The sequence below is a fragment of the Paractinoplanes deccanensis genome (assembly GCF_016862115.1).
In the GTDB taxonomy this organism is placed as follows: domain Bacteria; phylum Actinomycetota; class Actinomycetes; order Mycobacteriales; family Micromonosporaceae; genus Actinoplanes; species Actinoplanes deccanensis.
Map to the genome: position 1 here is coordinate 1 of NZ_BOMI01000030.1, position 56826 is coordinate 56826.

Here is a 56826-nt window from a genome sequence, read left to right on the forward strand (position 1 = left end):
GCCCGACCCACCACCGCGCCCAGCCCGCCTGACCACACCACCGCGCCCGGCCGACCGGCCGCCGTCCCGGGCGGGACACGGCCCCGTCCTGGCATGACCTCGCCGCAGCGCCGCGCGGGAAACCACTCCATCCCCGGCATCACCTCGCCGCGACGCCGGGCGAGCCGCACCTCCATCACCGGCATCACCACGCCGCAGCGCCGGGCGAGAAAGTTTGGCCGCCGCACGCGCGGGAACGGGCCGGGGATGGCCTCGCTGTGGCGCAACCGGGACTTCCGGCTCGTCACCGCCGGCCAGACCGTCACCCAGCTCGGCACCGATGTCACGGCCATCGCGTTCCCGCTGGTCGCCATCAAGCTGCTCGACGCGACCCCGTTCCAGTTGGGCGTGCTCGTCGCCGTACAGAATGGCGCCTTCTTCCTGATCGGCCTGCCCGCGGGCGTCTTCCTCGACCGCCGGCGGCGAAGGCCGATCTTGATCGTCACCGACCTGGTGCGCGCCCTGGCCCTGGGCACGGTGACGCTCGCGGCCGCGCTGCACGGCTTGAGCTTCGCCCTGCTGCTGGCGGTGGCCGCGGTGATGAGCCTGATGCGCGTGGTCTTCGAGATCGGCTACCAGACGTACCTGCCGTCGATCGTCCCCCGCCACCACCTGGTCCAGGGCAACGCCACCCTGGAGGCGATACGCGCCTCGGGTCAAATAGCCGGCCCGGCCCTGGGTGGCTGGCTCGTCCACCTGTCCGGCGCGGCCAACGCCCTGCTGGCCGACGCCGTCAGCTTCGTCCTGAGCGCCGTCTTCCTCTGGCGGGTCCGAACCCCGGAGCCGCCGCCCGCCACCGCCCGCCGGCTCGTTCCGCGAGCCCGGACGCCCGAGTTCGCCCCTTCCGCCGCTGACCCCTCACGCACTCCCACCCGTTTCCGGTACGCGCGCCTCTCCGAACCAACGGCCGCCGCCACTGCACAGGGCCGCCTGCCGCTCCGTCGAACACCCACCTCCGCACTCGCGGCGACCAACACCCCGCGCCGCCTGCCGCTTGGCCGAACACCCACCCCCACGCCCACGGCGACCAACGCCCCACGCCGCCTGCAGATCCGTCGAACACCCACCTCCGCGCCCGCAGCGGCCAACACCCCACGCCGCCTGCCGCTTGGCCGAACACCCACCTCCGCGCCCGCGGCCGCCAACACCCCACGCCGCCTTCGTCCTCGTCCTGAAACCGCTGGAACCGCAAGCGCGGCCACCCCGAAACGCCGCATGCTCCGGCGCATCGCGGCACCTGCGCCGCCGGGCGTCTTTCATGAGGCACGAGAGGGCGTGCGCTTCGTGCTGGCCGATCCCGTGCTGCGCGGCATCGCGGCGACGAGCGCCCTCTCCAACCTGTTCTTCGTCGCGGCCAACGCGCTGAACATCCTCTTCCTGGTCGACACGGTCGGCGTGAGCGCCGCCGTCGCGGGCACGGTCTTCTCGATCGGCTCGGCGGCCGCCCTCGTGGCCGCGGCGATCGCCACCCGGCTCGCGCGCCGGCTCGGTTCGGCCCGGATCATCTGGCTGTCTGTGACAGTCACCAGTCCGTTCAACCTGCTCATCCCTTTGACTGACAAGGACTGGCGCATCCTCTTCTTCGTCGCCGGCATCACGGTGAGCGGCGGCGGTCAACTGGTGTACGCCATCACGCAGCTCAGCTACCGCCAAGCGGTCGTCCCGCCGGCGATCCTCGGCCGCGTCAACGCCACGATGCGCTTCCTGGTGATGGGCGCGCTTCCCCTGGGCGCCCTGATCGGCGGCACCCTGGGAACACTGTTAGGCATCCGCATGACTCTGTCAGTCATCGCGGTGGGCCTGACAATCGCGCCGATCTTCGTGCTCCTCTCCCCCTTGCGCGGCGCCCGCGACATCGCCGCCCTCGGCCCGAGCGCCAAAGCAGAGGAAGCGAAGCGCTGACACGACGGACCCACGGCGGCGGCCGATGAACCCAACGGTGGGGAAGCGGTGGCGGCAGTTGGGCCCGGAACGCGGTCGGTGGGGACGGCGGTGAACAAGCGCGGAGACTGGCCACGCAAGGGCGGCCCTGCCTGCGCGAGGGCGGCCTGCCTGCGCGCTGCCTGCGCGAGGGCGGCCCTGCCTGCGCGCTGCCTGCGCGAGGGCGGCCCTGGCCGCGTACCGCTCAGCCCTTGCGGCCCTGGGTGGCGACGCCCTCGATGAAGTAGCGCTGGCCGAAGCTGAACAGCAGCAGCATGGGCAGCGTGACCAGTAGGGACGCGACCATGACGTACTGATAGTCGGCCTGGCCGCCGGCGGTGGGGCTGTACTTCGTCATGGCGTACGCGACGCCCAGGGGTGCCGTGAAGTCGGAGACCGAGCCGGCGTTGAGGTAGATCAGGGCGCCCTGGAAGTTGTTCCAGGCGGCCTGGAACTCGAAGAGGAAGACGATGATGAACGACGGGATGGACAGGGGCATCGCGATGCGCCAGAACAGTTGCCAATAGCTGGAGCCGTCTATGCGGGCCGCCTCGAAGAGCTCTCGGGGCAGGCCCAGGAAGAACTGGCGCTGCAGGAAGATGTAGAAGGCCGAGCCGAACAGGTTCGCGCCGAACAGGGGGACCCAGGTGCCGAGGAAGCCGGTCTGCTTCCAGATCAGGTACGTGGGGATCATCGTGACCGACGCGGGGAGCATCATCGTCGCCAGCACGAGGCCGAAGAGGATGTTGCGGCCGGGGAAGCGGAAGTAGGCGAAGCCGAACGCCACGATCGAGCTGGAGACGGACACGAAGGCGGCTGCCAGGAAGGCGATCGCGACGCTGTTGAAGATCCAGTGCAGGAGGGGCAGCTGGTTCCACACCTCGACGTAGTTGTCGAAGCGCCACGTGTGCGGGATCAGCGCGTTGTCGAAGACCTGGCCGGCCGGCTTGAGGCTCGCCGCGATCAGCCACACCAGCGGGTAGAGGAACAGCGCCGTGAAGCCGAGCAGCAGCACCGTGAGCAGGACCTGGCCGACGGTCCAGCGGCGGCGCGGCGGGGGGCCGCCCGGCTCGTCGAGCGGCGCCGCCTGGGACAGGGCCGCGGGAGGCGCGGTGATCGCCATCAGCGCTCCCCTTCGTAGTAGACGTACCGATTGCCGATCTTGACTTGGATCGCGGTCAGGATCAGCAGGATGACGAAGAGCAGCCAGGCCATGGCCGCGGCGAAGCCGAAATTGAACTGGCGGAACGCCTGCTGGAACAGGTAGACCGCGTAGAACAGCGAGGCCTCCGGGGCGACGTTCGTCTGATCACGCCAGAACAGCAGGTAGGCCTGATCGAAGACCTGGAACGCCGCGATCGTCAGGATGATGACGTTGAAGAACACCGCGCCGGAGATCATCGGCAGGGTGATGGTGAAGAACTGGCGCACCGGGCCCGCGCCGTCGAGCGACGCCACCTCGTACAGGTCGCGTGGGACGTTCTTCAGCGCCGCCAAGAAGATGACCATCGTGCCGCTGACGCCCCAGAGCGCCATGAGCACGATCGACGGGCGCACCCACGCGGGGTCGACCAGCCACTGCGGGCCCTCGATGCCGATCGCCCGCAGCGCCGAATTGATCGCGCCGGTGTTGCCGTTGAGCAGCAGCAGGAAGATGGACGCGGTCGCCACGGCGGGCGTCATCTTGGGCAGGTAGTACACCGTACGGAAGAAGCCCGCACCCCGCCTCACACGGTTGAGCAGGATCGCCAGGAAGAGCGCGAGCATGATCTCGAGGGGCACCGCCAGGATCGCGAAGAACAGGGTGTTCTTGAGCGATCCGGCGACGCGCGGGTCCTCGAGCAGCGCCCGGTAGTTGTCCAGGCCCGCCGGCCGCATCTTGTTGGTCGCCAGGTTGAAACGGCTGAACGAGATGGACAGGCTGTAGATCATCGCGCCGAGCGTGAAGATCAGGAAGCCGAGGATCCAGGGCGAGATGAACAGGTAACCGGCGATCGCCTCCCGGCGGTTGTACTTGCGGGGCTTGAGCCTCTCCATCGCGGGGTCAGCTGCCGGCGATCGAGCGGTACGCCGACATCGTGGCCGTCTGCGCGTCGGCGAGCGCCTTCTGCGGGGTCTTCTGGCCGAGCAGCGCCGAGGTGATCGCGTTGGTCAGCTCCTGCTTGAGCTGCTGACCCGCGGGCGAGGCGCCGGCGCTCTTGCCGGTGGCGACCACGTCGTAGTACGTGCTGATCACCTGGTCGAAGCCGGCGTTGCCGCTGGGCTTGACGTACTTGTCGCGGATCGTCTTGTCCGGGCCGGGCGAGCCGGTGAACAGGCCCGTGTTGATCGCCTTGTCCTTCTCGATGGTGGCGGCGCGCGCCGTCGCGGCCGCGTCCCACGAGCCGTCCTCGGTGAGCGCCAGCGCCCACTTGCAGGCCGCGCTGGGGTTCTTCGCCTTGGCGGGGATCACGAACGAGCCGCCGTACGCGACAGTGACCGGCTGGCCGTCCTTGCCCCGGAAAGGCACCGCTCCGATCTTGATCTTGTCCTTGTACGGGGACAGCACGTTCGGGTACCACTGCGCGTTGACCTGGGCGCCGACCTGGTTGCGAACGTACTGGTTGCTGTCGCCGAACGTGTCGAACGCGTCGGTGAAGCCCTTGTACTTCGCGAAGCCGCCCTGCGCGTCAACTATCTTTTTGAGTGTCTCCAACGGATAGATGTTGCTCGGGTCGTCGAGGGTGGGCGCGCCGTTGTCGCCGACGAGCTTGCCGCCCTGGCTGATGAACCACAGGTACGTCTGGCCGACCGCCTGCGGGTCGAAGCCGAGCGTGGTCGGCACGCCACCGCTCGCCTTGTACATCTTCTGGATCGCGGCGAGCAGCACGTCGGGCTTGGAGGTGTCGATGTCCTCGGGCTGCACGCCCGCGGCGTCCATCACGGTGGTGTTCAGGATGATCGCCGGCGGCTGGTAGAACTGCGGAACGGCCCAGACCTGGTCCTTGTACGTCACGTCGCCGACCACGTTGGGATACCAGCGCTGCTTCGGGTCGACGTTGTTGGCCGAGAAGCACTTCTCCAGCGGCAGGATCAACCCCTGGGCGGCGTACGTCGGCACGTACTCCCGATCCATCTGCACCACGTCGGGCACGTCGCCGCCGGCCAGCCGAGTGGTGAACTTCTGCGCGTCGAAGCCGGTCTGGTCCATCGTGATCGAGACGCCCTGGAGCTGCTTGGCGGCGTAGTCGATGCGGGCCTTGCCGACGTCGTCCGCGTTGTCGAAGGCCCAGGCGCGCAAGGCCCCGGAGACGTTGGCGTCGAAGGACACGGACTCCCCGCCGCCGCCACCGTCGTCGCTGCCCGACTCACACCCGGCCGTCCCCGACACCGCGCCGAGAACGAGGGCGACACCGGCGGCCAGCAGGGCCGTACGCCTGATCTCCATAGTGGCCTCCCCGATGAGTGGCCTCCCCGATGTGGGATCCATCCCAGAGCGGACGCTATCCGAGAGTGATACAGCACACAAGACGTCAATGTTACGAATGTGTATCGCAGCAGCTCAGGACCGATTCCACGACGGACTGGCGAGGCCGCGACGGGTATGACAACGTTTCCACATGCAGCCCTGCGAGGACGGCGCCGGTGGCACGGCGATACCCCGGGAGCACACCGAGCTAAACGCCACCGCCGAGATAGTCGGCGCGGACGATCCCGCCCAGCTCACGACCGCCTTCACGATCGGCCCGCCGGCACCGACCGGTCGCCGCCGCGTCCGGCTGACGGTGACCAACAACGGCAGTTCGGCGGTACGGGGATGCGTGCGCTTCCGCGTGCCCCTTCCGCGCGGGGTGGAGCCGTGGTGGCTCGTGCCCGGCGCGTTCTACGGCGAGAACAGGCCGGCGGGCAGCCTGCGGGTGTTTCCGCGCTACTCCCCCGGGCCCTCCGATCCGGCCGCGATGGTGAGTGACCGCTGGGAGTTCCGGGCCGATCGCGCCGCGACCCCCGCGGTCTTCGGCTGGGCGGGCGGCTCGGGCGTGGCCCTGGTGGCCGGCGAGACCACCCAGCTCGGCATGACCGGGCTGGGCTTCGGGCCGGACGCGGTGCACCTGACGTTCCCGTTCCGGGAGGAGCCGGTCAGCTACGACGGCACCGATGTGCCCCGTCCCGCCGAGGTCAGCGCCCACACGTGGGAAGCGGGAGCTGTTGTCACGCTTGAGTTTGCTATGTACCTGCTTGACTGTGACAGGCACGGCTATGCGGCAGTGCTGCGCGAGGAACACGCACGGCTCGCCCCGGCAGCGCCGATCCGCCCATGGGTCACCATCGAGGAGGCAGCGGCCCTGACGGCCGACGGACTGCGCCGCTGGCACTACGCCGACCCGGGCGTGCTGCTGGAGACCGTCGGCTTCGACCGCGGCATCAGTGGCCAGGACGCCCTGGTGGTCGACCGCCAGGCCATGCACGTCGGCTGGATCAGCGGCATCCCGTGGGCCTACGCCCTGCTCGCCCACGAAGCCCGCACCGCCACGGCCGGCCCGCCACACACCCCCACCCAGATCGACACCGCCGCGGAAGGCTCTCCAACAGCCGGCAGCCCCGCCGGGGAGGCATCGATCGCCGCTCGGGTGATCGATTTCGTCTGTGCGGAGCTGTCGCCGTCGGGGACGTTCTGGGGCGTCTGGTATCGGTCGATGGGCTGGCAGCAGAGCTGGTCGCCGGTCGAGCACGCCCTGCACTCACGCACGCTCGGCGAGGCGACGCACTTCCTCGTCCGCGCCCTGGACCTCGCCGGCCCGGCAGACGATCCGGGACAGGACCCGGCCACGCGTCATGGGACCGAAGCCGGAAGCCGGCCGGAAATGGCCCCGCCACCGGCGGTCATCCCCCCGGCCCTGCCAGGCGGCGTCCGCTCGCCGGGGTGGGTGCGGGCGGTCCGGTCCAATCTGGACGCTGTGGTGGCGCGGCAGCGGGACGACGGCAATCTCGGGTCGGCGCATCACGCGCTCAGCGGCGAGGTGCTCTCGTGGGAGGGGTGCGCGGGACTCGCGTGGGTGGGCGCGCTCGCCGAGGCCGCGCGCTGGGACCACCCCGATGGGCGCTATCTCGGCGCCGCCGTTCGGGCCGGGGACTACTACTCGCGCTTCGTGTGGGACGAGTTCCTCTTCGGGGCGCCCGAGGATGTCGACCTGGCACCGACCTCCGAGGACGGCTATGTCGCCGTGATGGCCTACATGGCGCTCTACCGGCGGACACAGTCACCCAGATGGTTGACTCTGGCAAGCAGGGCCGCGGACTGGATGCTGACGTTCCGGTACGCGTACAACACCGCATTCCCGCGCGGCACGCTGCTGGACGTCTACGGCTTCGCCTCGCGCGGCGCCGACAACGCGTCGCCCGCCAACCCTCATCTGCACTCGTACGGGCTGATCTGCACCGCCGAGATGGCCGAGCTCTCGGCCGCCACCGGGGACCCGTATTACGCCGCCCGGGCGCGCGAGTCCCTGGCGTGCTTCCGCCAGTTCGTCGCGCGCTTCGACGGGGATTTCAACGCCTACCGGGGCATGGCCAGCGAGCGGTACTACCAGACCGCCTGCTTCCAGCCCAAGGGCATGCTGCTCACCCTCTCGCACGCCTGGAGCGTCGGCGTCCTGCTGCTCGCCTGCGAGCAGGCCCTCGCCCTGGGCTGGACCGAGGAGGGCTCGGCCGAGGAGGACTCGGCCGAGGAGGGCCCGGCCGAGGAGGGCCCGGCCGAGGAGAGCCGGACCGACAGAGGCCGGGCCGATGAAGGCCCGGCCGACGTCATTCGTTGACGGTGACGCGCATGTCTCCGGTGGCGGGGATGCCGTCGGCGAGGGCGTACCGCAGCAGCACCGCGCCGTTCGAGGCGGTGACCGGGGGCTCCGCGAGGGTCAGGTTCGCCGGGACCTCGCCGCCGCCGAAGAGCTTCTTGCCGGTGCCGAGCACGAGGGGGTAGACCCACAGGTTGAGGCGGTCGAAGAGGCGCTCGTGCAGCAGCGTCTGTACCAGGTCGAGGCTGCCGATCACGTGGATGCTCTCGTGCTTGTCGCGGGCGGTGCGCACCTCGCTCGGCAGGTCGGGGCCGAGCAGCGTCGAGCCCGCCCAGCCGAGCGCCGGGGTGCCGCGCGAGGCCACGTACTTGGGGATGCGGTTGAACAGGCGGCCGATCACGTCGTCCTGGTGGGGCCAGTAAGCGGCGAAGATGTCGTACGTCTTGCGGCCCAGCAGCAGGGCGTCCATGCCCTCCATGCCCTTCAGCACCGCCTGGCCGACCTCCTCGGCGGGCAGGGGCGCCTGCCAGCCGCCGAACGGGAAGCCGCCCTCCGTGTCCTCCTCCGGGTGACCGGGCGCCTGCGCGACCAGGTCGAGCGTCGTGAACAGGTCGATGTGGATCGTGCCCATGCTGTCCTCCGTGCGTTCCGGTTTCCGTTCCGTCACTCAGACCGGCGTCAAGGGCAAGACTCATCGGTCGTACGGGGAGAAGCGCGCCGGCCGCTCCGCGGGCAGGGTCGCGTCCGACGAGTCCCGGTCCGGTTCGGCGTGCCGGGCTCCCGCCGGGGCCGCCGGGGCCGGAGCGGACGGCACCGGGGGCGCGTCCGGCAGGTCCCATTCGATCAGGTCGGTCTCGCGGACCTCGCCGCCGTCGAGCGGGACCCGGAACGTCCGGATCTGATGCGGCCCGAAGGCTGCCGTCACCGACCTTCCGGCCAGGGGGATGGCGATCGTCGTCTCGCCGGCGCTGCCCGTGGTCTCCACCGCCCGGACGATCAGGTCGTCGCCGTCCTCGTGCGCCTTGACCGCCGTGACCATAACCGGGCCGCCGCCGTCGGCGACGTAGCTCTGCGACGCCGGCAGCGCCCCGCGGTGGAAGCTCTCCAGCATGGCCCGCACCGGCGCGCCCAGCTCCGCCGCGCGGCGCGACAGCCGGGCCGCGCGCCAGTCGCCGGCGTGCGGCACCAGCAGGTAGCGGAACGTCTGGACACCCTGGTCCTGGTACGAGTAGATGCCGTCCGCGTCGAGCTCGCGCGGGTCGTGCCACGAGTAGACGGGGCTGCGGACCGCCGTCATGCCGACGCTCGCCGGGTCGGGCGACACGTCGTACCCGTGCTTGGCGTCGGACACGACAGCAAGGCCGGCCGCCGTGTCGCTCAGATCGACCCACGACTGGGCCGGGTTCTCGGTGCCGTCGACCGGGCGCCGGACGACACCGAAGGGGATCTCGTACGTGGCGACGGGGCGCGCCAGGCTCGTCGGGAAGCAGAGCTTGAGCTGGTGCGCCTGTTCGCGCCAGTCGAGGGTGACGCGGACCTCGAGGTGGTCGGCGCCGTGGGACAGCAGGAACTCCTCCACCAGCGTCGAGCGGTTCCACTCCCGTTCGACGCGCAGCCGGGCACGCAGCGGGCCCGCCTCGCGCAGCGTCATCCGGGTGGTGCGCATGGCCACGCCCGGCCACCGGTACGAGCGGACGTGATGCCCCCACGTGTCCGTCGGATCCTGGCTGATCTGCGTGTGCTCGCCGTGCGCGCCGGCCACCAGGTCGGCGCCGGTGCGCTTGTCGAGCAGCGACGACAGCCACCCGGTCGACGGGTCGAACTCCGCGCGCAGGACCGCGTTCTCCAGCACCCGCGGCGAGGCGCGCAGCGACGTCTCCGCGGCCTGCGTGCCGGGGCGCAAGCGGAAGAGCCGATAGCCGAACGCGGGCACGGCCGCCTCGAAGACGATCGCGCCGCGCGCCGGGTCGTCGGTGGTCGCGACCGGCTGGATCGGCTGCGACAGCGCCCCGGGCACGTGCACGCCGGCGAGCTGCCCGCCGTACTGCAGCTCGACCTCCGCGGTCACCTCCCACGGGTGCGGATTGAACACCAGCACCGGCTGGGTGCCCTCCTCGAGCGGGATGTCGACCTGCCGCGCGATGACGTTGTGCGTGCGCGCGACGATCCGCTTGGCGATCGCGACCGCCTCGCCGAGCTGGTCGCGCGCGTCGTCGTACGCCGTCTCGATCGCGGAACCGGGCAGCACGTCGTGGAACTGGTTGAACAGGATCTGCCGCCACGCCCGGGCCAGGTCGGCGCGGGGCGGTTCGAGCCCGAACAGCGCGGCGCCGACCACCGCCCAGCGCTCGGCGGACAGGATCGCGGCCTGGGCGCGGCGCTGCCACTTCTTGATGCCGGAGTGCGCCGAGTAGCAGCCGGGCGCGTGCATCTGAAGGTCGCCGTGCCACACCGGCAGCGCGTTCAGGCCGTCCTCGCCGAGACGCTTGGCGAGCTCGTCGAGGTAGCGGCCGGGCGAGGAGATCACCATGCGCCCGAACGAGCCCATGCGGTCGTACCGGTGAATGGACTCGATGTTGGCGCGGGTCGGGCCGCCGCCGTGGTTCCCGACCCCGAAGAAGATCATCAGATCGCCGAGGGCGGGGTCGGCGGCGCCGAGCGACTTGTCGACCTGAAAGCCCACCTCGCCGGGCGGGCTGCAGTACTCGTACGGGATGCGGTAGCCCAGCACGCGCGAGCCGTCCGGCGACTCCCACCAGAACGCGGTGCCCGCCAGGCTGGTCTCGTGCGGTCCGGGACGCGTGAAGACGTACGAGCTCAGGCCCTGCCCCCGGAGGATCTGCGGGAGCATGCCGTGGTGGCCGAACGGGTCGACGTTCATGCCGACGGTCGCGGTGACCCCGAACCGCTCGCGCAGGTAACGCTGGCCGACAAGGCCCTGGCGCACGAACGACTCGCCGGCCGGCAGGTTGCAGTCGGGCTCGACCCACCAGCCGCCCACGAGCTGCCAGCGCCCCTCCGCGACGCGCCGGCGGATCCGGGCGAACAGCTCCGGGTCGGACTCCTCCACCCAGGACAACAGCACCACCTGATTGCAGGTGAAGACGAAGTCCGGGTATTCGTCCATGCGGTGGATCGCCGACCAGAAGGTGGCCCGCGCCTCCTGGTAGCCCTCCTGCCACGGCCACAGCCACACCGGGTCGAGGTGGGCGTTGCCGACCATGTGCAGGGTACGGTCCGGCGTCGCGGCGGGCCGGTCACGGCCGCGCTGCGGGAGAGGCTGGTCGCCGTTCGGCGCGTTCGCCATCGGGGCGGTCACGGGGTCTCCCCCGCGGCCCAGGCGTCCACCATCTCGCTGATCATGTGCAGCATGAGTGTGTGCATCTCCTGAACGCGCTGGGTGCTCTTGGACGGGACGAGCAGCGCGCGGTCGGCGTGGACCCTGGCCGGCCCACCGTCACCGCCGGCGAACAACAAGGTGTACGCGCCGCGCGCCTGCGCCGCGGCCAGCGCCCCGGTGACGTTGGGCGACCGGCCCGTGGTCGTGAAGGCGACCACCACATCGCCGGGACGGGCGAGCGCCTCGATCTGCCGGGCGAAGACGTCGGCGTACGAGAAATCGTTGGCGACACAGGTCAGGACGCTCGGATCGGCGCTGAGCGTGACCGCGGGCAGCGGACGCCGCGCACGCTTGAAGTGGCCGACCAGCTCACCGGTGAGATGCTGCGCGTCGGCCGCGCTGCCCCCGTTGCCGAAGGTCCAGATCGTCGCGCCGCCGGCCAGCCGCCGGCAGATCAGGTCGCCGGTCTCACGAATCTCGGCGGTGAGGGGACCCATGGCCGAGGCCACCGACAGGTGCTCATCGAGGCCGTCGACTGGCGTCGCGTCGGCTTCACCGCTCAGAGAGAACGAACGTTCTGTCTCGGCATCCGCACGCGGCGGCGGCACCGCCCGGGCCGAAGAGAACGAACGTTCTGTCTCGGCGGCGTCGCTCGTCGGCCCGCCGCCACCAAGAGAGAACGAACGTTCTGTCTCGGCGAACTCGCGGGACAGGGCGAGCGCGACCACCCCCGCGCCGACCACTCCCACCAGATCGCCGAGCGCGGCGGGCTCGATCCGGGCCGCGCCGGCCGCCGGGGGCATGGCCTCGCGGGCGACCACCTCGCGCACCGGGTCGAGGAGCATCGCGCCGGAGCGGGTGACGCCGCCGCCCAGCACCACCAGGTCGGGCTCGAAGACGTTCACCAGGTCGGCGACGGCCGCGCCGAGCAGGTCGACGGTCTCGGCCCACACGCTCCGGGCGAGCGGGTCGCCCGCCGCGGCTGCCGCCGCCACGTCCGCCGCGGTCACCACCGGCAGGGCGGCGAGCCGCGAGATCCGTCCTTCGCGGGCCTGCGCCGTTCGTGCGGCGGCGAGGGCTTCGCGCGCGCGTTCCGCGATGGCGCTTCCCGAGGCGTAGGCCTCCACGCAGCCGCGGCGGCCGCAGGCGCAACGCCGGCCGTCCCGGCGGACGATGATGTGGCCGAACTCGCCGCCGTTGCCGGCCGCGCCGTGGTGCAGGGTGCCGTTGAGGACGGCGCCGCCGCCGATGCCCGTCGACACCGTCAGGTACAGCATGGTGGCCGTTCCGCGGCCGGCGCCGAAGCGGTATTCGGCCACCGCCGCCGCGGTGGCGTCGTTGCGCAGGGCGGCCGGCACGCCGAAGGCTTCCGCGGCGAGCGGGCCGATCGGCACCCGTTCCCAGCCGGGCAGGTGGGGTGGGCTCATCAGCGTGCCGGACGGCGCATCCAGGGGCCCGCCGCAGGCGATGCCGACGGCGCGCACCGGGCCGAGACCGGCCTTGCCGATGGCCCGGTGTCCTATGGCGAACAGGCACGAGACGGCCGGCCGCCAGTCGCCGGTGTGCGGAGTCGGCTCGACCACCACGCCGTGGGCGAAACCGTCGGCGGTGATGACGGCCGCGGCCAGCTTGGTGCCGCCGATGTCGAGCCCCAGCACGGGCCCGGCGCCGGCGGAGAAGGACGCGAGCACGGATCCGCCGCCCGCGGGGAGGGACGCCGGCCCGGATCCGGCGCCGGCGGAGAAGGGCATGTGCCCGGCGGAGAAGGGTGCCAGCGGATCGGGCGAACTCACGGCGCCTCCATATGGGATCGATCCCACATCGGCGAGCGTAGGAGGAGTGGCGCGGGCGGGTCAAGTGTCAGGCGGGTGGGGCCGTCGATCCACGCGTGACGATGGAGGCGGAGAGCAGCACGGTGCGCACGGGCGCGAGCGGTGACTGAATTCGTTCAATGAGCTGGGAGACCGCCGCCTCGCCGAGGGCCGCCGTGTCCTGCCGCACGGCCGTCACGCCGGGGGTCACCATGCTCATCCACGGGACGTCGTCGAAGGACACCAGGCTCAGCTGCCCGGGAATCGCCAGGCCCAGCTCCGCCGCGGTGCGGAACGCCGCCTCGGCGAGCACGTTGTTGGCGGCGAACAGGGCCGTCGGCGGCTCGGCGCGGCCCAGCAGCTTGCGGATCTCGACGCGCGCCGCCTCGACGTCCCATCCGGCGCTGACGACCAGCGACTCGTCCAGCGGCAGGCCGGCCGCGCCGAACGCCGCCCGATAGCCGGCGAGGCGGTCGCGGCCGGTCGTCCAGTGCATCTCGTCGATGACGAGGGCGATGCGCCGGTGACCGCTTTCGATCAGCTGGGTGGTGACCTTTTGGGCGGCGCTGCCGTTGTCGACGAGCACCGCGTCGCACGCGCCGGCCGAGAACTGGCGGTCCACCTCGACGACCGGGATGCGCTGGCGGGCCAGGTAGGAGGCGAGGTGAGCCGATACCGGCGTCACGATGACCCCGGCCACGCGCAGCGCCACAAACGTCTCAGCGGCCTCGGCCTCGACCCCGGCGGACCCGCCGTCGTCGGCGAGCATCATCGTGTACTGCCGCTTGCGGGCCTGCTGGCTGATGCCGGCGGCGAGCCCGGCGTAGAACGGGTTGGCCAGGTCGGACAGGAGCACGCCGATCGACTGGCTGGCCTGCCGGCGCAGGTGGCGGGCGGTCGCGTCGGGCACGTAGCCGAGGCCGTCGGCGACCGCGCGGACCCGGTCGCGCACCTGCGGCGCCACGTAGCCCTGCCCGGTCAGCGCCCGCGACGCGGTGGACCGGGACACCCCGGCCGCCTCGGCCACCTCCCGGATCGTGGCCCGCCGCGCCACATCCCCGGCCCGGCCCGCCGCACCCCCAGCCGTCACGTCGACCCTCTCTCCCGTACATCCATGATCGCTTCGGCGTGCTGGCCGAGGTGGAGCCGGCCGATGCTGACGTCGACCGCCAGGCGGGCCCGGCGCCGCGGCGGGCCGGTCGTCACCTCGATCTCGGTCTCCTCGCGGCCCAGCGCGGGCAGCGAGACGGTCGCCACGTCCGGCACGGCCACCCACCCTACCGGCAGCGCCACCCGCACCACCGCCTTCTGCGCGGCCCGGAACGGATTGCGCAGCAGCACCCGCAGGCGGACGACCGCACCAGTTTCCGCCCGCGAGTAGTAGGGCGCAATGCTCGCCATCACCCCGTCGGCCTCGGCCTCCACCTCGTCGAGCGGCAGCAGCTCGCGGTGCAGCCGGTCCTGCTCGTCCGCCTCCCAGGCCACCAGCGCGAAGTAGTCCTCGTCGACCCAGCGCGCCGGCCAGTGCCCGAAGATCATCAGCTGCGGCGCGACGGCGCGGTAGAGGCGGGCACAGGCCTGGTAGTCGCCGAGGCGGAACCGGTTGCGGTACTGGTAGTTCAGGACCTCGCGCGGTCCGCCGGCGGCGCCCATGCCGACCTGCTGATCGCCGGTGGCGAGCACGCGTACGCCGTCCGCGACGAACTCGTACGCCGCCTGGTAGAGCGTGTGCCCGGGCAGGTCGTGCACCGTGATCTCGTATTCGTGCCAGCGCACCGTGCCGCCCAGCGGCAGCCGCCGGTCGACCGGGATCGGGTCGAACCACTGGCACGGCAGGTCGTGCTCCATCGGCGCCTCGAGGATGTCCGCGACGTGCTCCGGGGCCCACACCTCGGTGCCCTCGACCTCGCGGAGCAGGTTCATCCCGGCCACGTGGTCGTCGTGGTAGTGGGTCGGCAGCGCCACCTCGACGGCCGTCACCCCGTACCGCCTGCGCAGCGCCGGCAGCGAGCCCAGCCACGGCCGCCGGGAGGCACGGTCGCCGCCGGGCGGCAGGCCGGTCTGCATGTCGTACCCGTAGTCGATCAGCAGGGCCGCGCCGGTCCGCGAGAGCAGCGCGTAGCTGCACGCGCTGCCGGTGCGGTTCTGCAGCAGGTGCTCGGTGAGCGGCAGGAACGGGTTCTCGAGCCAGTCCGCCAGATCCCAGGGGTACGGGCGGCGCGAGTCCACGTACGCGTTCATCCGCCGGGCGAGCAGGAGCAGGGCCTCCGCGGGCGCCTCGATCGGCTCGCCGTGCGACGGCAGCAGCTGGTCGAGGTCGTGCCCGGCCAGCGTGAGGCAGCTCAGCACGGTCATCGCCGGGCCCTCGTTCTCGACGTACGACCACTGGGTGGCCGCCAGCGACCAGACCTTGCCGGGCGCGTAGATCAGGTCGCCGGTGAACGCGATCCGCCGCCCCGCGCGCTCGATCACGTACGTCGTGGAGCCCGTGGTGTGCCCCGGCGTGGGCAGCACGGTCACGCTCGTTCCCGCGTACGTGCGGCGCCGGTACTCGGGCACCACGTCGTGCACCGGCACCGGCTCCAGCAGCGAGAACCGGTCCTGCCGCAGGTTGTAGTCGTTGCGCAGGGTGCGGCCCTGCCACATCTCCTCGACGTCGTCGAAGAGCTCGCGCTCGGCGGCCGGCACGTGCACGCGCACACCCTCGGCGACCGCCCAGGCGAGGCCCTGCGCCTGGTCACGGTGGTGGTGGGTCATCAGGACGTCGGTGATCCGGTCGACGCCCATGGCGGCCAGGTGCTCGAAGGCGCGACCCGATCCGAAGTCGACCGCCACGGCGGTGCGGCTTCCACCCGGGTCGCGGATGACGTAGACGTTGCAGGTGTCGGCAACCCGGAAGACGCCGGGCGCGATCTCGGCGAGGGGTGGCATTCCGCGATGGTATCGATCCCACTTTCTCAGGAGAAGAGAAGCACTTCCACAGAGGACACTGCGAGGTGAACGCTTCTGATATCGTTCCCACAACGATGTCCGGCACCGTGGAGGGCTTCTACGGGCCGCCCTGGTCGCACGCCGACCGCCTCGCCCACCTGGAGTTCTCCGCCGAGGCCGGTTTCGACACTTTCGTGTACGCGCCGAAGGACGACCCGCATCACCGCGTCCGGTGGCGCTCCCTCTATCCGGCGGCGGAGCTGAGGCGGCTCGCCGAGCTGGCCGCGACCGGCCGCCGCCTCGGGGTGCGTTTCGTGTACGCCATCAGCCCCGGCCTGAGCATGGGCTTCGCCGACGACGCCGAGCACCGGGCCCTGCTCGCGAAGGCCGCCCAGCTCGCCGGCGCGGGCGTCGAGGAGTTCGCGCTCTTCTTCGACGACGTGCCCGCCGAGCTCGCCCGCCCCGCCGAACGCTCCCGCTGGCCCGGTCCCGAGGGCTCCGGCGCCGCGCACGGCGAGACCTGCGCCCGGTTCGCCGCCGCCTTCCCCGGCCGGCCGCTGCTGGTCTGCCCGACCGACTACGCGGGCACGTCCGCCACGCCGTACCGCCGGGGCTTCGCCCGCACCTCCCCGCCCGACACCCTCGTCGCCTGGACCGGCCGCGACGTGGTCGTCGGCACGGTGACCCGGGAGGAGATCGATCAGGCAGCCCGGTCGTACGGGCGCCGCGTCGTGCTGTGGGACAACTTCCCGGTCAACGACTTCGCCCCGAGCCGGCTCTTCCTCGGCCCGCTCACCGGACGCACCACCGACCTGGCCGGGTCGGCGCTGGCCGGCGTGCTCGCCAACCCGATGGAGCTGGCCGCGCCGTCCCGCATCCCGCTGGTCTCGGTGGCCTCGTGGGCGGCCGACCCGGGCGGCTACGACCCCGAAGCGTCGGCGGAACGCGCGTTGCGCCTGGTCGCCGGCGCGGGCGCGGCCCCGCTGGCACCGTTCGTGCGCGCCAACAGCTCATGGCCGCCGAGCGCCGTGCAGGACAAAGCCCTGGCTCGCGCCGCCGAACGCGCCCTCGCCTCCTGGGACGCCATGACCGAGGCGGCCGCATCCGGCACGCCCCACGACCCTGCCGCCACTGTCCACGGCGGCACCTCACCCACGTCCGATGCCGGCACGACCTCGGGCACGCCGCTCCTCGACGGCGCCTCACCCACGTCCGATGTCGGCACGACCTCGGGCACGCCGCTCCTCGACCGCACCTCAGCCACGTCCGATGCCGGCACGACCTCGGGCACGCCGCTCCTCGACCGCACCGACTCGGGCGTGGCGACAGCCGGCCGGGAAGCCCTGGCCGAGATGACCGGCCGCCTCGAAGAGCTGGCCCGGGGCTGCCGGGCCGCCGCCGAACCGGGGTGGCTGATCACCCCGTTGCGCCCCTGGCTCGACGCGGGCGCGGCGATGGCGGAGGCCGGCCTCGCCGCGGCCCGCCTCCTGGCCGCGCCGACGGAGGCGCGCCGGCGGGAAGCCCGCGCGGCGCTCACCTCGGCGGAGACGCACTACGCCGACGTGCTGCGGTCGGTCGTGCCGCCCTTCGCCCGCGCCGTGCTCGACCGCACCGCCCCGCCGGGTCCGGCGCCCGCTCCGGACGGCTCCCCTTGCGTGCCGACCGGCGATCGGCGCACCGCGGGCGACGAGGGGCCCGCTTCCCACGGCTCCCCCATCGCGCTGGTGCTGACCGGCAATCAGCGCACCGCGGGCGACGAGGTGCTCGCGGAGTTGGTGGAGTCTTTGGGATACGCCGTGTGTCCCGCCGGCAACCCACCCGCCGAGCCCTCCGGGGTAGACAGAACGTTCGTTCTGGCTATGCGGGCCGCGCTCGTCGTCGTCACGGGACAGGCCGACCCCGCCGCCACGGCCGCCGTCGCGCGCACGCCGGCGCCGCTGGTGGCCTGGCAGGGCTTCGTCCCGCTCGGGCTCGCCACGACCAGCGCCGTGCTCCTCTCGCGCGACCGCCTCCGCGTCACCGACCCGGCCGATCCGCTCGCCGCCGGCCTCGACGGCGAGGTCACCGTCTTCCGGGGCCGCTCCCGGATCACCGTTGCCGGGGTCGGCCCGGACGCCCACGTGGTGGCCCGCCCGTCCGACGACGACCGCGCCGCCCTCTTCCACTACCCGCGCGGCAGCCGGCTCGCCGACGGCACCACCGCCGCCGGGCCGCGGACCGGCGTCTTCCTTCCCGAGGAGGGCATGGCGCCCTGGCTGCTCACCGCCGAGGCGCGGGCGATCCTCACCGCCGCCCTCCGCTACGGGCGCCCTTCCCGGTAGTCCTTCCACGTGCGCGCGACGAGCGCCAGGTCGTCGGCGGTCAGCTCCTCGCCGGACCGGTCGAGGCGCTCGGCGTAGTAGAGCGCCGGCACCCCGAGCCGGGCCTGCGCCTCGACGTAGGCCCGCCACTGGGCGCGGTCGCCGATCGGCCACTGGTCGGTGTCGATCAGGTGGTGCGGCAGGCAGGCGCGCACCACCGCGTGCCGGAACGCCAGTTGGCCGGCGGCCGGGACCTCCGCGCCGGACGGGTCGCGTTCGAGGATGTCGTTGAGCCGGATCATGTCGGTGACGTCGCCGAAGCCGGGATGCGGCGTGTGGGTGACCACGAGCGCGTCCGGCTTGGCCCGCTTCGCCGCCCGATGGATCGTGGCCAGCAGGGTGTGCAGCAGCGCGATGCCCCAGGGCGCGCCCGGGTCCGCGCCCGGCCGCAGCAGGCCCCGGCCGGTCGGCGACCGCTGGGTGAAGTCAATCTTGAAGCCGTCCGCGTCCAGGCCGCCGGGCCCGAGCAGCCGTTCGACGATCGCGGCGAGCCGCTCGCGGTAGGCCGGGCTGCCCGGGTCGGCGGCGACCGGCGTACCGGCCGGATCGGTCACGCACTCCCCGGCCGGCAGACCCGCCGGGTCCCACGCCTTCCACCACAGCAGCACCCGCTGCCCGGCCGCGTGCCGCTCGGCGATCCACGCGCGCAGGTCCGGCCAGCGGCTGACGTCCGGCTCCGCGGTGCCGTAGGCGAGCTGCCACCGATCGTCGACGACCACCGTCCCCGGCACCACGCCGTGCTCGGCGAGCCGGGCCAGCCACTCGTCGTACCGCCGCTGCCTTGACATCTCGAACGCCGTCACGACACCCGCCGGCACCACGGCCGGGCCGAGCTCGTCCAGGTGGTACGGGTGCGAGCCCGGCTGCCCGGGAATCGGCGCGGCCGCGCACTGCGCCCCCCATCCGCAGAACAGCGGCTCGGCCCACCAGGCGGCCCGCCCGGGCTCCGCCGCCCCGAGATCGTCCCGGTAGCGCGTCAGCCCCTGCCACGGGTCGTCCACCCGCCGCAGCACCACTGCCGGCGTCTCGAAGAGCCCGTCGACCCGGGTACGGCCCTCGTAGTCCACGGAGAACAGAAAGCCCCCGTCCAGCGGGTCGTAGCGCAGCTCCGGAAACCGCAGCGCCGCCACGTCGGCGACCAGCGCGGCGCTGAGCCACCCGGTAGGACGGCCGAACACGAAGCACAGCGGCGGCGGCGAGAACACCCCGTGCAGCCGCCCGGCGGACGCGTCCCCGACGATGCCCAGCGACGCGCCGACGCCGGCGGGCCGCACCACCTGCACCGGCTCGGTGGGCGTGGGCACGAAGACCGTGGCGTACTCGATGGACGACCGGAACGTGCCACACGCGCCGTCGAGCAGCGTCGCCCGCCCGCCGAGCAGCCGCACCTCGCCGAGCGCGCCCGCGCCGCGCACCCGCGCCCGCACCTCCACCCGGTCCTCGAGACAGCGCAGCACCACGCTTTTGGACGCCCAGGCCGCGCTCGCCATCGTGACCTCGACCTCGACCGGTTCCCGGCGCACGGTGACCTGCGGCCGGCCGTACGAGTCGTCCGGCACGTCGACGCGGTCGACCGAGGCGAGCAGGCTCAGCCGCGACCAGATCCGCCCGTCCGGGTCGGCGAGCACCGCCTCGAGCGTGGGCACGCGCACCTGGAGCACATAGCCGGCGGCCGTCACGGTCCAGGTGCCGTCGCCCTCGGTGATCTTTATGCCGCTCTCCCCTCGGCCGCCGCGACGAACCTGTCCATCATGTCGTCGTATGCGGCGCCGCCGCCCGTGAGCCGCTCGGCGTCGAGCGCCGGCGCCTCCCCGCCGCCCGCTCGCACCGCCGCCAGCAGAGCCGCGCCGACGGCGACCGTCTCGGGCTCGCGGACCAGGCGGACCCCGCTGGGCAGGACGCGTGCTTTGACCCGTACCCACGAGGGGTTGACCGCGACCGGACCGCCGAAGAGATGGACCACCGGGTCCGCGGCCTCGCCGGCCAGGCGGGCCTGCTCGGCGAGCATCCAGCGGGTCTGGAGGCTGAGCCCTTCGAGCAGCGCCTTGGCCAGCTCGGCGGGACCGTGCTCCGGCCGGCGCCCGATCACCCGCAGCCGGGCCGCCGGATCCGGCGCCGGCGTCTGGCGGCCGGCGAGATAGGGCAGGACGATCACCCCGGTCGGCGCGTCGCCGAGCCGCGGCACCCGCGCGAAGTGGTCGCCCTCGTGGTCGAGCCACCAGGCGACCGTGGCGCCCGCGCCGGCCGACCCGGCGAGGACGGCACGATGGGTGCCGCCCACCGTGACCACGGAGCTCATGCCCGCCCGGCCCACCGCTACAGGATCCGGCACTCCGCTCACCACCGTCATGACGGCCTCGGCGGTGCCGACCGAGTCGGCCACGTCGCCCGGCTCGCGCACCCCGCAGGCGTACGCGCCCACCTGGTGATCGTGCCCCGCCACCACGACCGGCGTCCCGTGCCGCAGGCCGCTCGCCACGAACGCGGGATCGCTCACCACGCCGGCGACCGAGCCCGGGGCCACCACGTCCGGCAGCTGCCGCGGGTGCAGGCCCACCTCGGCCAGCAGCTCCGCGTCGAACGTCGTGGCGAGCGCTTCGCCCGCGCCCGGCAGGCGGTAGGCCATGCTGCGACCGGCGAGGGTGTGGTCGGTGGCGAGCCGGCCGGTCATCAGATGGCAGCCGAGGTCGGCCACGCCCGCCCAGCGATCCACCGCGCGGCCCCGGTCGCGCAGCCACGCCAGCTTCGCCAGCGGCACCTTGGCGCTGGGCCGCACGCCGGTCGCGCCGATCAGCCGCTCCCGCCCGAGCCGCCGCGCCAGGGCCTCGGCCGCCGCGCCCGCGCCCTGGTCGTTCCAGCGCAGCCACGGCCCTCGCGGGTCTCCCCCGGCGCCGAGCGGCACGCCGGTCTCGGCCATGGAGGCGATGCCGACGGCCTCCGGCGACTCGTCCCGCAGGACCCGCCCGATCAGATCGAGCAGCACGCCTTTGAGCGCGCCCGGCTCGGGCGTGGGCGCCGCGGCGAGCGCGCGGACCCGCGGCCGCGCTCCCACGTCGACCAGGGCGACCTTGGTGTTGGTGGTCCCGATGTCGACGCCGAGCACGGTGGGCACGGGCCCAGTCTGTGCGAGCCCGCCCGCCCGATCAAGCGCCGAGCTTCGCCCGCACCTCGTCCATGTCGAGCTCCTCAACGGCCGTGATGACCTTTTCGAGCGACGCCGCCGGCAGCGCCCCCGGCTCGGAATAGACCATGACCCCGTCCCGGAACACCATCAACGTCGGAATCGACGAGATCCCGGCGATCGCCGACAGCCGCTCCTCCGCCTCGGTGTCCACCTTGGCGAAGACCATGTCCGGGTGCTGCTCACTGGCCCTCTCGAACACCGGCGCGAAGCTCCGGCACGGCGCGCACCACTCAGCCCACCAGTCGACCAGCACGATCCCGTCGCCGGTCACCGTCTGCTGGAACGACTCCTTGGTCAGGTTCACCGTACTCATGCCGCATTGTCTCCCCTCGTTGCGAGCGCATCCGCCAAACGGCGCGACCGGCCCGGAAATTCCGCAACAGGGGCTGGCCCAGCAGGACGCCGAGGAAGACCAGGATCAGGCCGCCGATCTGCTGGACGGAGAGCGTCTCGTGGGCGACGGCCGTGCCGAGCAGGACGCCGGTCACCGGGTTGAGAAGGCCGGCGAGGCCGACCGTGCCGGCGCTGAGGTGGCGCAGGCCGGTGAACCAGGCGGCGAAGGCGACCGCGGTCGCCACCACCGTGATGTAGCCGAAGCCGAGCAGCGCCGGGGTGTCGAGGGCGGGCGGGGCGCCCTCCAGCAGCACGGCGGCCGGGACCAGCATCAGGCCGCCGGCGATGAGCTGCCACGACGTCAGGGAGAAGACGTCGACGTCCGAGCTCCACTTCTTCGCCAGGATGTAGCCGAACGAGGACATGACCATCGCCGAGACCGAGGCGAGCACGCCGCGGGCGTCGACGGCGACCGGGCCGGTGAGCAGCATCAGGCAGACGCCGGCGACGCCGATGACGGCGCCGGCCAGGTGGGGCGCCCGTGGGCGCTCGGCGAGGGCGGCCCAGGCGAAGAGCATCAGCACGACCGGCGAGGTGGCCATGATGGTCGAGGCGATGCTGGTCGGCAGGGTCTGGGCGGCCAGGTAGACGAGGGCGAAGAACGCGCCCATGGTGAGCGTGCCGAGCACCAGCGACCTCCACCACCACGATCCGGTGGGCAGCTTGCGGCGCACGAGCAGCAGCAGGAGCCCGGCCGGCAGAGCGCGCAGGGCCGCACCGTACAGTGGGTAGTCGGCCGGCAGGAACCGGTGGGTGACGAAGTAGGTCGTTCCCCAGGTGATCGGCGCGAGCGCCGTGATGACCGTCCATCGCCAAGTAGCTTCCACGGAAGGTATAGTAGCTTCCATGGAAGATAACGTCGAACTCGATCACGTCGCGCGCATCCAGCGGGCCTGGAGCCGGGAGCGGCCCGACCTCGACGTCAGCCCGCAGGGGGTGATCGGCCGCCTCCACCGGGTCGCCGGCCACCTCACCGAGCAGCTCCAGGTCGTCTACCGGCGGTACGGGCTGGGCGAGGGCGAGTTCGACGTGCTCGCCACCCTGCGCCGCTCCGGCGAGCCCTTCGAGCGCGCCCCCGGCGAACTGGCCGCGCACACCATGGTCACCACCGGCGCCATGACCAAGCGCCTCGACCGTCTCGAACGCGACGGCCTGGTCGCCCGCCGCCCCAGCGCCACCGACGGCCGGGGCCGCGTCGTCGCCCTCACGGAAGCGGGCCGCGAGCTGATCGACCGCGCCTTCACCGACCACATGCGCAACGAGCGACGCCTGCTCGACGAGCTCTCCCCCGCCGACGCCGAGCAGCTCGAAGCCATCCTCACCCGGTGGCTGGCGCTGCTCGAGCCGCCGGCGCCGGCCTGACGCTCACCGCGCCGACTGGCTCTCGATCGACCGGCCGAGGGCCCGGGCCACCTGATGGAACACCCGCTCGTCCGCGCTGGCGTAGACGACGACGTCGGCTCCTCGGTACGAGGCGTGGATCTCCCACCGGTGCGCACGCCTGCGCCACCCGCCCCAGCCGACGCCGGCGGCGACCACCACGACGGCCCCCGCCACGGCCCACATCCAGGTGGCCCGCACCGCCACGGCCACCCCCACGGCAGCCACCGCAGCCACCAGGCTCGCCGCCACGACCGCCCGCACCCCGGCCGAAGCCGACGGCGCCGCCCGCACCACGCCGGCCCGATGCAGCTCCCGAAGCGCGAAGGTGCATTCCGGCTGCGCCAGCCACACGAAACGATCGCTCGTGACGACGGCGTCCGGGCCCCGGTAGTAGGTCCTCGCCATGGCCGCTCCCCCTGCCGGGCCTCTGCCGCGCAGCGTACAAAAGCGAGCCTCTGATCGACACCGATCCGTCAGGTCACGGACTCGGCGAACCGCCCGGGCCGGGTAGGGATCGAGATCGGCGACCGGCGGAGAGCACCGGGACCCTCCAGCTGCACGCCGCCACGCACGGGCCGCAGGCTGAGCCCCGGCGCGTTGACCACCCGGCCGACGGGCACCGCCCCGGCCGTCCTCGTCACCAGGCACGGCGCGGCCGAGCCCGGCGCGCCCGGGTCGACGAGCGGCACCGTGGCGCCCAGCGGTTCCAGCAGACGCGGCGACGGCCTCATCGCCGTACACAAAGGCCCCTGCGGGAAAGAACACGATGTGCGCGCCGCCGGGGATCCGCAGCCGCGGCTCCCGCTCGGCCGCCTGGGCGACGGTCAGCTCGTCCAGCGCACAGCCCGGCGCCGATGATGCCCGCCCCGGCCACCGCCACCTGGACCATGCGGAGGGCGTACCCCGTCGGCGCGGCGCGAACCTCAGCCGAGCAAGGTGTAGACGCTCGCGATGCGGCCGCCCTCGACGAGCGCGATGTCGGTGCCGCTCACCACGGGCGGCTGCCCCTCGGGCCCGAAGTGCCACGCCAGGTAACCGAGATCCTGCACCACCCTGATCGGGCCCGCCGGCGCGAAGACGAAGCCGGGCGCCTCGTCGAGGATCTTCCGCGCCTTGGCGTCGAGCGCGTCGTAGCCGACCACCGTCTCGTCCGGATCGGAGAACCGCACCCCCTCGGTGTAGACGCGCTCGATCGCCGCGCGCCGCCGCTCGGGGTCACGCTCGTTGAAGACGTCCAGCAGGTTCGCTCGCATGAGCTCCTCGACGGTCACCTGGCGCGGTCCTTTCCCTGGTGGATTGTTAACTTCAGGCGGTGGACGGAAGCCTCGACCCCCTGGAACTGCGGGCCTGGCGCGCCTTGATCGAGACCACGGCGCTGCTGCGCCACCGCTCCGACCGCCGGCTGACGGCCGACAGCGGACTGTCCGGCAGCGACTATCCGGTGCTGGTCACGCTGCACGAGCGCGGCGACGAGCCGGTCCGCTCCACGGAGCTCGCCGACCTGATCGGCTGGGAGCAGAGCCGCCTGTCGCACCACCTGGGCCGCATGGAACGCCGGGGGCTGATCCGCCGCCAGGCCCACCGGGCGGACAGCCGGGGCTCGGAGGTCCACCTCACCCCGGAGGGCCGGGAGATCTTCCTGCGCGCGGCGAAGGCCCATTCGCTGGCGGTGCGGAGGCTCTTCGCGGACGCCCTGACGGCGGCGCAGCTGGAAGCGCTGGCCGAGGTCATGGAGTCGTTGCGTGCCCACCTCAACGAAGATACATGACACGTCATACACGCGGAACGGGCGACCGCGTCTCGGATGATGGGTCTGGCGCCGACGCCTGTGCACCCGATCGCAGTATCAGCTGGTCGCGTTCCAGCCACGATTCAAAGCCCACATGGCCGCCGGTGACGCTGCCCGCGAATGCGGATAGACGGGCGGACTGGGCGCATCAACTCGAGCGCCACTGCGCGTGAGGATGGCAGCGCTCGGCGAAGGGCTTGGCCACTCTTACGAACGATCGGCCGGGACCAGGTCGGCCAGCAGCGCTTCGATGCGGGCCTTGATCTCGTCACGGATCGGGCGTACGGCGGCGACGCCGAGTCCGGCCGGGTCGTCGAGCTTCCAGTCCTCGTAGCGTTTGCCGGGGAAGACGGGACAGGCGTCACCGCAGCCCATGGTGATGATGACGTCGGAGTGCTGAGCGGTGTCGTAGTCGAGCTTCTTCGGGGTCTGCTCGGTGATGTCGATGCCGACCTCGCGCATGGCCTCGACGGCGGCCGGGTTGATCTGGTCGGCCGGTTCGGAGCCGGCAGAGCGAACATCGACGGCGTCGCCGGCGAGGTGCCGCAGCCAGCCGGCGGCCATCTGGGATCGGCCGGCGTTGTGGACGCAGACGAACAGGACGCTGGGCTTCATCGGGTCTCCTCCGAGCGGGGCGCCGGATGGTGGACGACGACGTCGCCCGAGGCGGCGCCGGCGTGTGGATACAGCACGAGCAGCAGGCCGGTTGCGGCGAGCAGGCCGGCGAGCTGGGCGGCGATGTAGGCCGGCACGGATGACGGGGCGATGCCGGCGAACGTGTCGGTGAAGGCGCGGCCGATCGTGACCGCGGGGTTGGCGAAGCTGGTGGACGACGTGAACCAGTAGGCGGCGCCGATGTACGCGCCCACGGCGGCGGGGGCGGCTGAGGCGCGGCCGGAGCGGGCCAGGGCGACGATGAGCAGGAGCAGGCCGGTGGTGGCGACGACCTCACCGAGCCACAGGTGCCCGGCGGCGCGCTGGTTGCGGGAGATGCTTACCGCGTCGAGGCCGAACATGAGATTGGCCAGGATCGAGCCGCCGATCGCCCCCGCGATCTGGGCGACGGTGTAGCCGGCCAGGTCGGTGGCGGTCAGGCCGGTGCGGGTACGGCGGCCGAGGAACCAGTCGGCGGCGGAGACGACCGGGTTGAAGTGGGCGCCGGAGATCGGGCCGAAGGTCAGAATCAGCGCGCCCAGCGCGAAGGCAGTCGCGATCGAGTTCTCGAGCAGCTGCAGGCCGACATCGTCCGGGGACAGCCTCGACGCCATGATGCCGGAGCCGACGACGGCGGTGACCAGCAGCGCGGTGCCGAGGAACTCGGCGAGCAGCCGACGGGGCAGGGCGACCGGGTCCATGTCAGGCGGCCTCGATGCCGTCGAGGGCCGGTGCGATGCGCTCGATGCGCCCGGCCAGCTCGGTGTAGGCCGTTTCGAACGCGTCGTCGGTGTCGAGGCGGGCCGGGTCGGGCACCGACCAGTGCAGCCGCGGCCGGGCGGGGCCGGTCATGTCCTCGTGGGCGTTGTCGCAGACCGCGATGACCAGGTCTCCGGCATGAACCACCTCGTCGACGTGCGCGGTGCCGGCCGGGTCGAGCGCGAGGCCGTGCCGGTGCGCGACCGCGACCGCTCGGGGATGGACCCGGGCGGCGGGCCGGGTCCCGGCCGAGGCGACCGGCCCGCCGATCCGGTCGCGCCACAACGCGGCCGCGAGCTGCGAGCGAGCGGAGTTGCGGGTGCACACGAACACCACCCGCTCACCGGCCGGCAACCGAGGTGCGGCGAGCATGGCCAGCGCCTGCGGTTCGAGCCGCAGATACGTGCGACGGCGGTCGCCCTCCGAGCGGGTCCGCGTGACCAGGCCCGCCTCTTGCAGCACTTTGACGTGGTGTGCCACCAGGTTGGTCGGCATGCCCAGCTCGGCGCCGATCTCGCCGGGCGACGCATCGCCCAGGCTGAGGATGTCGACGATCGCCAGCCGGGCGGGATCGCCGAGCGCGGCATGGATCCGCGCCCGCACCAGCAGAGAACTATCAGCCTTCATTGAGTCAATTATCGCTGAGCTTTATCGCCAGCGTCAAGATCGTTGCGTCTGCCGGGCCGGGAGACGCTGATGGCCCGCTGCGCCGCCTGGCCCCAGAACGCGTGCAGCCGGTGGACCCGGTCGGGGCGAGCGATGGAGGGCGCTGTGCCCCCGGGCCGGGTGGGCGTCGCGCTGCCCGACAGCTGGGCACGGTGTCAGACGAAGCGGACAGGGGCCAGGCCGCCGCCAGTTGGCGGCGCGCCGGCGCGGAGGCGGAGCGAGATCAGGCGCCCGGGTCGAGCAGGGCTGACAGTTGGCGCATCAGGGCCGGGCGGGGCCTGTAGTAGACCCAGCTGGCGCGTCGCCGGGCGTCGACCAGGCCGGCCTCGCGCAGGGTCTTGAGGTGGTGCGAGATCGTCGAGCCGGAGATCTCGAAGGCCGGGGTGAGGTCGCAGACGCAGATCTCGCCGCCTGGCGCTGAGGCGATCATCGACATCAGCTGGAGCCGGACGGGGTCGCCGAGCGCCTTGAACGCGATCGCCAGGTCGGCCGCGGTGGCGGCATCGACCCGCTGCTGCGCGATGGGCGGGCAGCACTGCCGCTCCGACGTGGGGGCGGCCTCGGCGACGGAGCCTTCTGATTTCGACACACGTCGAGCTTGACATCTATCGAAACCGTGTGCAACCGTCGCTTCGACGGTCATCGAATCCGATGGGTGTCGAAATCATCGACGATTGATCTTCAAGGAGGCGGCGATGAGTGACTTGCGGTACGGGGGCTGCTCGACCGGGGCACCGCGGAAACGTACGCGTCCTGGTTCCGGGCCCTCGCGGATCCCTCGCGCGTCCAGATCGTGGAGTACCTGGCCCGGCAGGGACGGCCGATGCCGGTGGGCGAGATCGTCGCCGCGGCCGGCCTGGCGCAGTCCACCGTCTCGCAGCACTTGAAGATCCTCACCGAGGTCCGGTTCGTGCTGGTCGAGGCCGTCGGCAACGCCCGGCACCACCGGATCAACACGAACTGCATCGACTGTTTTCCGTCCGCGCGCCCGCGGTCCTGGCCATCTACCAGGCCGGGATGGACGGCGGGAACGCCAGCTTCGAGCACACCGCCCCGGCCTGGCCGGCCTTCGACGCCGGCAAACTGCCCGGCCATCGCCTCGTCGCGGTCGACGAGCACGACACGGTGCTCGGCTGGGTCGCCGTCTCGGCCGTCTCCGGCCGCGCCGTCTACGCCGGTGTGGTGAAGCACTCGGTCTACGTCGACCCCGCCGCCCGCGGCCTGGGCGTCGGCCGGGCGCTGCTCGCCGCGTTGATCGAACGCCGCAACCCGAACATCGACTGACCTGGAGACCCTCCGTGACCACCCCGCTCGACCACCTGCCCGTCGTCATCATCGGCGCCGGCCCTGTCGGCCTGGCCGCCGCCGCCCACCTCGCCGAGCGCGGCCTGCCGTTCGTTGTCCTGGAAGCCGGTGACCGTCCCGCCGCCGCGATCCGCGAATGGGGGCATGTACGGCTGTTCTCGCCCTGGCGGTACAACATCGACACCGCCGCCGCCAAGCTGCTCGCCGACGCCGGCTGGAACCGCCCCGACGACGACCGGCTGCCCACCGGCGCGCAGCTCGCCGACGACTACCTCCAGCCCCTCGCCGACCTGCCCGCCCTGCGCCCGCACCTCCGCTACGGCGCCCGAGTCACCGCGATCACCCGGTCGGGGCTCGACCGGCTGCGCACCGCAGGCCGCGCGGACACCCCGTTCCTGATCCGCCTGCACCACGGCGATGACATCCTGGCCCGCGCCGTCATCGACGCCTCCGGCACCTGGAGAACCCCGAACGTGCTCGGCGCCTCGGGCATCCCCGCACACGGCGAAGACACCGCCACGGCCCACGTCACCAGGGCGCTGCCGGACGTCGCCGGCCGCGACCGGGCCCAGTTCGCCGGCCGCCGCACGCTGGTTGCCGGCGCCGGGCACTCGGCCGCCAACACCCTGCTGACCCTCGCCGAGCTCGCCGAACAGGAACCGGGCACCACGGTCACCTGGGCCATCCGCTCGAGCAGCCCGGCGCGCACGTACGGCGGCGAGAGCGACGATGCCCTACCCGCCCGCGGCGCACTGGGCAGCCGCCTGCGCGCGTACGTCGAGTCCGGGGCGATCATCCTGCTCACGGGCTTCGGCATCCGGCGCCTCACCACCGCGGCCGACGGCATCGAGGTGTCCGACGGCACCCGCAGCGTCACCGTGGACCGGATCGTGTCGGCGACCGGCTTCCGGCCCGACCACACGATCAGCTCCGAACTGCGCCTCGACCTCGACCCGATCATGGGCTCGACCCGAGCGCTCGCACCGCTGATCGACCCCAACGAACACTCCTGCGGCACCGTCCCGCCGCACGGCGCTGACGAGCTCACCCATCCCGAGCCGGGCTACTACGCGATCGGCGTCAAGTCCTACGGCCGCGCCCCGACCTTCCTGCTCGCCACCGGCTACGAACAGGCCCGCTCGGTAGCCGCCGCCCTGGACGGGGACTGGGAAGCCGCCCGCGACGTCCAGCTCGACCTGCCCGAGACCGGCGTCTGCAACAGCAACCCGGTCCTCGGCGACGACACCATCGCCGCCGGGGGCGGTTGCTGCGGCACGCCCGCCGCGACCCGCGAGCCGGTCGCCGTCGGGCTCGCGACCGGCGTCACCGGCGGCCTGCTGCGCGCCCCGCTCACCGTGATCGACGTGTCCGACAGCCCGAACGAGCAGGCCGGCGGCTGCTGCTCCTGACCCCCGCCCGTGAAAGCCTCCGCGGCCCCGCCGGCCGGCCACCCGGCCGGCCGGCGGATCGTCGCGGTCCTCGCGATCACCCAGACCATCGGGTACGGCTGCCTCTACTACAGCTTCGCCGTCCTGCTCCACCCGATCGCCGTCGACCTGCACACCACCCCGGCAGCCGTCACCGGAGCGCTCACCATCGCCATACTCGCCTGGGCCGCCATGGCCGTCCCGGTCGGCCGGTGGCTCGACCAGCACGGCGGCCGGGCCCTGATGACCACCGGCGCGATCAGCGGCAGCCTGCTGCTGGCCGCCTGGTCCCAAGTCCACACCCTGTGGCAGCTCTACCTCGTCTTCGCCGGCCTAGGGGCCGCCATGGCCATGGCCCTCTACGACGCCGCCACCGCCGTGATCGTCTCGTGGTTCGACACCGCCCGGCGACCCCGGGCGCTGCTCACGATGATCGTGGTCGCCGGGTTCGCCAGCACCATCTTCATGCCCCTGACCGGCCTGCTCAACGACCACTACGGCTGGCGCACCACCCTCCTGACACTCGCCGCCGGCTACGGCCTGATCGCCGTACCGCTGCACGCCGGCGCCATACGCCGCCCGCCACGCCAGCCCGCGACCCTGCGGTCCACACCGGCACGACGGCGGGCACTGGTCCGCGTGGCCACCCGCGACGCCCGGTTCTGGTGCCTGGCCATCGCCTTCGTCGCGCATGCCGCCGCCATGAGCACCATGACCGTCCACCTCGCCGGATTCCTCACCACCGCCGGGCATCCCGCCACCTTCGCCGCGACGATCGCCGGCCTGCTCGGCGTCCTATCGGTCACCGGCCGCCTCGTACTCACCGCCGCCCAGCGCCGCGTCGCCTTGCCCGCCGTCGTCGCCGTCGTCTTCACCATCCAAGCGGCTGCGGCGTTCTTCCTGCCCTTGGCCGGCGCCAGCCGGCTCGGCGCGATCGCCGGCGTCACCGCGTTCGGCATCGGATTCGGCGTGGCCAGTCTCGCCGGCCCCACCCTGCTCGCCGACCGCTACGGCACCACCGCCTACGCCAGCATCGCCGGCGCCCTGACCACGCCGGTCACCGTCGCCAAAGCGATCGCCCCGCTCGGCGCCGCCGCCCTCTACACCGCCACCGGCCATTACCCGCCAGTCATGACTGCCATCGGCGCCCTCTGCCTCCTCGCCACCGCGGGAATCCTCGCCAAGAGCAACACCGCCTTCCCGGCCACCGAGCCCCGCTCAATCCCCCGCAGACGACGACCACCACGGAAGACCCGGACGGATCAGATCCACTGAGAACCCACAGCTCTGTCTGCCGGCAGCGTGGCGGGAACGCTCCGTCCCCCGGCCGTCGCGAGAACGAACGTTCTGTCTGCCTGTCGGCGCGTCACGTGATGAGCAGGATCGCCGCTACGGCGGTGGTGAAGGCGACGATCGTCCACCGCAGCGCCTCGGCCGGCAGGCGCTGGGCGACACGGGCGCCCAGGATGCCGCCGAGCATGGTGGCCGGGGCCAGGACGGCGACGGTCGCCCAGTTGACCGGGCCGAAGACGCTGTAGGTCAGCACCGTGGTGATGCCGACGACGGCGGAGAAGACGTTCTTCAGGGCGCTGATGCGGCGCAGCGTCTCGTCGAGGACCAGGGAGAGCGCGGCGATCAGCAGCAGGCCCATGGCGGCGTTGAAATAGCCGCCGTAGACGCCGCAGAAGAAGACGGCGAGCTGCACGAACAGGGCCGAGTGGTCGCGCCGCTCGGGCGGTGCGGCGCCGCCGCCCAGGCGTGCCAGGGCGCGCAGTCTGGTCTGGAAGGCCATCATCGCGGCGGCCGCCAGGAGCAGGAACGGCACCACGAAGTCGAAGACCGAGCGCGGCGTGAACAGCAGCAGCGAGCTGCCGCAGAGGGTGCCGACGACGATCGTCGGGATGATCGAGCGGACGCGGCGGGCCTGGCCGGCCAGGTCGGCACGGCCGGCGAGGGCGCTGGCGGCGTAGCCGGGCGCGACCGACAGCGCGTTGCTGACGTTCGCGGCCACGCCGGGCAGGCCCAGGGCGACCAGCAGCGGGAACGTGATCAGCGAGCCGCCGCCGGCGACCGCGTTGATCGTGCCGGCCACCATGCCGCCGCCGAGCAGGACCAGCACCTCGGCAACGGTCACGGCCCACACCACAAAACGGCACCAGAGAGGAGGGTCACGGGCGTGGCCGCGGCTCGGGCAGCACCAGCGGGGTTCCGGTCGTCGGGTCGGTGATGACGCGGGCCCGGACCCCGAAGACCTTCTCGACCATGGTGGCGTCCACGACCGACGCCGGTGGGCCCTGGGCCAGGACCGCGCCGTCGCGCATGGCGATGATCTCGTGGGCGTAGCGGCAGGCCATGTTGAGGTCGTGGAGCACGGCGACCACCGTACGGCCGGCCGTGTTGAGGTCCTGGAGGAGGTCGAGCACCTCCAGCTGGTGGGCGAGGTCGAGGAAGGTGGTCGGCTCGTCGAGCAGCAGCAGGCCGGTCTCCTGGGCCAGCACCAGCGCGATCCACACCCGTTGCCGCTGGCCGCCGGAGAGCTCGTCGACCGGTCTCGTGGCGAGGTCCGTCACGCCGGTGGCCACCATCGCGGCGGCGACGGCGTTCTCGTCCTCGGCCGACCACTGGCGCAGCCACCGTTGATGGGGGTGCCGGCCGCGGGCCACCAGGTCGGCGACCGTGATGCCGTCGGGGGCGGTCGGCTGCTGCGGCAGCATCCCGACGCGCGCCGCCACCTCGCGGGTGGAGAGCCGGTGGATGTCGCGGCCGTCGAGCAGCACCGTTCCCGCCGTGGGGCGCAGCAGCCGGGCCAGCCCGCGCAGCAGCGTCGACTTGCCGCAGGCGTTCGGGCCGACGACCGCGGTGATGCGGCCCGGCGCCACGGTGAGGTCGAGGCCGGCGACCACCGGGCGTCCCTCGTAGCCGAGGCCGAGCCCGGCCGCGCGCAACACACTCATCCGGTCCTCCCGACATGGTTGGCTCTGGCCAGCAGCCAGACGAGCAGGGGCGCGCCGAGCACCGTCGTGAGCACCCCGACCGGCAGCTCGACCGGCGCGAGCAGGCGGCGGGCGGCGAGGTCGGCGACCGCCAGCAGCGCGGCGCCGACGGCCGCCGACGTGACAAGGGCAAGACCACGTTCGCGTACGAGGCGACGGGCGATCTGGGGCGCCGCCAGCGCGACGAAGGCGATCGGCCCGGCCGCCGCCGTCGCCACCGCCGCCAGCGCCACCGCGGTCAGCAGCAGGCCGGCCCGCGCGTGTTCGGCGCGGGTGCCCAGGGCCCGCGCCAGGTCGTCGCCGAGCTCCAGGGCACGCAGCGGCCCGGCCAGCCGCAACGCCACCGGCAGCAGCACCGCGAGCGCGATCAGGACGGGCACGACCTGCGCCCACGTACGCCCCGCCAGGCTGCCGGAGAGCCAGATGGCGGCCTGCTCGGCGGTGTAGATGTTCGCGATGTTCAGCAGGTACGCGGTCACCGAGCTGAGCATCGCGGTGACCCCGATGCCGACCAGCACGAGCCGATAGCCGGTCACCCCGCGGCGGCGCGACAGCAGGTAGATCGCCGCCGCCGTCGCCACCGCCCCGGCGAGCGCGCCGAGCGCCACCGCGTGCGGGCCCGCGCCGAGCACGACGACCAGGAAGACCGCCACCACCGCGGCGCCCGCGTTGATGCCCACCACGTCGGGGCTGGCCAGGGGGTTGCGCACGACCCGCTGCACGATCGCTCCGGAGAGCCCGAACGCCGCACCGACCGCGAGCGCGCCGAGCGCCCGCGGCAGCCGCAGGTCGAGCACGACGTACGCGCTGCGCCGGGTCGATCCCTGCCCGCCGAGCAGCACCGTCAGCACGTCGGACAGCGGCATCGGGAAGTCGCCCACGCCGAGCGACACGATCATCGCCGCCAGGGCCACGAGGAGGGCGGCGACCGTGGCAACCACGGCGCGCGAATCCGCTCTCAAAGCGAGGCCAGCCCGCGCCGGCGCACCAGCGCGACGAAGAACGGCGCCCCGGCGATCGCCGTCACGATCCCGGCCTGCACCTCCTGGGGCCGCGCGATCACGCGGCCGAGCACGTCGGCGGCGAGCAGCACGATCGGGGCGATCACCGCCGAGTACGGCAGCAGCCACCGGTGCGCGGGACCGGCGATCGCCCGCGCCATGTGCGGCACGGTCAGCCCGACGAAGGCGATCGGCCCGGCCAGCGCCACCGCCGTGCCCGCGAGCACCACGACCCCGAGCGCCGCGGTGGCCCGCCCCGCGGCCAGGCCCTGCCCGAGCGAGCGGGCCATGTCGTCGCCGAGCGCGAACGCGTCGAGCGCCCGCGCCGAGGCCACCGCCAGCACCGCGCCCACGGCCAGAAACGGCAGCGCCGTGCGGATGACCGCCGCGTCCGCCGAGGTCAGCGCCCCCACCGACCAGTAGCGGTAGGCGGTGAACGTGTTGATGTCGAGCAGCGTGAGCGCCGTGGTCAGCCCGCCGAGCAGCGCGGTCGCCGCCGCCCCGGCCAGGGCCAGCTTCACAGGGGTCGCGCCGCCGCGCCCCAGCGAGCCGAGCGTGTAGACGCCGGCCCCGGCCAGCGCCGCCCCGGCGAACGAGAACCACACCCAGCCGCCGAACGTGTGCACGCCGAACACGGCGATGCCGAGCACCACGGCGAGCGCGGCGCCCGCGTTGACGCCGAGCACCTCCGGGCCGGCCAGCGCGTTGCGGGTCACGCCCTGGAGCAGTCCCCCGGCGACGCCGAGCGCCGCCCCGGCCAGGATGCCGACCAGGGTCCGCGGGACGCGCAGGTATGCCACGATGCGCTGCGCGTCCGAGCCGTCCGGGTGCAGCCAGGTGCCGAGCGCCGCCCGTACCCCGATGGTCTGAGTGCCGACGAGCACGGACACCAGCGCGGCCGCCGCCAGCAGAGCGACGGCCGCGACGAGGCCCAGGGCGCGGCGGCTCAGAACCGCTCCGGGTGCAGCAGTTTCGCCAGGCTCGCGACCGCATCGGCGTTGCGCACACCGGGCGTGACCTCGGCGAAGGTGACCGCGTAGACGCGGTTGTCGCGCACGGCCGGCACGTTGGCGAGCGCCGGGTCGGACTTCAGCCCGTCGATGACGCTCTGCGCGCCGCCGGGGCCGACGTCGGCGCCGCAGCAGGCGGGCACCACGATGACGTCGGGGCGGCGTTTGATCAGTTCCTCGGTGCCGATCCGGGTGAGCCGGCCCGCGACGTCGCCGAACGCCTGCGTACCGCCGGCCTTCTCGATGATCGTGGTGGCCACGTCGCCGGTGCCGAAGACGCGCAGCTCGCCGCCGCCGGGCCGGTTGAGCATGGCGACGCTCGGCCGCGACACGCCCGCGAGCTTGCTCTCCGTGTCCGCGACCGTCTTCTTCATCTTCTCGACGAGCGCTCGCGCCTCGGCCGTCTTGCCGAGGACCACGCCGAGGTTCGTGAGGTCGCCGTAGACGCTGTCGAGCGAGACGTCGTTGGCGGCCAGGTCCTTCTGGTCCTTGCCGTCGGCGGACGGGCAGTACTGGCTGAACAGGTACGACCCGATGCCGATCCGGTCGAGCTCGGCGCGGGTGCCGAGCCCTTCGGCGGTGAACGCGCCGGTGAAACCGGAGACGACGAAGTCCGGGTCGAGCCGCAGCACCTCCTCGCGGCTCGGGTATTCCTCGGGGTAGTACGCGGGCTTCTTGAGGTCCGGGTGGAACCGCGCGGCATAGTCCGGCAGCAGCGGATTGTCGAGATACGCCGCGCCGACGAGCCGGTCGCCGGCGCCGAGCGCGTACACGGCCTCGACCCCGTTGTGGAACGCCGCGAAGATCCGCGCCGGCGGCGTGCCCGTGGGCACCGTCACGCCGCAGTTCGTGATGCCGGCCGCGGGCGCGGCCGAGCTCCGGGCCGGGCCGGAGCAGCCGGCGAGAAGGAGACCCGCGGCCAGGACGGCAGCGAGCCAGGACAGAGGGGACCGTACAGCGCGCACGCGCATCGGGACCGCCTTCCAGCACCTCGTGGACGGGTCGTTGCGGTGCCGTGGCCGGTCTCCTGGCTGACGGGTGACGCTCCGGCGGCCGGCCTTCCCAGGCGCACGCCCAGTGACCTCGCGGTGGCCGCCGGCATCCCGTTCACAGTGGCGAGGGCCGCGCCGGTCTCACACCGGCTTCCCGTTCACCACGGCAAGATCACCTTAGCCGTACGGGCGTCAGGCCCGCGCGCGGGTGTGCTCGGCGAGCAGCTGCACCAGGTGTTTGCCCTGCGTGTCCGCGAGGTCGGCGGCCTGCGTACGGCAGGAGAAGCCGTCCGCGAGGAAGATGTCACCGTCCTGCGCCTTGTCCAGCGCGGGCAGCAGCTGCTGCTCGGCCACCTGCACGGAGACCTCGTAGTGGCCCCGCTCGACGCCGAAGTTGCCGGCGAGCCCGCAGCAGCCGCCGAGCCGCTTGACGGTCGCGCCCGCCTTCCTGAGCAGCTTGGCGTCGGCGTCCCACCCCATCACCGCGTGGTGGTGGCAGTGCGGCTGGGCGATCACGCGCACGCCCTCGAGCGACGGCGGCTGGTAGCCCTCGGTCTCGGCGAGCAACTCGGCCACGGTCTTGGTGGCCGCCGCCACCTCGCGAGCCGCGTCGTTGTCGACCAGCTCGACCGCGTCCTGCCGCAGCACGCCGGTGCACGACGGCTCCAGGCCGACCACCGGGATGCCCTGTCTCACCGACTTGTGGAGCTCGTCGACGGTGTGGCCGAGGATCCGGCGCGCCGCGTCCAGCTGCCCCGTCGAGATCCACGTCAGGCCGCAGCACGCCTTGCGGCTCGTGACCTGCGGTGCGTAGCCCGCGTCGACCAGCACGTCCACCGCGGCCTGCGCGATCTCCGGCGAGAAGTGATCCGTGAAGCTGTCCACGAACAGCACCACCGGTTTGCCGGTCTTTCGCGGGACATATCCGGCTCGGAACGTCTTGGCCGCGAAGGTGGGGATCGAGCGCCGTTTGTCGACGCCGGCGAAGTACAGAGCGAGCCCGCGGACGCCCGGCAGCGACGTCATCAGGTTGGCGAAGGCGGGCATCCTGGACGCCAGCCGCGACCACCGGGGCAGCCACCCCAGCGAGTAGTGCGACCGGGGCCGCGCCCGCCCCTTGTAGCTCTGGTGCAGCACCTCGGACTTGTACGCCGCCATGTCGATGCCGGTCGGGCAGTCCGACGCACAGCCCTTGCAGGACAGGCAGAGATCCAGGGCATCGTGTACGGCCTCAGCGCGCCAGTCCGGAGCCAGGTCGCCGTCGAGCATCTCCTGAAGCACCCGCGCCCGGCCCCGCGTCGAGTCCTTCTCGTTCTTCGTCGCCAGGTACGACGGGCACATGACCCCGCCGAGCACCGTGGTGTCCGCGCGGCACTTCCCCACGCCCGTGCACCGGTGCACCGCCTGGTTGAAGTCGCCGCCGTCGGCGTGGTAGGCCAGCGCCAGCTTCGCCGTCACCGGCCGCGCCTGCGACACCCGGATGTTCGCGTCGACGGGGTCGGGGTCGACCAGGTTGCCGGGGTTGAGCAGGTGGCGCGGGTCGAACGTGTGCTTGATCCGCCGGAACAGGTCGATCGCCTCGGGCGAGTACATCTTTGTCAGCAGCTCGCTGCGCGCCCGCCCGTCGCCGTGCTCGCCGGAGAGCGATCCGCCGTAGCCGACCACCAGATCGGCCGCGTCCTCGAGGAACGCCCGGAACCGGCCCGGCCCGCCCGGCTTGTCGAGCGGGAAGTCGAGGCGCACGTGCACGCAGCCGTCGCCGAGGTGCCCGTACGGCATGGCGGTGAGCCCGTGCCGCTCCACCAGCAGGTCGAAGTCGCGCAGGTAGGCGCCGATCCTCTCGGGCGGGACGGCCGCGTCCTCCCAGCCCGCGTGCGCCGGCAGCCCCGACGGCGCCCGGCCGGCCAGGCCCGCGCCGTCCTCCCGGATCTTCCACAGCGGTGCGGCCTCGGCGGTGTCCTCGACCACCCGCGAGTCGACCGCCCCGGCGGCCGCGACCAGCCGCTTCGTACGCTCGCGCACCTCGTCCCGGTCGTCGCCGGCGATCTCGACCATCAGCCAGGCCGTGCCGCCCGGCAGCGGCGGGACGGCATCGGGACCGCGGCGGCTGCGCACCACGTCGCAGATGCGCGAGTCGATGCCCTCGCAGGCCGTCGGCCGGAACTCCAGGATCGTGGGGATGACGTCGCCCGCGGTGCCGAAGTCGGGATAACCGAGCACCACCAGGGTGCGGTACGCCGGGTCGGCCACCAGCCGTACCGTCGCCTCGGTGATCACGGCGAGCGTGCCCTCGCTGCCGACCAGGAACTCGGTGAGGTTGAAGCCGTTCTCGGGCAGCAGGTGCTCGACCGCGTAGCCGGACACCTGGCGGCCGAAGCGCGCGAACTCCGTACGCCCGATCGCGAGGTGGGCCCCGATGACGTTGCGCAGCTCGTCGACGACCTTGTCGGCGCCCGCGAGCGGGTCGGTGACCAGCCGCTCGCCGTCGACGGTGAACGCGCTGAGGCCCACGACGTTGTCCGAGGTGCGCCCGTAGCCCAGCGTCCGCGCCCCGCACGAGTTGTTGCCGATCATCCCGCCGATCGTGCAGCGCGTGTGCGTCGACGGGTCGGGGCCGAAGCGCAGGCCGTACGGCTTCGCGGCCGCCTGGAGGGTGGCCTGGATCGTGCCGGCCTGCACCCGGGCGGTGCGCGCCTCGGGATCGACCGCGAGCACCTCGTTCATGTGCCGGCTGAAGTCGAGCACGACACCCGGCCCGATCGCGTTGCCCGCCACGGAGGTGCCCGCACCGCGCGCGGTGATCGGCACGCCCAGCTCACGGCAGACCCGCAGCGTCGCCGCCACGTCGTCGTCGTGCCGCGGCCGCACGATCGCCAGCGGCACCACGCGGTAGAGCGAGGCGTCGCTCGCGTACGCGGATCGGTGCGCCGCGTCGGTGAGGACGTCGGGAACACCGGCCCGGCGCAGGCTGGCGGTCAGGTCGGTGTCGCTAGTCATCTCAGTTTCCGATACAGCTGCGAAGCGGCGGTGAACTCGCCTTTTGGGCGTCGCCGCCATGGTAGTCGCCGCCCGTTCACCCGCCGCGAGGTGCCGGTCGCCGTCCCACAGTCAGGACCGCCACCCGTCCAGCGGCCGCCGTCCGCAGTGTTGCGGCGCCGTCCGCGGTCAGGCGCGCCGCAGCCCGTCGTACAGCCGCCAGCCGGCCGCCAGGGAGCCGCCTGCCGCGATCATGTAGCAGAACAAGACGGCGGCGGCCGCGCCACTGCCGGCGGCGGCGAGCAGCATGAGGAACGCGAAGGCGGCCGCCCCGCTGCCGAGGGTGAGGAACCAGGCGGTGGCCTTCTGCGCGGGCGTCCAGTGCGGCGACCCGCTCGCCAGCAGCATGCCGGCCACCGGCGCGACCCCTGGCAGCACGAGGGCGCCGGCCGTCATGAGCCCGATCGCGGTGTGCTCGGCGGCCCCGCCGGCGGTCGCTCCCCGGGCGACCGCTCCCCCGCCGGTGGCGGCCGGCGAGGGAGGCGGAACCAGGGCGGGCATCCGGATGTGCGGCGGCAGGCTCCCCCGCCGCGCCGCCGCCACCAGCGCCTCCGGCGGCCCTAACCGGCTGATGATCTCGGCCGGGTCGTCCAGCGGCGAGCTGGGCGACGTGCGCCGCATCGCGATGTAGTCGGCGACCGTGCTCATCAGGTCGTCGCGCAGCTCGGGCGAGAGGTCGTCGCTCTGCGCCCAGAGCGCGGCCAGATAGTCCAGGACAACCACGTCCGTGTGTGCCAGCGGTGCCGACGTCATTGTTCTCCCCCGATGCTGATCCGGCGCGACGGTCACCAGCATCGGCGCCGGCACCCCGCCCGCACATCGGTCCCCGGACCGAATCCCGCACCCCGCCTCTGCCTTTCGGCCGATGCCCCGGCGCGCAGGGCACGACGGGCCTCGTGGCGGCTGCGGCGGCGCTCCGCGCGGCGGAAGGCGTTCCACTCGCGGTAGCCGCGGCTCCCGCAGCGGCGCACCCAGGACGACGGCGTGGCGGCCCAGTGGCATCCGGCGCGGCGGCCGCCCAGGGGTGCGGTCTCGACGGTGATCACCTCCGCAGTCGGTCCGTCTCTGTCAGACCGCGTGCCGTCCGCCGAAGGACCACTCCACGGTGACCGTGACGGCGAGGCGATGGCGGCCCGGCTCGAGAGGGACGCGGGAGTCGGCGGCGGCCATGCCGTCGCGCTCCGGGGATCCGCCGTCGATGGCGGACGCCTCGGTGACGGCGACGACGCGGCCGAGGGGGCGGCCCGCCTCGCGGGCGTACAGTTCGGCCTTTTCGCGGGCGTCGGCGAACGCTTTCTTGCGGGCCTCGGCGAGCAGCGCGGTGTCGTTCTCGATCGTGAAGGACACGCCGTTCAGCCGGGCCGCGTCGCCGCCCGCCGCGATCGCCTCGGACATCAGGGCGCCGGCCCGCGACAAATCGCGGATCTTCGCGGTGAGCCCCTGATGTGCGGTGTAGCCGACGATGTCGCCCTTGTCGTTCACTGTGGAATTGATGGCGGCGTGCGAGGTCTGCAGCTCGGCCTTGGCGCGGGCGAGCACTTCTCGCATTCGGGTGGCCGCCGCGTTGGCCCGGTCGAGGGCCTGGCCGACGGTGGGCGCGCCGGCCTCCACCGCGAACTGGGCGGCGAGCGCGTCGGGCTCACCGAACGCTTCACCAGTGCCGGTGACCTCGATGCTCTCGCGGGACTGCTCGACGGTGGGGGCCGCCGAGGCGTGCGCGGGAGGGGCCTCGAACGGCAGCGGGGAAAGCGCGACGAGCATCGCCGGCACGGCGAGCAGGCGCCTGACAAAGCGGGACCGAGTCATTCTTCCCATTCAAATCGGCCGGGCCACGATCCAGGCGGTATTCGCGGATAAGCACACCTCGCGGGTGACCGGCGGATCTGGACCGTGGCGAAGCCCCCGTGCTCCGATGGAACCATGAGATTCGACGTCGACACGAAAGCCTCACCCGAGCTGGCGCGCCGGGCGTTCACCGATTTCACCGATCACCGGCCGCGGATCTGGAACCGCACCCTGGACCCGAGGAAATACGAATTACGCGAGCTCGGCGACACCTGGGCGGTCGCCCGGGAGGGCACCGCGGGATCACCATTCTGGGTGGTCGTCCGCTACGACTGGTCCGACCCCGGCGTGATCCGCTGGACGACCGTGGAGAGCAGCTACGGCGGTGCCGGCGACGGCCTGGTGCGCATCACGCCGGGCACCGGCGGCGGCAGCCACGTGCACGCCGAGTGGGAGAACACCGGGGCCCGCGCCACGCAGCGCCCGCTGCTGTTCCTGCTCCACCTGCCCCCGATGCAGCGGCTGATCGCGCGCCTGTGGACCACCACCCTCGACCGGTACGCCGAGCACGAGCGGCCGTGACTCAGTCGGGGTCCTCCTTGACGCGGGCGACCAGCTGCGTCGGGTTGACGAAGCGCAGCGCGACGACGAGCAGCACCAGCATCGACGCCGTGTACATGACGGCCATGGCGTCGACCGACTGCTGGGCGCGGATCCCGGCCGCCGACATGGAGTAGTAGAGCGCCACCACCAGGGTCTGCGAGTCGGGCCCGGCGGTCAGGAAGGTCAGCTCGAACATGCCGACCGTGCGGACCAGCACGAGGATCGACGCGGCCAGGATGCCGGGGACCAGCAGCGGCGAGAGGATGCGCAGGAAGACCTGCCACGTGCGCGCGCCGCACATGCGGGCGGCCCGCTCGACGGCGGGGTCGATCTGCTCGATGAACGGGGTCATGGTGAGGATGACGAACGGGATCGACGGGACCAGGTTGGCCAGGACGACACCCGCGAGGTGGCCGGCGAGGCCGTACTTGTAGAGCACCGTCGCCAGCGGGATCCCGTACGTGATCGGCGGCATCAGGATCGGGAGCAGGAACAGCAGATAGACCAGGCGCCGGCCGGGGAAGGAGCGGCGGGCCAGCACGTACGAGGCGGGCACGCCCACCAGCACCGAGATCGCCACGACCAGCAGCGCCACCTCCAGGGTCACCACGAGGATCGGGAAGAGGCCGAACTCGTTCCACGCGGACGCGTACCACTGGGTGGTCCAGCCGGACGGCAGCCACGTGTCGAACCAGCGCTCGCCGAAGGAGTTGACCACCACCGAGCCGATCACGCCGGCCAGGTTGACGAAGAAGAACGCGACGGCGCCCCAGACCAGCCAGGCGCCGGGCGAGGCCACGATCCGCTTGCGCCGCGTCTCGACGGCGGCGGCCGGTTTCTCCAGAGTTGCGGTCATCCCTTGCCTCCCGTCGATCCGGTGTAGAGCAGCGACCGCAGGCCGAGCACCACGGCCACCACCGCGAGCTCGACCAGCCCCATGATCACGGCGATGGCGCTGCCCAGCGGGTAGTCGTAGACCTCGTACGCGGCGTGATAGGCGGCGATCGAGATCACCCGGGTCTCGCCGGCCGGATCACCGACCAGCACCGCCGAGGGGAAGACGCTGAACGCCAGCACGAAGGTGAGGCAGAACGTCGTCGCCAGGCCGGGCGCGAGCAGCGGCAGGGTGATCCGGCGGAACCGCTGCCACCAGGGCGCGCCAAGGGTGGCCGCCGCCCGGTCCAGCGTCGGGTCGATGCCGGACAGGTAGGACAGGATCAGCAGGAACGCGAACGGGAAGCCGGTGATCACCAGCGAGAAGAACACGCCCCAGTAGTTGTTCGTGAGCCGCACGGGCGCGTCGGTGAGCCCGACCGAGATGAGCGTGCGGTTGAACCAGCCGGTCGGCCCGAGATAGTTGAGCAGGCCCTCGGCGGTCAGCACGGTGCCCAGCGTGATCGGCACGACGAGGACCGTCGTGAGCAGCCGCTTGCCACGGAAGCGGCCCCTCATCCGGTACGCGATGGGCACCGACGCGGCCACGTTGAGGATCGCCGCCGGCAGCGCCAGCCCGAGCGTCGTCGCGATCGTGTCCCTCTGGTACGCGTCGGTGAAGAACGTGCGGTACGCGCCCAGCACGCCGCCCTCGGCCGGCTGGAAGGACAGGCCGATCCCGTACGCGAACGGATAGACGAACAGCGCGAGCACGCAGGCCAGCGCGGGCGCGAGCAGCAGCAGCTGCCGGTCGATGCCGCGCTCGGCGAGCCGGTGCCGCAGGGCCGCGCGCGTCATCGCGTCCCCGCACCGAAGACGAGCACGCGGGACGGGGCGGCGGTGACCGTGATCCGGTCGCCCGGCGCGGGCCGCTCGGCGGCGCGCAGGAAGAGAGCGACCCCTTCCTCGGTACGGGCCTCGACCGCGAGCTCGCGCCCCTGGTATTCGACCACCTCGACGGTGACCGGCACCCCGTGCGGGCCGGCGCGCAGGTCCTCGGGGCGGATGCCGGCCACCACCTCGTCGCCGGCCGCCACCGGGCCCACCGGCGTGCCCTCCAGGGTCAGCCCCGAGCCGTCGAGGGCCACTGTGTCGCCGTGCACCGCCTTCACCCGCATCGGCACAAGGTTGCGGTAGCCCATGAAGTCGGCGACGTGCCGGTTCGCCGGGCGGTTGTGCAGCTCCTCCGGCGTGCCGATCTGCTCGACCCGGCCGTCGCGCAGCACCACCAGGCGGTCGGCGAGCGACAGCGCCTCCTCCTGGTCGTGCGTCACGTAGACCGTGGTGAGGCCGAGCGACTGGTGCAGCCGGCGGATCTCCGTGCGCATCTCGAGGCGCAGCTTGGCGTCGAGGTTGGACAGCGGCTCGTCCATCAGCACCAGCGACGGCTCCAGCACCACGGCGCGGGCGATCGCCACCCGCTGCTGCTGGCCGCCGGAGAGCTGGCCGGGCAGCTTGCGGGCGTGCTCCTCCAGGCGTACCAGCTTGATCGCCTCGTCGGTGCGGCGGCGCACCTCGTCGCGGGGCAGGCGGCGCATCTGGAGGCCGAAGGAGATGTTCTTGCGTACCGACAGATGGGGGAACAGCGCGTAGCTCTGGAACACCATGCCGAAGCCGCGACGCTCCGGCGGCAGGGTGTCGAGCCGGTCGCCGTCCTGCCAGATGCTGCCCTCGGTCAGCGGCAGCAGCCCGGCCAGGCAGTTCAGCGCCGTCGACTTGCCGCAGCCCGACGGCCCGAGCAGGGCGATGAACTCGCCCCGCCGGATCGTCAGGCTGAGCCCGGCGAGCGCGTCCTTGCCGCCGAAGCGCCGGCGCACGCCGTCGAGGCGCAGCTCGGAGAACGTGGTCACTTCTTCACCTTCGCGCCGCCGATCTCGCGGTCCCACTTGTCGAACGCGGCCACCAGGGCCTTCGCGTCGAGCGGCACCTCGAGCGGGTGGTCCGCGATGAGCTTGTCGTACTCGGGACGCCCGTACTCCTGGATGGCCTGCCGGCTCTCGGCCGGCGCCATGTCGAGCGTGACGCCCTCGACGGCCGGTCCCGGGTAGAAGTAGCCCTTGTCGTACGCCTTCGCCTGCTGCTGTGGCGTGAGCATGTCGGCGAGCAGGTTGAGGATGGCGGCCTGCTTGCCGGCCGGCACGCCCTTGGGAATGACCGCGTAATGCGCGTCGGTCACCCAGTGGAAGCCCTCCAGCGCACCGACCTGAGCCTCCTTGGGCACCGTGCCGAGCACCCGCGGGTTGATGTCCCAGCCGGTGGTCGAGGCGATGATCTTCGCGGAGCCGTTGGCGAGGTTCTTCATCGTCTCGGACGTGCTGGACGGATAGAGGGTGACGTACTTGTTGAGCTCGGCCAGGTACTGCCAGGTCTTCGACCAGCCGCTGATCGGGTCCTTCGGGTCGCTGTCGCCGAGCAGGTAGGGCAGGCCCATCAGCAGGGTCCGCCCGGGGCCGGAGTTGGACGGGCGGGCATATTGCACAGCGCCGGGGTTCGCTTTGGCGTACGCCAGCAGCTCCTCCGCCGTCTTCGGCGGGCTCGGCACCTTGGCGGGCAGATATTCGATCAGCGGCCCGGACGGGTAGTAGGTGACCGTGACGCCGTGGTCGCCGGCCAGCTTCTGCATCGCCGCGGCGCCCTCGGAGTAGCCGTTCATACCCGAGAGGCGATCCTTGTACGCGGGCAGCAGCGGCGTCCAGAGGCCCTGCTCGATGCCGGCGGCGAGGCCGTCGACGCCGGTCAGCACCAGGTCGATGTCGACCCGGTTCGCGTTCTGCTGGGCCTTGATCTTGCCGACCAGCTCGGGGGCGGTGGCCTTGGAGTAGGTCACCTTGCCGATCTGATCGGAGTTCTTCGCGGCGAACTCGTCGATCATGCCCTGGGTCAGCTGGAGGTTGCCGGCGACGTCGAGGATGTTGAGGGTGACGGCGCTGTCCGGCTTGGCCGGCACGGGGCCGGTGGCGTCGCCGCCGCTGTTCGGGCTCTCGGGGGCGCCGCAGGCGGTGGCCAGCAAGGCGATCGCTGCCGCCGCGGCGAGGGCGGTCTTCTTCATGTCGCAGCCCTTCTCATCGGGCGGGACCGGTGGAGCCCCGCACCATCAGTTGGGTGGGCAGTTCGCGCCGTTCCCTGTGCCGCTCGCGGAGCAGCAGGTCCACGCCGGCCTGGCCGGCCTGGTCCTTGGGGAGGGCGACGGTCGTGAGCGCGGGGTGGACCATCGCGGCGAGGGGGATGTCGTCGAAGCCGAGCACGCTGATGTCGTGCGGCACGGCCACGCCGCGCGCCGCGAACCGGTGGAGCAGGCCGAGCGCGACCAGGTCGTTGTACGCGATCACCGCGGTGACCTCCGCGGCGAGCACCTGGTCGGCCACCGAGACGCCGCCCTCGAACTGCGGGACGACGTTGCCCGTCTCGACCAGCTCGACCCTCGTCCGGGTGACGGCCCGCAGCGAGCGGACGCGTTCCCGGTTGGCCCACGAGGTGCGCGGGCCGGCGACGTACGCGATGCGGCGGTGGCCGAGCGCGACGAGGTGGCTGACCGCCTGCCGCATCCCGTCGAGGAACTCGGCGGTGACCGAGGCGACCCCGGGGACGCGGCGGTAGAGCAGCACGGTCGGCACCTCGGTCGCGAGCGCCCGGATCTCGGCCTCGGCCATCCGCGGCGAGCAGAGCAGCACGCCGTCGACCTGCTTGGCGAGCTTGCGCACCAGGCCCGCCTCGGCCGCCGGGTCCTCGTCGGTGTCGGCCAGGAAGACGGCGTGGTCGGCCTCGTGCGCGCGGGCCTGCACACCCTTGACGATGCTGGGGAAGAACGGGTTGCCGAGATCCGGGACGAGCAGCCCGAGGTTGCCCGTGCGGCCGGTGATCAGCCCACGGGCGGCGCGGTTGGGGTGGTAGCCGAGGCTCGCCGCGATCTCCTTGACCCGGTCGCGGGTGGCGGGGCGGACGACCTCGGGCTTGGACAGCGCGCGGGTGACGGTGGCGGCCGAGACGCCGGCCGCACGGGCGACGTCCTTGATGGTCACTGCCATGCCGGCCTCCGCGAGGTTTCCGGCAAGCCTGCAATCCGTTTCAGACAGATGTCAATGCATCGACCATGATCTCTTTCTGGGCGCGTGAAAACCTTTACAGATCATGGTCAGGACGCCGCCGGGCCGCGAGGCCGGCACCGCCGGCTACGGGTCGTGCCGGGCCGCCTTGTGGCAGGCCGCCGTGCGGTTAGAGGGCCTTGGCCATGTTGCGGCCGGTCTCGGCGAAGCCCAGCTGCTCGTAGAGGGCCCGGGCCCCGGTGTTGTGCGCGAAGACGTGCAGGCTCATGCGGGTCAGCCCGTTGTCGTGGCACCAGCGCTCGGCGGCCAGCATGATGGCGCGGCCGTAGCCCCGGCGGCGCAGGCCGGCCTCGACGGCGACATTGTGGACGAAGGCGGTGCTGTGGTCGACCTTGATCCAGAGGAACCCGACGCGGCGGTCGCCGTCGTAGGCGTACCAGAAATGGTTGCCGGGGGTGTCGAACTCGCCGGGAAGCAGCCGCGCGTAGGTGTCGGCGGCGGCGCGGGCCGCGTCCTGCTCCGACTGGCCCGACGCCACGGCGCTGCGCGCGTAATGCGCCTCGGCCTCCGCCCGCCACGGCTTGTACTCGTCCTCGGTCATCGGCTCCAGCCGCACCTCCGTCATGACCGACAACCTATCGAGCCGGCCCGGCGGACGGCCCGGAGCCCGGCCAGGGAGTCACACAGGCGGAGCCGCGGGCCGCGTTCGGTCCCCTGCGCCGGCCGGACGGCTCAGAGCTCGCCCCCGGACGGGCAGTCCCGCAGGGCGCTCCAGCCCAGCATTCCGGTGACCTTCTCGATCCGGTCGCCGACGGCGACGCCGGTGCCGCTGACGTGGTAGCCGTAGAGGGCGTAGTCGTGGCCGCTGTTGCGCATCTTGAGGATGTTCACGGCCCGGCCGATCTCCGCGCAGTGCTCGATGTAGCGGATCTGGATGACGTTGTGAAACAGGAACATGAGGCCGGCCAGCGGCTCGTCCATGGGGCCGATCGTCCGGGTCTCGCTGGTCACCCAGAGCGAGGCCCCGGCGCTGCGCACGAGGCCGAGCAGGCTGCGCAGGTAGGCGGGGAACCGCTCGGCCTCCCGGGCGGTGTGGGCCATCTCGGCGAGACTGTCGATCACGATCCGGGCGGTGCCGCCCTCGGCCAGATGGTGCCGGGCGACCGCGGCCACGCCGTCGAGGTCGAGGTTGCCCACCGGCACGTGCGAGATTTCCAGCCGGCCGTCGGCGCGGGCCGCGTTGAAGTCGCAGCCGAGCCGGCCGGCCATGGCGATCAGTTCCTCGGCGCTGTCCTGGAAGCTGATGTAGAGGCACCGCTCGCCGTGCGCGAGCCCTTCGCCGATGAACTGGATGCTCGCGATCGTCTTGCCGACGCCGGACGGCCCGAGCACGAGGGTGGCGTCGCTGTGCGGGATGCCCCCGCCCAGGAGCGCGTCGAGGCCCTCGATACCGGTCGGGATCCGGCCCCGCTCGGGCCGGTGCTCCTCGAGCAGCAGCGACTCGATCCGCGGATAGACCTGCACTCCGTCGCGGCTGATGTGGACGGTGTGCGTGCCCTGCACATGCGAGGTGCCACGCATCTTGACCACCCGGAGGCCGCGCCGGTCGATCGGTTCCCGGGAACGGTAGGACAGCTGCACGATCCCGTCGGCCAGGGTGAACTCCGCGCACGTCTGCGTCTCGTCGGCCGTGTACTCGCCCAGCAGCATCAGCACGGTTCCGCTGTGGGCGACCTTGCTGGTCAGGTCGTAGAGCGACATGCGCAGGTCGTGATCGCTGACGAAGTCGCGCAGCACCTTCATGCTGTCGATGACCACCACGGCCGGCTGATCGTCGAACGCCTTGCGGATCACCTCGTCGACCACCGGCGCCAGGTCGTTCGTGCCGCTGTCGCACAGCAGGTCGCCCAGGTGCACGTACTCGACCTCGGGGCCGAGGCGTTCGGGTGAGAAGAACGTGAAATCGCGCAGGTGCTCGACGAGCTTGGAGTGCGGCTCGGACAGGGTCGTGTAGTAGACGGCCTTGTGCTCGGGCCCGGCCATGGCGAAACACAGCTGCTGGGCCAGGATGGTCTTGCCCGCGCCGGGTGGCCCCGACACGACGACCACGGATCCCGGTTCCAGGCCGCCCCCGAGCACCAGGTCGAGGTCCGCCTGGCCGGTCGTCAGTCGCGTCACCGCCCGGCACTTCCCTTCCGCAGCAGGTCGTCGGCGGCCGCGACCAGGTCGGGACCGCGACACGGTTTGGCGAGTGCGACGTCGGCCTCGGTCACCAGCTGCCAGTCGCCGCTGACGGCCAGGACGGGGATCGCCGCGGTCGCCGGATCGGCCCGCAGCTCGCGGATGAACTCGATGCCGTCCATGACCGGCATCATCACGTCGGTGACCACGAGATCGGGCGGCGACGAGCGCACGGCCTCGAGCGCGGCCACGCCGTCGCCCGCCTCGATCACCTCGTGACCGGCCCGGCTGAGGATGCGACGGTGCAGGAACCGCAGATCGGGCTCGTCATCGACCACCAGGACCTTGGCCATCACTCCATCCGCTCGTCGAGGGCGGCAACGTGTCAATTCGACCCTATCGACCGAAACGCCCGCTCCGGTGGGCTATCGCGGAATCGCCGGCGGGCCGGATCCGAGGACAACGCCCCGGTTGACTTTGTTACCGCCCGATGACAGCGTTGTCAGTGATTGATCATCGTCGTGACATGCAGACGAGGTGTTCGCGTGCTCCATCGATTCGCTCTCCGGCGCTCCCATGCCGTGGTGACCGCCGTGCTGATCACGGCGGGCGCCGGGCCGGCCACCGCCACCCCGGCGCAGGCCGGCCACCGCACCACCACCGTGATCTCCGGGAAGGCCCGTTTCGAGGTCCTCTCCCCCACCCTCATCCGCACCGAGTACGGGACTCTCACCGACGCGGCCACGTTCAACGTGATCGGGCGGGACTCCTTCGCGCCGGTGCGCTTCACGAAACGTACGGAGAAGGGCTGGCTGGTCCTCGACACCGGCGCGCTGACCCTGCGCTACAAGGTCGGGTCCGGCGCCTTCACGGCGGACAACCTGGACATCAAGCTCCGCAGCGGTAAGCAGACCGTGCGGGCCCAGCCGTGGGCCGGCCACTACCCGCCCGCCTGCGAGCCGGGCGTGCTCTGCGAGGCCGAGTCCCTGGACGTGCGCGGGCCCGGCATCGCCAAGGACCACGCCGGCTACACCGGCTCCGGGTTCACCGCGGGCTTCACCGGCACCGGCGACGCGCTCGTGCTCACCACCGCCGCGTCGGGTTCCCTCCAGCTCGCCGTCCGCTACGCCAACAGCACCGGCGGCGACGGCCAGAACGTCACCCGCACGCTGACCGTGGCGGTCGACGGCGTGAACCAGACGCTCTCCCTGCCGCCCACCGCCAACTGGGACACGTGGGGCATCGCCACCGTGCCGCTCCAGCTCGGCACCGGCACGCACCAGATCAGCGTGCTGCGCGGCGCGAGCGACACCGGCAACGTCAACATCGACAGCCTCGCGATCGTGCACCCCGGCGACGCGTACCCCGCACCCACGCCGCCCGCCGCCGAGCCGTGCGCCTTCGGCTCGGTCTGCGAGGCGGACCACGGCACGCTCGCCGGCGGCGCCCGGACGGCGGCCGACCACAACGGATACTCCGGCGACGGTTTCCTGGCGGGCCTCGAGAGCACCAGCGCCTCGGCGTCGTTCCAGGTGACCGGCGTCCCGGCGACGGGCACTTACCGCGTCCAGCTGCGGTATGCCAACGGCAAGGCGGGCAGCCAGCCGATCCAGTCGCGCACGGTGACGGTCAACGGCACGACGGTCACGCTCCCGGCCACGTCGAGCTGGGACTACTGGCGCACCGTCGAAGCGCCGGTCACGCTGCGGGCCGGCACCAACACGGTGGCCCTGGCCTGCCCGACCGCCGCCAGCTGCAACGTCAACGTGGACACGATCGCGCTCGTCCGCGCCGGCACGCCGCTGCTCGCCCCGCACGCGCCGCTCGGCGGTTACCGCCGCGGGCTCGACGGGGTCAACGGCGCCGCGCTCACCGAGCCGGGCCTGCTCTACCAGGACGGCTGGTCGCTGCTCGACGACTCCGCCTCCGCGCTCTACGACACCCGCACCGGCAAGGTCACCCAGCGTGCGGGCTCGGCACAGGACGGCTACGTCTTCGCGTACGGCCAGGACTACAGCCGCGGCCTCACCGAGCTGTCGAAGCTGACCGGCCCCACGAAGCTGCTGCCGAAGTGGGCGTACGGCGTCTGGTACTCCGAGTACTACGACCGCACCGCGAGCGAGTTCGAGGACATCGTCAAGCGCTTCCGCAGCGAGAACGTGCCTCTCGACGTGCTGATCGTGGACACCGACTTCAAGGCGCCGGACAAGTGGAACGGCTGGAACTTCGACACCACCCGCTTCCCCGACTACGAGGCGTTCCAGGCCTGGCTGAAGAAGCAGGGGGTGCGCACCAGCCTGAACATCCACCCGAGCATCCTCGGCTCGGACCCCAACTTCGCCCAGGCCCAGGCCACCGCGAAGGGCAAGCTCAAGCGCACCGGCTGCAACGGCGGCGCCGACTGCTACACCTTCGACTTCGGCGACCCCGACCAGCTGAAGGCGTATTTCGACCTGCACTCCGGCCTGGCCGACCCGGACTTCTGGTGGCTGGACTGGTGCTGCGACGCGTCCACCTCGTCGCTGGCGGGCGTGACCGGCGACGCGTGGATCAACCAGCAGTACGCGGCCCGCGACGGCTTCGCGTTCTCCCGCGCGTACGGCTCGTTGCAGGCCGGCGGCTACAGCAGCCCCACCGCCGTGCCCACCGGCCCGTGGGCGGACAAGCGCACCACGCTGCACTTCACCGGCGACACGGTCTCCACCTGGGAGACGCTGCAGGCGCAGGTCGGCTACACGCCGGGTGAGTCGGCGGCCACCGGCCTCGCCGCGGTCAGCCACGACATCGGCGGCCATACCGGCGGCCTGTCCACTCTGCCCGGTGCGGAGCCGAACAGCACGAAATTGCCGGACGACCTGTACGCCCGGTGGGTGCAGCTCGGCACGTTCCAGCCGATCGACCGCCTGCACTCCAACCACAGCGACCGCCTGCCCTGGCAGTACGGCCCCGCCGCCAACGCCTCGGCGAAGAAGTTCCTCCAGCTGCGCGAGAAACTGCTGCCCTACACGTACGCCGCGGCGCAGCAGGCCACCCGCACGGGCACCCCGATCGTGCGCCCGATGTACCTGGCCTACCCCGGCCAGCAGGAGGCGTACGCCACCGCGGGCTCGCAGTACCTCTACGGCCCCGACTTCCTGGTCGCTCCCGTGACCACCCCCGGCGACACCGCCACCACCACGGTCTGGTTCCCGCCGGGCGACAACTGGAAGGACTACTTCACCGGCAAGGTCTACCGAGGAGGCACGACCCAGCAGGTCACGTCGACCCTCGACACGATGCCCGTCTTCGTCCGATCCTGACGAGGACGCCCGGGCGCGCCTTCGGCTTCCACCGAGGCCGAAGGCGCGCCCGACCCTTCGTGGCGCGCCCGCTGCGCCATGATGGGGCCATGCGCCTGGTCTCGCTGCTTCCCTCCGCGACCGAGATCGTCTATGCCCTCGGCCTCGGGGACGATCTCGTCGGGGTCACCTTCGAGTGCGACGAGCCGCCATCGGCGCGGGCCGAGAAGACCGTGGTGGTCGGCGGGCGCGACACCCGCGGCATGACGCCCGCGGAGATCGACGACTACGTCCAGACCCGGATGAACAACGGCGAGGACCTCTACACCCTGCACGCGGGCGCGCTGGCCGCCCTCGCGCCCGACCTGATCCTCACGCAGGACCTGTGCCGGGTCTGCGCCCTGCCGTCCGGGCACGTCAACGATGCTCTCGACCATCTGGGCTGCCGCGCCGACGTGCTGTCGCTCGACCCGTACACGCTCGACGAAGTGCTCGACACGATCCTGCGCGTGGGCGCCGCCGCCGGCGTACCGGAAAGGGCCGAAGCTCTCGTCGCGGGCCTGCGCGACCGTCTCGCGGCGGTGGCCCGGGCCGTAGCGGGTCGCCGCGCACCCAGGGTCGCGGTGGTGGAGTGGGTGGATCCGCCCTTCACCGCCGGTCACTGGGTTCCGGACCTGGTCACGGCCGCGGGCGGCGTCCCGGTCGCGGCTCGCGGCGGACGGCGTTCCGTGCAGACCACGTACGCGGAGCTGGCCGCGCCCGGCCCCGAGGTCGTCCTGGTCACGCCGTGCGGCTTCCACCTGGACGGCGCCGCGGACCAGGCCGCCGAGGTCGTGCCGCACTTTCCCGGCGCGCAGGTCTGGGCCCTCGACGGCGACAGCCTGATCGTGCGCCCCGGCCCGCGCCTGATCGACGGCGCCGAGACGATCGCCGCGATCCTGCACCCCGGCGCGTTTCCCGCGGGCCCTAGCTCGAGATCCGCTCGACGTCTTTCTTGAGGGCCGCGCCCTCCTGCTCGGTCACGTCCTTGAGCGCCTCGGCGATCTTGTCGAGGGGCACTCCGGCCCGCGTCAGCGCTTCCACCCACCGCTCATGAACGGACTTGTCGGCGACGTTCGACATGCTTCCAGCCTGTCAGCTCCCCGGCGCCGCATCAGCCCAACGCCGGAAAAGCTTCCCGCCGTCACGCTCCGGGCCGGTGCCTTCATGTTCGCTGCCGCGGTTGCCTCCCGCCGGGCCGTCAGTGGGCCAGGGCCGGGCGGCGGGCCGGGGTGGCGCGCTCCTCCGACCAGCGGCTGCGGGCCGCCTCGCGGACGCGCATGGCGCGGTGCAGCCAGCGGACGTCGAGGCCGAACGACCAGGTCAGGGACGCCAGCGCCAGCGCCAGGACGGCGACCGCGGCGACCGTGGGCAGCAAGCCCGCGATCACCAGGGCGAGGGCGATGCCCTGCACGGCGGCGACGACCTTGCGGGAGAAGCGCGGGGGCAGGGCCGCGTTCAGCCACGGCCACGCCCAGGAGGCCGCCACGAAGGCGTACCGGAAGGCGCCGAGCGCGACCGGCCACCAGCCGTACCGGTCACCGGCGTAGACGCTGAGCACCAGGATCAGGAACGCGTCGACCTCCATGTCGAAGCGCGCGCCGAGGGCCGTGGTCGTCTTCGTGCGCCGGGCCACCTGCCCGTCCACGCCGTCGAGGGCGAGCGCGACGCTCGCGATCGTGACGAGGGCCGGCACGCTGACCGGCTGAGTGAAGGACGTCACCACCATCGCGGTCACGCCGCCGACGAGGATCGCCCGGGACAGCGTCACGGCGTTGGCCGCGCCGAGCTCGTTCAGGCCGGCCCGGGCGAGGCCCGCGCCGAGCAGACCGCACAGCACCAGGCCGTACGCCGCCCCGGCCACCAGGCCGGCCGGCGTGAGCCCCAGGGTGCTGCCCAGCAGGGCGAGCAGCCCGAGCTGAGCGGCGAGGCCGAGCACCGGCCCGCGCGAGGGGCCCACCCCTGCATCTGCGGTACTGAGGGTCACCGTGGCCTCCCGTTCACAAGATCGGCCGCCGCGTATGGTTGCCGTCGTCAGCGCTTAACACGAGCGGAACCGGCGATCGGTTCAGCCGCTGAAGGGATCAACGCATGTCGGGTGACGCGGAAGCGTTCTGGCTCGCCGAGGCCGGCCGCGGCGAGATCCGCGCCGAGAAGGTCCGCGACCCCGGGCCGGACGAGGCCCTGATCCGCACCCTGCACACCGGCGTGAGCAGGGGAACCGAGACTCTGGTCTTCACCGGCCGGGTGCCCGAGAGCCAGTGGCCGTCGATGCGCGCGCCGTTCCAGGAGGGCGACTTCCCGGCCCCCGTGAAATACGGCTACCTGAACGTCGGCGTCGTCGAACAGGGGCCCGCCGAGCTGCTCGGCCGCACGGTCTTCAGCCTCTTCCCGCACCAGACCCGCTTCGTGGTGCCCGTGTCGGCCGTCACGGTGGTGCCGGACGGCGTTCCCGCGCACCGCGCCGTCCTGGCCGGCACCGTGGAGACCGCCGTGAACGCCCTCTGGGACGCGGCCCCGCTGATCGGCGACCGCATCGCGGTGGTCGGCGGCGGCATGGTCGGTGGTTCGGCCGCGGCGATTCTGGCGCGCTTTCCCGGGGTACGGATGCAGCTCGTGGACGTCGACCCGGCTCGTGCCGACCTCGCCGCGCGGCTCGGTGTCGCGTTCGCGCACCCGGACGACGCGCTGGGCGACTGCGACCTGGTGATCCACGCCAGCGCCACGTCCGCCGGGTTGAAACGTTCTCTGGAGCTGCTGGCGTACGAGGGCACGGTCGTGGAGCTGAGCTGGTACGGCGACAAGCGGGTCGACGTACCGCTGGGCGAGTTCTTCCATTCCCGGCGGCTGACCGTGCGCGGCAGCCAGGTGGGCGGCATCCGGCCGGACCACCGCCGCTCGTACGCCGAACGCCTCGCCCTGTCGCTCGACCTGCTGCGCGACGACCGGTTCGAGGCGCTGATCAGCGGAAGGTCCCCGTTCGGGGACCTGCCCGCCGTCATGCCACGGCTCGCCGACGGTAGCCTTCCGGCTCTCTGTCACGTGATCGACTACAACCCCTGAGGAGGAGCTGGCCTTGTTCAGCGTCACCGTCCGCGACCACATCATGATCGCGCACAGCTTCTCGGGCGAGGTCTTCGGACCGGCCCAGAAGCTGCACGGCGCGACCTTCGTGGTGGACGCCACCTTCCGCCGGCCCGAGCTGGACGACGACAACATCGTCGTCGACATCGGCCGCGCGAGCGAGGAGCTGCACGCGATCTGCGGCGGCCTCAGCTACCGCAACCTCGACGACGACCCGGCGTTCAAGGGCATCAACACGTCGACGGAGTTCCTCGCCAAGGTGATCGCCGACCGCCTGGCCGACAAGGTGGCCGCCGGCGACCTCGGCCCGGGCGCGTCCGGGCTGACCGGCATCTCGGTCACCCTGCACGAGTCGCACATCGCATGGGCCTCGTACGAGCGCGATCTGTGAGCTCACCACTCTGGGCGGTGCTGCCGGGCGGGATCGACGACCCGGCGGCACCGAGCGGGGGCAACCGCTACGACCGGGCGGTGCTCTGCCGCCTCCACCGCGACGTGCACGAGCTGGCGATCGGCGGCACCTGGCCGTCGCCCGGCCCCGCGTCCCGGCGCGCCCTCGAGTGGGCGCTCGCCGACATCCCCGACGGCTCGCTGGTGCTCGTCGACGGCCTGGTCGGCTGCGGCGTGCCGGAGCTGCTCGAGCCGCACGCCCGCCGGCTGCGCCTGGCCGTCCTGGTGCACCTGCCGCTCAGTGACGAGACCGGCCTCTCCCCCGCCCGCGCGCGGGAGTTGCGGGCGAAGGAACGCGCGGCCCTGCACCTCGCCACCACGGTGATCGCCACCAGCCGGGCCGCCGCCGCCCACGTGGCGGCGATGCACGACCTGCGCCGCGTCGAGGTCGCCGCCCCCGGCGTCGACCCCGCTCCGCTCGCGGAGCCGCACCCCGACGGCCACCGCCTGCTGTGCGCCGCCGCGGTGTCGCCCCGCAAGGGCCAGGACCTGCTGGTCGGCGCCCTGGAGAACGACCTCGCCGGCCTGCGCTGGAAGTGCACCTTCGCCGGCGCGCTGGTCAACCCCGTGCCCTACCTGAGCGGGAACATCCAGTTCGCCGGCCCGCTCGGCCCCGCCGAGCTGAATGTTGCCTACGCGAACACCGATCTCTTCGTCCTCCCGTCGCGCGCCGAGACATACGGCATGGTCGTGACCGAGGCCCTGGCCCGCGGCATCCCGGTCCTCGCCACCGCCGTGGGCGGCGTCCCCGAGGCCCTCGGCACCACACCCGCCGGCCTGCCCGGCATGCTCGTGCCCCCGGACGACCGCCCGGCCCTGGCCGCCGCCCTGCGCGACTGGCTGACCCGCCCCGAGCTGCGGGCGTCGTTGCGAGCCGCCGCCCTGCAACGCCGCGCGACCCTGCCGACCTGGGAAGAGACCGCCCGCCGCATCACCGAGATCCTGGACGCGACGGGCACCCGCGCGCCCGCCCCGGCGCAGCAGACCACCCCCGCGCCGCACACCACCTCCGCGCCTACCCCGGCGCCGCACCCCACCCCCGCGCCGCACACCACCCCCGCGCCGCACACCACCCCCGCGCCTACCCCGGCGCCGCACACCACCCCCGCGCCTACCCCGGCGCCGCACACCACCCCCGCGCCTACCCCGGCGCAGCGCACGTCCCCGGCGCCGGCCACCGCCTCGGCGCCGTCCCCCGAGATCGAAGGAGAGCCCACATGACCGGTGAGTTCAGCGAGTCCTGGCTGGGGCTGCGTGAGCCGGCCGATGCCGACGCCCGCGCCGCGGACCTGGTGGGGCTGCTCCCCGAGCCGATCCACGTGATCCGCGACCTCGGCTGCGGCACCGGCTCGCTCGGCCGCTGGCTGGCCCCGCGGCTGCCCACCCCGCAGCACTGGATCATGGCCGACCGCGATCCCAAGCTGCTGCACTACGCGACCTCGCACCTGCGGGTGCCCGGCGTCACCGTGGAGGGCGCGCTCGGCGATGTGACCGCGCTCACCGCCGAGGACCTGGCGGACACCGGCCTGGTGACCTGCTCGGCGCTGCTCGACCTGCTCACCGAGGCCGAGGTGGACGCGCTGGTCGCGGCGTGCGCGGCCGCGGGCGTACCGGCGCTGTTCACGCTGTCGGTGTCCGGCGAGGTCACGATGGACCCGCCGCTGCC

50 protein-coding genes, 3 pseudogenes and 1 riboswitch (1 of these 54 only partly in view) are annotated in these 56826 nt (G+C 72.7%); of the genes and pseudogenes, 16 read left to right on the forward strand and 37 right to left on the reverse strand.

All coding sequences use genetic code 11. The features are described 5' to 3' along the window. The first annotated feature begins 93 nt into the window (after positions 1-93). On the forward strand, positions 94-1941 hold the full coding sequence (locus Ade02nite_RS08880) for an MFS transporter (protein ID WP_203761069.1): 1848 nt from the start codon (positions 94-96) through the stop codon (positions 1939-1941). A 223-nt stretch (positions 1942-2164) separates the two neighbouring features. Here Ade02nite_RS08880 and Ade02nite_RS08885 read toward each other — a convergent pair whose 3' ends face one another. The 3 genes from Ade02nite_RS08885 to Ade02nite_RS08895 are packed head-to-tail and all read right to left on the reverse strand — an operon-like array spanning position 2165 to position 5386. Continuing rightward, positions 2165-3082: a carbohydrate ABC transporter permease gene (locus Ade02nite_RS08885; RefSeq protein WP_203761070.1), complete on the reverse strand. Its 918-nt coding sequence runs from the start codon at positions 3080-3082 to the stop codon at positions 2165-2167. After that, the gene (locus Ade02nite_RS08890) at positions 3082-3996 is read right to left on the reverse strand and encodes a carbohydrate ABC transporter permease (RefSeq protein ID WP_203761071.1); all 915 of its coding nucleotides are present in this window, start codon (positions 3994-3996) and stop codon (positions 3082-3084) included. Before Ade02nite_RS08890 ends, Ade02nite_RS08885 begins: the two co-directional genes overlap by 1 nt. Before the next feature lie 7 nt (positions 3997-4003). Continuing rightward, positions 4004-5386 (reverse strand): extracellular solute-binding protein, encoded by a 1383-nt coding sequence (locus Ade02nite_RS08895; protein WP_203761072.1) that lies wholly within the window; start codon positions 5384-5386, stop codon positions 4004-4006. Positions 5387-5558: 172 nt separating this feature from the next. On the opposite strand from Ade02nite_RS08895, the gene Ade02nite_RS08900 reads away from it, so the two are divergent. Further along, positions 5559-7751 carry a YyaL domain-containing protein gene (locus Ade02nite_RS08900; RefSeq protein WP_203761073.1) on the forward strand — a complete coding sequence of 731 codons (2193 nt, stop codon included), beginning with the start codon at positions 5559-5561 and terminating at the stop codon, positions 7749-7751. Here Ade02nite_RS08900 and Ade02nite_RS08905 read toward each other — a convergent pair. The 5 genes from Ade02nite_RS08905 to Ade02nite_RS08925 form a co-directional block, all read right to left on the reverse strand. Further along, positions 7741-8361, reverse strand: a complete 621-nt coding sequence (locus Ade02nite_RS08905; RefSeq protein WP_203761074.1) for a dihydrofolate reductase family protein — start codon at positions 8359-8361, stop codon at positions 7741-7743. The genes Ade02nite_RS08900 and Ade02nite_RS08905 overlap by 11 nt on opposite strands. Before the next feature lie 60 nt (positions 8362-8421). Then, the gene (locus Ade02nite_RS08910; protein ID WP_203761075.1) at positions 8422-11049 is read right to left on the reverse strand and encodes an alpha-mannosidase; all 2628 of its coding nucleotides are present in this window, start codon (positions 11047-11049) and stop codon (positions 8422-8424) included. After that, on the reverse strand, positions 11046-12863 hold the full coding sequence (locus Ade02nite_RS08915; RefSeq protein ID WP_203761076.1) for an ROK family protein: 1818 nt from the start codon (positions 12861-12863) through the stop codon (positions 11046-11048). Before Ade02nite_RS08915 ends, Ade02nite_RS08910 begins: the two co-directional genes overlap by 4 nt. A 67-nt stretch (positions 12864-12930) precedes the next feature. Then, complete coding sequence (locus tag Ade02nite_RS08920; RefSeq protein WP_203761077.1) at positions 12931-13971, reverse strand: LacI family DNA-binding transcriptional regulator; 1041 nt, start codon at positions 13969-13971, stop codon at positions 12931-12933. Then, positions 13968-15812 carry an MBL fold metallo-hydrolase gene (locus Ade02nite_RS08925; protein WP_203761078.1) on the reverse strand — a complete coding sequence of 615 codons (1845 nt, stop codon included), beginning with the start codon at positions 15810-15812 and terminating at the stop codon, positions 13968-13970. The genes Ade02nite_RS08920 and Ade02nite_RS08925 overlap by 4 nt, the downstream gene beginning before the upstream one ends. A 95-nt stretch (positions 15813-15907) precedes the next feature. On the opposite strand from Ade02nite_RS08925, the gene Ade02nite_RS08930 reads away from it, so the two are divergent. Further along, positions 15908-18133, forward strand: a complete 2226-nt coding sequence (locus tag Ade02nite_RS08930) for a protein O-GlcNAcase (protein WP_203761079.1) — start codon at positions 15908-15910, stop codon at positions 18131-18133. Here Ade02nite_RS08930 and Ade02nite_RS08935 read toward each other — a convergent pair. The 4 genes from Ade02nite_RS08935 to Ade02nite_RS08950 are packed head-to-tail and all read right to left on the reverse strand — an operon-like array spanning position 18112 to position 22576. Next, the gene (locus tag Ade02nite_RS08935) at positions 18112-19851 is read right to left on the reverse strand and encodes an alpha-galactosidase (protein ID WP_203761080.1); all 1740 of its coding nucleotides are present in this window, start codon (positions 19849-19851) and stop codon (positions 18112-18114) included. The two genes, Ade02nite_RS08930 and Ade02nite_RS08935, sit on opposite strands and share 22 nt — an antisense overlap. A gap of 29 nt (positions 19852-19880) precedes the next feature. Next, on the reverse strand, positions 19881-21284 hold the full coding sequence (locus Ade02nite_RS08940; RefSeq protein ID WP_203761081.1) for an FGGY-family carbohydrate kinase: 1404 nt from the start codon (positions 21282-21284) through the stop codon (positions 19881-19883). A gap of 31 nt (positions 21285-21315) precedes the next feature. Then, positions 21316-21669: a thioredoxin family protein gene (locus Ade02nite_RS08945; protein WP_203761082.1), complete on the reverse strand. Its 354-nt coding sequence runs from the start codon at positions 21667-21669 to the stop codon at positions 21316-21318. Beyond that, on the reverse strand, positions 21587-22576 hold the full coding sequence (locus Ade02nite_RS08950) for a DMT family transporter (RefSeq protein ID WP_203761083.1): 990 nt from the start codon (positions 22574-22576) through the stop codon (positions 21587-21589). Before Ade02nite_RS08950 ends, Ade02nite_RS08945 begins: the two co-directional genes overlap by 83 nt. 19 nt (positions 22577-22595) lie before the next feature. Between Ade02nite_RS08950 and Ade02nite_RS08955 the strand changes: the two genes are divergently transcribed. Beyond that, the gene (locus Ade02nite_RS08955) at positions 22596-23111 is read left to right on the forward strand and encodes a MarR family winged helix-turn-helix transcriptional regulator (RefSeq protein ID WP_203761084.1); all 516 of its coding nucleotides are present in this window, start codon (positions 22596-22598) and stop codon (positions 23109-23111) included. Positions 23112-23114: 3 nt separating this feature from the next. Here Ade02nite_RS08955 and Ade02nite_RS08960 read toward each other — a convergent pair whose 3' ends face one another. From Ade02nite_RS08960 to Ade02nite_RS08970, 3 genes are all read right to left on the reverse strand, one after another. Next, positions 23115-23537, reverse strand: a complete 423-nt coding sequence (locus Ade02nite_RS08960; protein WP_203761085.1) for a DUF6232 family protein — start codon at positions 23535-23537, stop codon at positions 23115-23117. A 68-nt stretch (positions 23538-23605) separates the two neighbouring features. Next, on the reverse strand, positions 23606-23863 hold the full coding sequence (locus Ade02nite_RS08965) for a hypothetical protein (protein ID WP_203761086.1): 258 nt from the start codon (positions 23861-23863) through the stop codon (positions 23606-23608). A 192-nt stretch (positions 23864-24055) separates the two neighbouring features. Next, positions 24056-24403 carry a nuclear transport factor 2 family protein gene (locus Ade02nite_RS08970; RefSeq protein WP_239168649.1) on the reverse strand — a complete coding sequence of 116 codons (348 nt, stop codon included), beginning with the start codon at positions 24401-24403 and terminating at the stop codon, positions 24056-24058. Positions 24404-24444: 41 nt separating this feature from the next. On the opposite strand from Ade02nite_RS08970, the gene Ade02nite_RS08975 reads away from it, so the two are divergent. After that, complete coding sequence (locus Ade02nite_RS08975) at positions 24445-24900, forward strand: MarR family winged helix-turn-helix transcriptional regulator (RefSeq protein ID WP_203761087.1); 456 nt, start codon at positions 24445-24447, stop codon at positions 24898-24900. Between the two features lie 228 nt (positions 24901-25128). On the opposite strand, the gene Ade02nite_RS08980 is transcribed toward Ade02nite_RS08975, so the two are convergent. The 4 genes from Ade02nite_RS08980 to Ade02nite_RS08995 form a co-directional block, all read right to left on the reverse strand. Next, a complete protein-coding gene (locus tag Ade02nite_RS08980; protein ID WP_203761088.1) occupies positions 25129-25536 on the reverse strand; it encodes an arsenate reductase ArsC in 408 nt (135 codons plus the stop codon). Further along, the gene (locus Ade02nite_RS08985; RefSeq protein WP_203761089.1) at positions 25533-26276 is read right to left on the reverse strand and encodes an aquaporin; all 744 of its coding nucleotides are present in this window, start codon (positions 26274-26276) and stop codon (positions 25533-25535) included. The genes Ade02nite_RS08980 and Ade02nite_RS08985 overlap by 4 nt, the downstream gene beginning before the upstream one ends. Position 26277: 1 nt before the next feature. Further along, positions 26278-26961 carry an arsenate reductase/protein-tyrosine-phosphatase family protein gene (locus Ade02nite_RS08990; protein ID WP_203761090.1) on the reverse strand — a complete coding sequence of 228 codons (684 nt, stop codon included), beginning with the start codon at positions 26959-26961 and terminating at the stop codon, positions 26278-26280. A gap of 262 nt (positions 26962-27223) precedes the next feature. Beyond that, entirely contained in the window at positions 27224-27589 is a 366-nt protein-coding gene (locus tag Ade02nite_RS08995; protein ID WP_239168650.1) for an ArsR/SmtB family transcription factor, read from the reverse strand. Between the two features lie 129 nt (positions 27590-27718). Here Ade02nite_RS08995 and Ade02nite_RS09000 point away from each other — a divergent pair. The 4 genes and pseudogenes from Ade02nite_RS09000 to Ade02nite_RS09015 form a co-directional block, all read left to right on the forward strand. Next, positions 27719-27985: pseudogene (locus tag Ade02nite_RS09000) on the forward strand (ArsR/SmtB family transcription factor); the annotation flags it as partial. Between the two features lie 32 nt (positions 27986-28017). Further along, positions 28018-28257 (forward strand): annotated as a pseudogene (locus tag Ade02nite_RS09005) (GNAT family N-acetyltransferase); the annotation flags it as partial. 41 nt (positions 28258-28298) lie between these two features. Continuing rightward, positions 28299-29714, forward strand: coding sequence for an FAD-dependent oxidoreductase (locus tag Ade02nite_RS09010; RefSeq protein WP_203761093.1), 1416 nt, complete (start codon positions 28299-28301; stop codon positions 29712-29714). A gap of 9 nt (positions 29715-29723) precedes the next feature. Continuing rightward, positions 29724-31007: an MFS transporter gene (locus Ade02nite_RS09015; protein ID WP_203761094.1), complete on the forward strand. Its 1284-nt coding sequence runs from the start codon at positions 29724-29726 to the stop codon at positions 31005-31007. 91 nt (positions 31008-31098) lie between these two features. On the opposite strand, the gene Ade02nite_RS09020 is transcribed toward Ade02nite_RS09015, so the two are convergent. The 8 genes from Ade02nite_RS09020 to Ade02nite_RS09055 form a co-directional block, all read right to left on the reverse strand. Beyond that, the gene (locus Ade02nite_RS09020) at positions 31099-31866 is read right to left on the reverse strand and encodes a sulfite exporter TauE/SafE family protein (RefSeq protein ID WP_203761095.1); all 768 of its coding nucleotides are present in this window, start codon (positions 31864-31866) and stop codon (positions 31099-31101) included. 34 nt (positions 31867-31900) lie between these two features. Beyond that, positions 31901-32686: an ABC transporter ATP-binding protein gene (locus Ade02nite_RS09025; RefSeq protein ID WP_203761096.1), complete on the reverse strand. Its 786-nt coding sequence runs from the start codon at positions 32684-32686 to the stop codon at positions 31901-31903. Further along, entirely contained in the window at positions 32683-33666 is a 984-nt protein-coding gene (locus tag Ade02nite_RS09030) for a FecCD family ABC transporter permease (RefSeq protein WP_239168651.1), read from the reverse strand. Before Ade02nite_RS09030 ends, Ade02nite_RS09025 begins: the two co-directional genes overlap by 4 nt. A 17-nt stretch (positions 33667-33683) precedes the next feature. Then, positions 33684-34610: a FecCD family ABC transporter permease gene (locus tag Ade02nite_RS09035; protein ID WP_239168652.1), complete on the reverse strand. Its 927-nt coding sequence runs from the start codon at positions 34608-34610 to the stop codon at positions 33684-33686. Between the two features lie 62 nt (positions 34611-34672). Beyond that, entirely contained in the window at positions 34673-35707 is a 1035-nt protein-coding gene (locus Ade02nite_RS09040; protein WP_203761097.1) for an ABC transporter substrate-binding protein, read from the reverse strand. A 29-nt stretch (positions 35708-35736) separates the two neighbouring features. Further along, positions 35737-35909: riboswitch (cobalamin riboswitch) on the reverse strand. An 11-nt stretch (positions 35910-35920) separates the two neighbouring features. Next, positions 35921-38725 carry an FAD-binding and (Fe-S)-binding domain-containing protein gene (locus tag Ade02nite_RS09045; protein WP_203761098.1) on the reverse strand — a complete coding sequence of 935 codons (2805 nt, stop codon included), beginning with the start codon at positions 38723-38725 and terminating at the stop codon, positions 35921-35923. A 168-nt stretch (positions 38726-38893) separates the two neighbouring features. Continuing rightward, complete coding sequence (locus Ade02nite_RS09050) at positions 38894-39517, reverse strand: HAAS signaling domain-containing protein (RefSeq protein ID WP_203761099.1); 624 nt, start codon at positions 39515-39517, stop codon at positions 38894-38896. Positions 39518-39832: 315 nt separating this feature from the next. After that, a complete protein-coding gene (locus tag Ade02nite_RS09055) occupies positions 39833-40570 on the reverse strand; it encodes an SIMPL domain-containing protein (protein ID WP_203761100.1) in 738 nt (245 codons plus the stop codon). A 114-nt stretch (positions 40571-40684) separates the two neighbouring features. Here Ade02nite_RS09055 and Ade02nite_RS09060 point away from each other — a divergent pair, with 114 nt between their 5' ends. Then, complete coding sequence (locus Ade02nite_RS09060; RefSeq protein WP_203761101.1) at positions 40685-41131, forward strand: SRPBCC family protein; 447 nt, start codon at positions 40685-40687, stop codon at positions 41129-41131. A gap of 1 nt (position 41132) precedes the next feature. Here Ade02nite_RS09060 and Ade02nite_RS09065 read toward each other — a convergent pair whose 3' ends face one another. The 8 genes from Ade02nite_RS09065 to Ade02nite_RS09100 all read right to left on the reverse strand — a co-directional run bounded on the left by Ade02nite_RS09065 (position 41133) and on the right by Ade02nite_RS09100 (position 48662). Beyond that, on the reverse strand, positions 41133-42008 hold the full coding sequence (locus Ade02nite_RS09065) for an ABC transporter permease (protein WP_203761102.1): 876 nt from the start codon (positions 42006-42008) through the stop codon (positions 41133-41135). Then, positions 42005-42883: an ABC transporter permease gene (locus tag Ade02nite_RS09070; protein ID WP_203761103.1), complete on the reverse strand. Its 879-nt coding sequence runs from the start codon at positions 42881-42883 to the stop codon at positions 42005-42007. Before Ade02nite_RS09070 ends, Ade02nite_RS09065 begins: the two co-directional genes overlap by 4 nt. Further along, positions 42880-43935 carry an ABC transporter ATP-binding protein gene (locus tag Ade02nite_RS09075; protein WP_203761104.1) on the reverse strand — a complete coding sequence of 352 codons (1056 nt, stop codon included), beginning with the start codon at positions 43933-43935 and terminating at the stop codon, positions 42880-42882. The genes Ade02nite_RS09070 and Ade02nite_RS09075 overlap by 4 nt, the downstream gene beginning before the upstream one ends. After that, positions 43932-45134 carry an extracellular solute-binding protein gene (locus tag Ade02nite_RS09080; protein ID WP_203761105.1) on the reverse strand — a complete coding sequence of 401 codons (1203 nt, stop codon included), beginning with the start codon at positions 45132-45134 and terminating at the stop codon, positions 43932-43934. The genes Ade02nite_RS09075 and Ade02nite_RS09080 overlap by 4 nt, the downstream gene beginning before the upstream one ends. Positions 45135-45147: 13 nt before the next feature. Beyond that, positions 45148-46110 (reverse strand): LacI family DNA-binding transcriptional regulator, encoded by a 963-nt coding sequence (locus tag Ade02nite_RS09085; protein ID WP_203761106.1) that lies wholly within the window; start codon positions 46108-46110, stop codon positions 45148-45150. A gap of 187 nt (positions 46111-46297) precedes the next feature. Continuing rightward, complete coding sequence (locus Ade02nite_RS09090; RefSeq protein WP_203761107.1) at positions 46298-46753, reverse strand: GNAT family N-acetyltransferase; 456 nt, start codon at positions 46751-46753, stop codon at positions 46298-46300. 107 nt (positions 46754-46860) lie between these two features. Continuing rightward, positions 46861-48306, reverse strand: a complete 1446-nt coding sequence (locus Ade02nite_RS09095) for a DUF7125 family protein (protein WP_203761108.1) — start codon at positions 48304-48306, stop codon at positions 46861-46863. Continuing rightward, on the reverse strand, positions 48303-48662 hold the full coding sequence (locus Ade02nite_RS09100; protein ID WP_203761109.1) for a response regulator: 360 nt from the start codon (positions 48660-48662) through the stop codon (positions 48303-48305). The genes Ade02nite_RS09095 and Ade02nite_RS09100 overlap by 4 nt, the downstream gene beginning before the upstream one ends. Before the next feature lie 192 nt (positions 48663-48854). On the opposite strand from Ade02nite_RS09100, the gene Ade02nite_RS09105 reads away from it, so the two are divergent. Together Ade02nite_RS09105 and Ade02nite_RS09110 are read left to right on the forward strand one after the other, a co-directional pair. After that, complete coding sequence (locus Ade02nite_RS09105; protein ID WP_239168653.1) at positions 48855-51608, forward strand: TIM-barrel domain-containing protein; 2754 nt, start codon at positions 48855-48857, stop codon at positions 51606-51608. A gap of 89 nt (positions 51609-51697) precedes the next feature. After that, positions 51698-52585: an ABC transporter substrate-binding protein gene (locus tag Ade02nite_RS09110; protein ID WP_203761110.1), complete on the forward strand. Its 888-nt coding sequence runs from the start codon at positions 51698-51700 to the stop codon at positions 52583-52585. Here Ade02nite_RS09110 and Ade02nite_RS09115 read toward each other — a convergent pair. Then, on the reverse strand, positions 52554-52709 hold the full coding sequence (locus tag Ade02nite_RS09115) for a hypothetical protein (RefSeq protein ID WP_203761111.1): 156 nt from the start codon (positions 52707-52709) through the stop codon (positions 52554-52556). The two genes, Ade02nite_RS09110 and Ade02nite_RS09115, sit on opposite strands and share 32 nt — an antisense overlap. 118 nt (positions 52710-52827) lie before the next feature. Continuing rightward, a complete protein-coding gene (locus tag Ade02nite_RS09120; protein ID WP_239168654.1) occupies positions 52828-53586 on the reverse strand; it encodes a CDP-alcohol phosphatidyltransferase family protein in 759 nt (252 codons plus the stop codon). A 131-nt stretch (positions 53587-53717) separates the two neighbouring features. On the opposite strand from Ade02nite_RS09120, the gene Ade02nite_RS09125 reads away from it, so the two are divergent. The 4 genes and pseudogenes from Ade02nite_RS09125 to Ade02nite_RS09140 form a co-directional block, all read left to right on the forward strand. Then, a complete protein-coding gene (locus Ade02nite_RS09125) occupies positions 53718-54689 on the forward strand; it encodes a zinc-dependent alcohol dehydrogenase (RefSeq protein WP_203761113.1) in 972 nt (323 codons plus the stop codon). A 13-nt stretch (positions 54690-54702) separates the two neighbouring features. Then, on the forward strand, positions 54703-55101 hold the full coding sequence (locus Ade02nite_RS09130) for a 6-pyruvoyl trahydropterin synthase family protein (RefSeq protein ID WP_203761114.1): 399 nt from the start codon (positions 54703-54705) through the stop codon (positions 55099-55101). Then, positions 55098-56117, forward strand: a pseudogene (locus tag Ade02nite_RS09135) (glycosyltransferase family 4 protein); the annotation flags it as partial. The gene Ade02nite_RS09130 and the pseudogene Ade02nite_RS09135, both read left to right, overlap by 4 nt. Before the next feature lie 260 nt (positions 56118-56377). Beyond that, a protein-coding gene (locus Ade02nite_RS09140; RefSeq protein ID WP_203761116.1) for a class I SAM-dependent methyltransferase crosses the window boundary here: on the forward strand, positions 56378-56826 show its 5' portion. 319 nt of this gene lie beyond the right edge of the window; only the first 449 of its 768 coding nucleotides appear in the window; its start codon is at positions 56378-56380; the stop codon falls past the right edge of the window.

Bases quoted from the DNA above. Each gene is read 5' to 3' on its own strand.
- Ade02nite_RS08880 (WP_203761069.1), top strand. From the start codon at position 94: ATGACCTCGCCGCAGCGCCGCGCGGGAAACCACTCCATCCCCGGCATC.
- Ade02nite_RS08885 (WP_203761070.1), bottom strand. From the start codon at position 3,082: ATGGCGATCACCGCGCCTCCCGCGGCCCTGTCCCAGGCGGCGCCGCTC.
- Ade02nite_RS08890 (WP_203761071.1), bottom strand. From the start codon at position 3,996: ATGGAGAGGCTCAAGCCCCGCAAGTACAACCGCCGGGAGGCGATCGCC.
- Ade02nite_RS08895 (WP_203761072.1), bottom strand. From the start codon at position 5,386: ATGGAGATCAGGCGTACGGCCCTGCTGGCCGCCGGTGTCGCCCTCGTT.
- Ade02nite_RS08900 (WP_203761073.1), top strand. From the start codon at position 5,559: ATGCAGCCCTGCGAGGACGGCGCCGGTGGCACGGCGATACCCCGGGAG.
- Ade02nite_RS08905 (WP_203761074.1), bottom strand. From the start codon at position 8,361: ATGGGCACGATCCACATCGACCTGTTCACGACGCTCGACCTGGTCGCG.
- Ade02nite_RS08925 (WP_203761078.1), bottom strand. From the start codon at position 15,812: ATGCCACCCCTCGCCGAGATCGCGCCCGGCGTCTTCCGGGTTGCCGAC.
- Ade02nite_RS08930 (WP_203761079.1), top strand. From the start codon at position 15,908: ATGTCCGGCACCGTGGAGGGCTTCTACGGGCCGCCCTGGTCGCACGCC.
- Ade02nite_RS08945 (WP_203761082.1), bottom strand. From the start codon at position 21,669: ATGAGTACGGTGAACCTGACCAAGGAGTCGTTCCAGCAGACGGTGACC.
- Ade02nite_RS08955 (WP_203761084.1), top strand. From the start codon at position 22,596: ATGGAAGATAACGTCGAACTCGATCACGTCGCGCGCATCCAGCGGGCC.
- Ade02nite_RS08960 (WP_203761085.1), bottom strand. From the start codon at position 23,537: ATGGCGAGGACCTACTACCGGGGCCCGGACGCCGTCGTCACGAGCGAT.
- Ade02nite_RS08965 (WP_203761086.1), bottom strand. From the start codon at position 23,863: ATGAGGCCGTCGCCGCGTCTGCTGGAACCGCTGGGCGCCACGGTGCCG.
- Ade02nite_RS08980 (WP_203761088.1), bottom strand. From the start codon at position 25,536: ATGAAGCCCAGCGTCCTGTTCGTCTGCGTCCACAACGCCGGCCGATCC.
- Ade02nite_RS08985 (WP_203761089.1), bottom strand. From the start codon at position 26,276: ATGGACCCGGTCGCCCTGCCCCGTCGGCTGCTCGCCGAGTTCCTCGGC.
- Ade02nite_RS08990 (WP_203761090.1), bottom strand. From the start codon at position 26,961: ATGAAGGCTGATAGTTCTCTGCTGGTGCGGGCGCGGATCCATGCCGCG.
- Ade02nite_RS09025 (WP_203761096.1), bottom strand. From the start codon at position 32,686: ATGAGTGTGTTGCGCGCGGCCGGGCTCGGCCTCGGCTACGAGGGACGC.
- Ade02nite_RS09040 (WP_203761097.1), bottom strand. From the start codon at position 35,707: ATGCGCGTGCGCGCTGTACGGTCCCCTCTGTCCTGGCTCGCTGCCGTC.
- Ade02nite_RS09045 (WP_203761098.1), bottom strand. From the start codon at position 38,725: ATGACTAGCGACACCGACCTGACCGCCAGCCTGCGCCGGGCCGGTGTT.
- Ade02nite_RS09050 (WP_203761099.1), bottom strand. From the start codon at position 39,517: ATGACGTCGGCACCGCTGGCACACACGGACGTGGTTGTCCTGGACTAT.
- Ade02nite_RS09055 (WP_203761100.1), bottom strand. From the start codon at position 40,570: ATGACTCGGTCCCGCTTTGTCAGGCGCCTGCTCGCCGTGCCGGCGATG.
- Ade02nite_RS09060 (WP_203761101.1), top strand. From the start codon at position 40,685: ATGAGATTCGACGTCGACACGAAAGCCTCACCCGAGCTGGCGCGCCGG.
- Ade02nite_RS09065 (WP_203761102.1), bottom strand. From the start codon at position 42,008: ATGACCGCAACTCTGGAGAAACCGGCCGCCGCCGTCGAGACGCGGCGC.
- Ade02nite_RS09070 (WP_203761103.1), bottom strand. From the start codon at position 42,883: ATGACGCGCGCGGCCCTGCGGCACCGGCTCGCCGAGCGCGGCATCGAC.
- Ade02nite_RS09080 (WP_203761105.1), bottom strand. From the start codon at position 45,134: ATGAAGAAGACCGCCCTCGCCGCGGCGGCAGCGATCGCCTTGCTGGCC.
- Ade02nite_RS09085 (WP_203761106.1), bottom strand. From the start codon at position 46,110: ATGGCAGTGACCATCAAGGACGTCGCCCGTGCGGCCGGCGTCTCGGCC.
- Ade02nite_RS09090 (WP_203761107.1), bottom strand. From the start codon at position 46,753: ATGACGGAGGTGCGGCTGGAGCCGATGACCGAGGACGAGTACAAGCCG.
- Ade02nite_RS09100 (WP_203761109.1), bottom strand. From the start codon at position 48,662: ATGGCCAAGGTCCTGGTGGTCGATGACGAGCCCGATCTGCGGTTCCTG.
- Ade02nite_RS09110 (WP_203761110.1), top strand. From the start codon at position 51,698: ATGCGCCTGGTCTCGCTGCTTCCCTCCGCGACCGAGATCGTCTATGCC.
- Ade02nite_RS09115 (WP_203761111.1), bottom strand. From the start codon at position 52,709: ATGTCGAACGTCGCCGACAAGTCCGTTCATGAGCGGTGGGTGGAAGCG.
- Ade02nite_RS09125 (WP_203761113.1), top strand. From the start codon at position 53,718: ATGTCGGGTGACGCGGAAGCGTTCTGGCTCGCCGAGGCCGGCCGCGGC.